This window comes from Microcoleus vaginatus FACHB-2002 (assembly GCF_040004035.1).
In the GTDB taxonomy this organism is placed as follows: domain Bacteria; phylum Cyanobacteriota; class Cyanobacteriia; order Cyanobacteriales; family Microcoleaceae; genus Microcoleus; species Microcoleus vaginatus_C.
On record NZ_JAMPLN010000035.1, the window covers coordinates 1 to 57,671 of the forward strand.

47 protein-coding genes and 1 pseudogene (1 of these 48 running past the window's edge) are annotated in these 57,671 nt (G+C 46.6%); 23 read left to right on the plus strand and 25 right to left on the minus strand.

Translation table 11 applies throughout. The features are described from left to right. Window positions 1–165: 165 nt before the first annotated feature. Window positions 166–411 (plus strand): hypothetical protein, encoded by a 246-nt coding sequence (locus tag NDI35_RS23480; RefSeq protein ID WP_445314822.1) that lies wholly within the window; start codon window positions 166–168, stop codon window positions 409–411. On the opposite strand, the gene NDI35_RS23485 is transcribed toward NDI35_RS23480, so the two are convergent. Further along, window positions 380–706, minus strand: a complete 327-nt coding sequence (locus NDI35_RS23485; protein WP_445314859.1) for a TniB family NTP-binding protein — start codon at window positions 704–706, stop codon at window positions 380–382. The genes NDI35_RS23480 and NDI35_RS23485 overlap by 32 nt on opposite strands. Before the next feature lie 69 nt (window positions 707–775). Then, window positions 776–1,126, minus strand: a complete 351-nt coding sequence (locus NDI35_RS23490; protein WP_445314823.1) for a hypothetical protein — start codon at window positions 1,124–1,126, stop codon at window positions 776–778. 236 nt (window positions 1,127–1,362) lie between these two features. Here NDI35_RS23490 and NDI35_RS23495 point away from each other — a divergent pair, with 236 nt between their 5' ends. Further along, complete coding sequence (locus NDI35_RS23495) at window positions 1,363–1,503, plus strand: hypothetical protein (RefSeq protein WP_445314824.1); 141 nt, start codon at window positions 1,363–1,365, stop codon at window positions 1,501–1,503. Between the two features lie 115 nt (window positions 1,504–1,618). On the opposite strand, the gene NDI35_RS23500 is transcribed toward NDI35_RS23495, so the two are convergent. The 3 genes from NDI35_RS23500 to NDI35_RS23510 all read right to left on the minus strand — a co-directional run bounded on the left by NDI35_RS23500 (window position 1,619) and on the right by NDI35_RS23510 (window position 8,113). Beyond that, the gene (locus NDI35_RS23500) at window positions 1,619–3,931 is read right to left on the minus strand and encodes a DNA phosphorothioation-associated putative methyltransferase (RefSeq protein ID WP_445314825.1); all 2,313 of its coding nucleotides are present in this window, start codon (window positions 3,929–3,931) and stop codon (window positions 1,619–1,621) included. A 210-nt stretch (window positions 3,932–4,141) separates the two neighbouring features. Further along, a complete protein-coding gene (locus tag NDI35_RS23505) occupies window positions 4,142–7,558 on the minus strand; it encodes a response regulator (RefSeq protein WP_445314826.1) in 3,417 nt (1,138 codons plus the stop codon). A gap of 123 nt (window positions 7,559–7,681) precedes the next feature. Further along, window positions 7,682–8,113 (minus strand): response regulator, encoded by a 432-nt coding sequence (locus NDI35_RS23510; protein ID WP_333076249.1) that lies wholly within the window; start codon window positions 8,111–8,113, stop codon window positions 7,682–7,684. Between the two features lie 258 nt (window positions 8,114–8,371). Here NDI35_RS23510 and purC point away from each other — a divergent pair, with 258 nt between their 5' ends. From purC to NDI35_RS23550, 8 genes are all read left to right on the plus strand, one after another. Then, window positions 8,372–9,100 carry a phosphoribosylaminoimidazolesuccinocarboxamide synthase gene (gene purC, locus NDI35_RS23515; RefSeq protein WP_445314827.1) on the plus strand — a complete coding sequence of 243 codons (729 nt, stop codon included), beginning with the start codon at window positions 8,372–8,374 and terminating at the stop codon, window positions 9,098–9,100. 182 nt (window positions 9,101–9,282) lie between these two features. Beyond that, entirely contained in the window at window positions 9,283–11,664 is a 2,382-nt protein-coding gene (locus NDI35_RS23520) for a BamA/TamA family outer membrane protein (RefSeq protein WP_445314828.1), read from the plus strand. Between the two features lie 264 nt (window positions 11,665–11,928). Next, window positions 11,929–12,783, plus strand: coding sequence for a UDP-3-O-acyl-N-acetylglucosamine deacetylase (lpxC, locus tag NDI35_RS23525; RefSeq protein WP_445314829.1), 855 nt, complete (start codon window positions 11,929–11,931; stop codon window positions 12,781–12,783). 68 nt (window positions 12,784–12,851) lie between these two features. Further along, window positions 12,852–13,373: a 3-hydroxyacyl-ACP dehydratase FabZ gene (fabZ, locus tag NDI35_RS23530; RefSeq protein WP_333096171.1), complete on the plus strand. Its 522-nt coding sequence runs from the start codon at window positions 12,852–12,854 to the stop codon at window positions 13,371–13,373. Between the two features lie 251 nt (window positions 13,374–13,624). After that, window positions 13,625–14,419, plus strand: coding sequence for an acyl-ACP--UDP-N-acetylglucosamine O-acyltransferase (gene lpxA / locus NDI35_RS23535; protein ID WP_445314830.1), 795 nt, complete (start codon window positions 13,625–13,627; stop codon window positions 14,417–14,419). A 41-nt stretch (window positions 14,420–14,460) separates the two neighbouring features. Continuing rightward, window positions 14,461–15,063, plus strand: a complete 603-nt coding sequence (locus NDI35_RS23540; protein WP_445314831.1) for a Uma2 family endonuclease — start codon at window positions 14,461–14,463, stop codon at window positions 15,061–15,063. Window positions 15,064–15,072: 9 nt separating this feature from the next. Beyond that, complete coding sequence (lpxB, locus tag NDI35_RS23545; protein ID WP_445314832.1) at window positions 15,073–16,245, plus strand: lipid-A-disaccharide synthase; 1,173 nt, start codon at window positions 15,073–15,075, stop codon at window positions 16,243–16,245. 136 nt (window positions 16,246–16,381) lie between these two features. Next, window positions 16,382–17,662, plus strand: a complete 1,281-nt coding sequence (locus NDI35_RS23550) for a DNA cytosine methyltransferase (RefSeq protein WP_445314833.1) — start codon at window positions 16,382–16,384, stop codon at window positions 17,660–17,662. Window positions 17,663–17,777: 115 nt separating this feature from the next. On the opposite strand, the gene NDI35_RS23555 is transcribed toward NDI35_RS23550, so the two are convergent. Beyond that, window positions 17,778–17,996, minus strand: a complete 219-nt coding sequence (locus NDI35_RS23555; protein ID WP_445314834.1) for a chemotaxis protein CheW — start codon at window positions 17,994–17,996, stop codon at window positions 17,778–17,780. Window positions 17,997–18,147: 151 nt separating this feature from the next. Between NDI35_RS23555 and NDI35_RS23560 the strand changes: the two genes are divergently transcribed. Together NDI35_RS23560 and NDI35_RS23565 are read left to right on the plus strand one after the other, a co-directional pair. Next, window positions 18,148–18,492 carry a BON domain-containing protein gene (locus NDI35_RS23560; protein ID WP_445314835.1) on the plus strand — a complete coding sequence of 115 codons (345 nt, stop codon included), beginning with the start codon at window positions 18,148–18,150 and terminating at the stop codon, window positions 18,490–18,492. Between the two features lie 242 nt (window positions 18,493–18,734). Then, window positions 18,735–19,100 carry a DUF4278 domain-containing protein gene (locus NDI35_RS23565; RefSeq protein WP_445314836.1) on the plus strand — a complete coding sequence of 122 codons (366 nt, stop codon included), beginning with the start codon at window positions 18,735–18,737 and terminating at the stop codon, window positions 19,098–19,100. A 118-nt stretch (window positions 19,101–19,218) separates the two neighbouring features. Here NDI35_RS23565 and NDI35_RS23570 read toward each other — a convergent pair whose 3' ends face one another. Then, the gene (locus tag NDI35_RS23570; RefSeq protein WP_445314837.1) at window positions 19,219–20,400 is read right to left on the minus strand and encodes an RtcB family protein; all 1,182 of its coding nucleotides are present in this window, start codon (window positions 20,398–20,400) and stop codon (window positions 19,219–19,221) included. Between the two features lie 121 nt (window positions 20,401–20,521). Here NDI35_RS23570 and NDI35_RS23575 point away from each other — a divergent pair, with 121 nt between their 5' ends. Then, entirely contained in the window at window positions 20,522–20,776 is a 255-nt protein-coding gene (locus tag NDI35_RS23575; RefSeq protein ID WP_445314838.1) for a hypothetical protein, read from the plus strand. Window positions 20,777–20,789: 13 nt separating this feature from the next. On the opposite strand, the gene NDI35_RS23580 is transcribed toward NDI35_RS23575, so the two are convergent. From NDI35_RS23580 to NDI35_RS23605, 6 genes are all read right to left on the minus strand, one after another. Next, window positions 20,790–21,920, minus strand: a complete 1,131-nt coding sequence (locus NDI35_RS23580) for a hypothetical protein (protein WP_445314839.1) — start codon at window positions 21,918–21,920, stop codon at window positions 20,790–20,792. Between the two features lie 354 nt (window positions 21,921–22,274). Continuing rightward, complete coding sequence (locus NDI35_RS23585) at window positions 22,275–25,499, minus strand: efflux RND transporter permease subunit (RefSeq protein WP_445314840.1); 3,225 nt, start codon at window positions 25,497–25,499, stop codon at window positions 22,275–22,277. A gap of 666 nt (window positions 25,500–26,165) precedes the next feature. Next, entirely contained in the window at window positions 26,166–27,110 is a 945-nt protein-coding gene (locus tag NDI35_RS23590; protein ID WP_445314841.1) for a GDP-L-fucose synthase family protein, read from the minus strand. 407 nt (window positions 27,111–27,517) lie between these two features. Further along, the gene (gmd, locus tag NDI35_RS23595) at window positions 27,518–28,549 is read right to left on the minus strand and encodes a GDP-mannose 4,6-dehydratase (RefSeq protein ID WP_445314842.1); all 1,032 of its coding nucleotides are present in this window, start codon (window positions 28,547–28,549) and stop codon (window positions 27,518–27,520) included. Between the two features lie 456 nt (window positions 28,550–29,005). Continuing rightward, window positions 29,006–29,737 carry an undecaprenyl-phosphate galactose phosphotransferase family protein gene (locus NDI35_RS23600; RefSeq protein ID WP_006631924.1) on the minus strand — a complete coding sequence of 244 codons (732 nt, stop codon included), beginning with the start codon at window positions 29,735–29,737 and terminating at the stop codon, window positions 29,006–29,008. A 243-nt stretch (window positions 29,738–29,980) separates the two neighbouring features. Continuing rightward, window positions 29,981–31,147 carry a glycosyltransferase gene (locus NDI35_RS23605; RefSeq protein WP_445314843.1) on the minus strand — a complete coding sequence of 389 codons (1,167 nt, stop codon included), beginning with the start codon at window positions 31,145–31,147 and terminating at the stop codon, window positions 29,981–29,983. Window positions 31,148–31,447: 300 nt separating this feature from the next. Between NDI35_RS23605 and NDI35_RS23610 the strand changes: the two genes are divergently transcribed. After that, window positions 31,448–33,520: an iron uptake porin gene (locus NDI35_RS23610; RefSeq protein ID WP_445314860.1), complete on the plus strand. Its 2,073-nt coding sequence runs from the start codon at window positions 31,448–31,450 to the stop codon at window positions 33,518–33,520. Window positions 33,521–33,963: 443 nt separating this feature from the next. Here the strand turns inward: NDI35_RS23610 and NDI35_RS23615 are convergent, their stop codons facing one another. Together NDI35_RS23615 and NDI35_RS23620 are read right to left on the minus strand one after the other, a co-directional pair. Next, window positions 33,964–35,754, minus strand: coding sequence for an Rqc2 family fibronectin-binding protein (locus NDI35_RS23615; RefSeq protein WP_445314844.1), 1,791 nt, complete (start codon window positions 35,752–35,754; stop codon window positions 33,964–33,966). A gap of 318 nt (window positions 35,755–36,072) precedes the next feature. Continuing rightward, window positions 36,073–37,644, minus strand: a complete 1,572-nt coding sequence (locus NDI35_RS23620; protein ID WP_445314861.1) for a phytoene desaturase family protein — start codon at window positions 37,642–37,644, stop codon at window positions 36,073–36,075. Between the two features lie 66 nt (window positions 37,645–37,710). On the opposite strand from NDI35_RS23620, the gene NDI35_RS23625 reads away from it, so the two are divergent. Further along, window positions 37,711–38,295 (plus strand): hypothetical protein, encoded by a 585-nt coding sequence (locus tag NDI35_RS23625; protein ID WP_445314845.1) that lies wholly within the window; start codon window positions 37,711–37,713, stop codon window positions 38,293–38,295. A 42-nt stretch (window positions 38,296–38,337) separates the two neighbouring features. Here NDI35_RS23625 and NDI35_RS23630 read toward each other — a convergent pair whose 3' ends face one another. From NDI35_RS23630 to NDI35_RS23645, 4 genes and pseudogenes are all read right to left on the minus strand, one after another. Beyond that, window positions 38,338–39,015, minus strand: a complete 678-nt coding sequence (locus tag NDI35_RS23630; RefSeq protein WP_445314846.1) for a tetratricopeptide repeat protein — start codon at window positions 39,013–39,015, stop codon at window positions 38,338–38,340. Between the two features lie 12 nt (window positions 39,016–39,027). After that, window positions 39,028–39,414: pseudogene (locus NDI35_RS23635) on the minus strand (type II toxin-antitoxin system VapC family toxin). Then, window positions 39,414–39,956 (minus strand): hypothetical protein, encoded by a 543-nt coding sequence (locus tag NDI35_RS23640; RefSeq protein ID WP_445314847.1) that lies wholly within the window; start codon window positions 39,954–39,956, stop codon window positions 39,414–39,416. The pseudogene NDI35_RS23635 and the gene NDI35_RS23640 overlap by 1 nt, the downstream one beginning before the upstream one ends. Window positions 39,957–40,116: 160 nt before the next feature. Beyond that, window positions 40,117–40,602 carry a hypothetical protein gene (locus NDI35_RS23645; protein WP_445314848.1) on the minus strand — a complete coding sequence of 162 codons (486 nt, stop codon included), beginning with the start codon at window positions 40,600–40,602 and terminating at the stop codon, window positions 40,117–40,119. A 210-nt stretch (window positions 40,603–40,812) separates the two neighbouring features. On the opposite strand from NDI35_RS23645, the gene NDI35_RS23650 reads away from it, so the two are divergent. Next, on the plus strand, window positions 40,813–40,998 hold the full coding sequence (locus tag NDI35_RS23650; RefSeq protein WP_006631933.1) for a ribbon-helix-helix domain-containing protein: 186 nt from the start codon (window positions 40,813–40,815) through the stop codon (window positions 40,996–40,998). A gap of 346 nt (window positions 40,999–41,344) precedes the next feature. Here NDI35_RS23650 and NDI35_RS23655 read toward each other — a convergent pair whose 3' ends face one another. The 4 genes from NDI35_RS23655 to metK all read right to left on the minus strand — a co-directional run bounded on the left by NDI35_RS23655 (window position 41,345) and on the right by metK (window position 49,071). Next, window positions 41,345–43,345: a sensor histidine kinase gene (locus NDI35_RS23655; protein ID WP_445314849.1), complete on the minus strand. Its 2,001-nt coding sequence runs from the start codon at window positions 43,343–43,345 to the stop codon at window positions 41,345–41,347. A gap of 542 nt (window positions 43,346–43,887) precedes the next feature. Continuing rightward, on the minus strand, window positions 43,888–45,804 hold the full coding sequence (locus NDI35_RS23660; protein WP_445314850.1) for a HEAT repeat domain-containing protein: 1,917 nt from the start codon (window positions 45,802–45,804) through the stop codon (window positions 43,888–43,890). 621 nt (window positions 45,805–46,425) lie between these two features. Further along, complete coding sequence (locus NDI35_RS23665; protein ID WP_445314851.1) at window positions 46,426–47,601, minus strand: glycoside hydrolase family 10-like protein; 1,176 nt, start codon at window positions 47,599–47,601, stop codon at window positions 46,426–46,428. 207 nt (window positions 47,602–47,808) lie between these two features. Continuing rightward, window positions 47,809–49,071 (minus strand): methionine adenosyltransferase, encoded by a 1,263-nt coding sequence (metK, locus tag NDI35_RS23670; RefSeq protein WP_190663141.1) that lies wholly within the window; start codon window positions 49,069–49,071, stop codon window positions 47,809–47,811. Between the two features lie 295 nt (window positions 49,072–49,366). On the opposite strand from metK, the gene NDI35_RS23675 reads away from it, so the two are divergent. Continuing rightward, the gene (locus NDI35_RS23675; RefSeq protein WP_445314852.1) at window positions 49,367–51,097 is read left to right on the plus strand and encodes an AAA-like domain-containing protein; all 1,731 of its coding nucleotides are present in this window, start codon (window positions 49,367–49,369) and stop codon (window positions 51,095–51,097) included. A 92-nt stretch (window positions 51,098–51,189) separates the two neighbouring features. On the opposite strand, the gene NDI35_RS23680 is transcribed toward NDI35_RS23675, so the two are convergent. Together NDI35_RS23680 and NDI35_RS23685 are read right to left on the minus strand one after the other, a co-directional pair. Further along, window positions 51,190–51,537 (minus strand): rhodanese-like domain-containing protein, encoded by a 348-nt coding sequence (locus tag NDI35_RS23680; RefSeq protein ID WP_445314853.1) that lies wholly within the window; start codon window positions 51,535–51,537, stop codon window positions 51,190–51,192. An 80-nt stretch (window positions 51,538–51,617) separates the two neighbouring features. Then, window positions 51,618–52,247 carry a hypothetical protein gene (locus NDI35_RS23685; RefSeq protein WP_445314854.1) on the minus strand — a complete coding sequence of 210 codons (630 nt, stop codon included), beginning with the start codon at window positions 52,245–52,247 and terminating at the stop codon, window positions 51,618–51,620. Window positions 52,248–52,443: 196 nt separating this feature from the next. On the opposite strand from NDI35_RS23685, the gene rpsD reads away from it, so the two are divergent. The 6 genes from rpsD to NDI35_RS23715 form a co-directional block, all read left to right on the plus strand. Further along, a complete protein-coding gene (gene rpsD / locus NDI35_RS23690) occupies window positions 52,444–53,052 on the plus strand; it encodes a 30S ribosomal protein S4 (RefSeq protein WP_172190738.1) in 609 nt (202 codons plus the stop codon). 478 nt (window positions 53,053–53,530) lie between these two features. After that, window positions 53,531–54,424: a hypothetical protein gene (locus NDI35_RS23695; RefSeq protein ID WP_445314855.1), complete on the plus strand. Its 894-nt coding sequence runs from the start codon at window positions 53,531–53,533 to the stop codon at window positions 54,422–54,424. Between the two features lie 108 nt (window positions 54,425–54,532). After that, on the plus strand, window positions 54,533–55,189 hold the full coding sequence (locus tag NDI35_RS23700; RefSeq protein ID WP_333324335.1) for a COP23 domain-containing protein: 657 nt from the start codon (window positions 54,533–54,535) through the stop codon (window positions 55,187–55,189). Between the two features lie 108 nt (window positions 55,190–55,297). Then, window positions 55,298–56,164, plus strand: a complete 867-nt coding sequence (locus NDI35_RS23705) for a S1 family peptidase (RefSeq protein WP_445314856.1) — start codon at window positions 55,298–55,300, stop codon at window positions 56,162–56,164. 86 nt (window positions 56,165–56,250) lie between these two features. Then, complete coding sequence (locus NDI35_RS23710) at window positions 56,251–57,186, plus strand: S1 family peptidase (RefSeq protein WP_445314857.1); 936 nt, start codon at window positions 56,251–56,253, stop codon at window positions 57,184–57,186. Between the two features lie 120 nt (window positions 57,187–57,306). After that, window positions 57,307–57,671 carry part of the coding region annotated (locus tag NDI35_RS23715; protein ID WP_445314858.1) for an MSCRAMM family protein on the plus strand (this coding region is incomplete at its 3' end). 1,282 nt of the annotated region lie beyond the right edge of the window, so 365 of the 1,647 annotated nt are shown.

Genomic DNA, 57,671 nt, shown 5'->3' on the forward strand with positions numbered 1-57,671 from the left:
AGTTGACAGGTATCCGTGACGTTAAAACCGCATAAGTTAAACGGAAAAACTTTTTGACTCCAACTTTTCAGAACGGATAAAAAAATTTTACACACATCTGCGGAATGTGGGATTCAAAATTTTAACGCTCACTTTGGGAATATTCAGTGGACAGAACAAGACCAAGTGCGGCGATTCTTATTTGAAGACTTACCCGAAGAAATTAGTAAAGACGAAGAGTATCAAAACGCCAAACAAAACTCAGGCCGTCAAAATGCGAAAATTACCTTTGATAAAAAGTTAGTCGATAAGTTTCAAGAATTCATCTTCGACCATAAAGATGTCTATCGCAAGTTTACCGAATATCCAGATTTCAAAGCATGGCTGAGTGACACACTATTTAACATGGACTATGACAAAAAGACCGCTTAGGGCGATCGCGAATTTCGGCGATCGTTCTCTTAACCACCTGATACTTCAAATTTTCAAGAATCACCCCAAACAATTCCTTCGCGCCACACTCTTGCGGAATTTGGATGTAAGCCACAGGAACCGTTGGCGGCTGTCCCGGCTGCTGCTTAGGTTTGTGCCGTAACCTGTAAGCATCACACCCCATAGTTTTACCCGTCCTCGACTCACCGACAACCCGCCCCGACTGCCTAGACTGGCGCTTTCCTTCCAGCCAACCCTCTACAAAAAAGCTGAAGTCACTTGACTCCAGCCTTATTTAACAGAAAATGCGGATTATGCACCCTGAATAATACACTGGTTTTAAAGCTACCTAACAGCTTAATTCTTAGTCCTCAACAACTAAAGCAGGATTCTCACAAAAGTCAAACTTCGCCGGTGGTGACATAGTCCCATCTACATATCCTATTTTTATCCACTGGCTGCAAGCTTCGTGATTAGTATGTTCACCCCAAACTATTTGTCCTTCAGTCTGGGGAGCAATATTACTTTCGAGAGAAAAGTAACCCCAAGTTTCGCCATCTTCAGATACCAATACCTGGCTAATTGCTACATCAGTCTTGTTCTCAACTGTAAATGTGAATTCCTCAGCTTTAGTCGGGTTAGCGAAAATAGAGACTAAGCTCAAAGCTGCACCTACGGTTGCAACTGCGACTTTTAACAATTTCGGAGTAATCATAGTATGTCTTGGCTATTGTTTTTGGATAATTTGTCCTACTTGTAGGATAACACAATAACTTTTTAATGGCAATATTTTAGTTGTTATATAAAAATTTAGTTAGTGATAGTATAATTAATAGAGGGAATAATTTTTATTTTTTAGAGGGTGGCAAGGAATTATTTAAATAAGTTAATTTTATTGATTATTTGTGATAAATATACGTGGCAGATTATCGATAATTACAAAGTTATTTTATGCCACTTTACTATATCTTTAAAGGACAAAAAACACCGATAACACCACCCATCCACAACGCCGGAATCTTAAACCTCGCCCCGCAGTTAGGACATTCTGACAGCAAGCGTAACTGGCGATCGCACCCCCTTGCCGTCTAAAACTGCCACTCAATCTTATGACAAGGCGACTGGGCATAACACGCCCCACACAACCGAATCGGCCGTTTTCAAACTACTGCCAAAGCCTCAATAGTAAACACCTCACCAACAAAATTCAACTGTATTCGCCACTAACCTTTCCATCCTCTGCGCCCTCTGCGCCCTCTGCGGTTTGTTCAATCCTTCCCCCATTAACCTCAATCTTTTTGTGCTGACGTTCCGACGCAGCTTTTTGCAGCATTTTCAACTTTTCTGGGTCAGCATTCGATCGCCAAAACAACTTATGATCCTTAATTTTAACGCAATTTTCCTGCAAACACTTCACCCATTCTCGATATTTCTTAACTGCGCCACGATCGAGAATTCCTAACTTTTCTTCTTGGCGGGTGAGTTTCGCAAACTTGTCGTAATGGGGATAACTAGCAGTAACAAAAGCTTCTTTTCTAACTAAAACTGGCGGGTTGTACACATCAGAATAGTCTTGATAGCTGACCGAAAGATCGCGCAAATCTATGTGCATAGAAGTGTGCAAAGCTGGATGCGGGTTAGTGTCAAAATCGGGATAAAATAAATAGGAAATCTGAGGTTTGCGAGCGTAAAATTTGATAATTGTCGCCCCGTCAAGCCTGCCAATTGTGCGGTTGGCGCACCCTTCGTAGAGCCGCAGCAAAGGGTCAAGTTCCTCTAATGCAGAGACGTGAACTGAAAGGGAACCGGGCTGTTTGTAGCCGAGCGCACTATCTTCGCAACAGTCAGCCACAATATCAGGTTTGCTCAGACTGTATAGCATTAAATCTGCCAACGTGCAAGCTTTTTGATAATTGTCAAACAAACCTTTGATGTCGTTGCGGATTTGAGCCGGGAGTCGGCGCATCGAAGGTCGATCGCCCAAACCGTTGAGAGCGAGATATACTAACAAATCTTGGCGGCGCTTGTCGGCGATTTTCTCCCAATCATCCGCATCCGTTGCTTGCAAAATGACTCTCCAAGCGCGATTAAAACTGTGAAATTCCTCCTTAATTGGCGATTCTTCCGCTAATTCGCCTTTAACTGGAAGCCGGCCCCGATCGCTCACAAAAGCCATCAAAGGAGCCAACATTTCCGCATAATCCTCAAACCGCTTAACTTGCGATCGCACCCTGGGAGTCGATAAGTGCGATCGAAACCGAGAAGCACGAAAACCTTCACCCTCCGCAGCATCCCGAAACACAAAATAAATCCCCAAAGCCACAGGAATCGCATCAACATTCAAAACTTGGTCAATATAAACCTTCAACTCTTCTTGTTCGTAATACTTCTGAAAAGTATTCCGAGAAGTAATCACCCCATCCCCGTAAGCAATTTGACCTCGATCGCTATCATCAATCAAAACCTGAGCCGCCACAACTAATAAACTCTTAGTTAATTCCCAAGCATTCAGCAAAGCTTCTCGGCGTTCCGCCAAAGATTCAATGACATTAATCACATAACCAATATTCACAATATCAGCACAAATTCGCGGAGTATCCGGCTGATAGTATGGGTCCCAACCAGAAATAGCATAACCCTCTTGTGCAATATATTTAACATCCCCGCCGTAACCGCAACCGTAATCAAAAAAAGTCGCCCCGTCCCTCGCTAAATCAGCTTCTAAAACCAGACGCAGAGGTTTAGAAAGCGAATTGCGTACCATTGCAGCTTTGTGCCGCTCGATCTTAGGAATTGATAGCTCACTATTCTCCTGTTTCAAACGCTCAACAACAGTATGATCTTGGATTTCTACACCGCAATATCCCAAATATTTGAGCCACCCCTCGCGAGTGCCGATAACGCTAGTATTGTCAAGCAGTCCCCACTTTTCCTCGCAGCGAGTCAGCCTCGAAAACTTTTCGTAATGGGGATAATCAGCAGCTACAAAAGTTTCCTTACGGTGCAAAACAGGGGGATTTTCGCTGTTGCTGTAATCAAAACATTTAACTTCCCCTGTTGCTAGATTAATCTGGATGCTGGTTTGCAAAGCAGGATGAGCATCTGTATCGAAATCAGGGTAAAAAAGATAAGATATTTTAGGTTGATGGAGTGAAACTTTAACTAAAGTTGCTTCATCAATATTTTCGAGAGTGCGTCTGGCACAATTTTCGTAGATTCCGATGACAGGGTTGAGTGTCGGCAAAGCCGAAACGTGAACGTAAAAAGCCGTCGGTAATTTTTTTCCAACCTTGCTTTCCCGACAGCAGCGAGCCACTTTTGCTAGGAGATTGTCAACACATAAATTATTAATTTCATCGGGCGCGTACGGCATAGCCTTTATAGAATCTTGCTCAGAGATAGCCTCGTTTTCATACAAGAAAACTTCCTGAGAAAAAGCCATCAAAGGTGTTAGCAGTTTTTCATCATTTTCTAATGAATCGCTATCTAAAATAGTGTTTGTACTGGTATCGTAATTCATAGCTAAATTAATTATTTTTTAAATTAACCGCAGAGAACGCAGAGGACACGGAGTGAAGAAACAAACAAACAAAATTTCCCTATAATTTCTATATGTAGGATGCACACTCCGTACCGTACCGCTTTATTTTTTAGTCTCCTAGAGAGGGACTTCGTTTTTGTAATGGCGATTTTAATCGCCGACTAATATCTACTACGAGCGAGTAAGATATTAACCAAACATTCGAGTTTCCACAAATTCTTGAACCCGGGCTAAATGACTGGACAAACTCAGTAATATGTTCTCAATCTTCTCAATATTTGACAATTCCACCCCTGTGGGTTCAGATTGAAAGCCTCGCGCTTGATGCTCCAATTGTGCGGCCAAATCCGACATCAGAACAACTCCCACATTAGCCGAAGTTCCCTTGAGACGGTGTGCTTGATATTCCACAGCTTGCCAATCTTTAGCTTCTACGGCTATTTTGGCAGCAGCTACATCAGCTTGCGCGTCTGCCACAAAAGCTTGCAAGAGTCGCTCTGGCAATTTAATATTAACTCGTCCGAGTTGCTCCAATCTGCTCTTGTCGAACAGTCCGTCGTAGTCTCTATGTTCCCAAGTTGGAAGTGCGATCGCCCTTGGTGTCGGCCCAGCCACAACCTGCGTTTTTTCTCCAACTTCTGTATAATTTGTTGCTAAGTGAGATTTATTTTCCGAGTTAATACTTTTTACTCCATACTTATTTTCACCCTGAACATTTCGGGCTTCATACTTTTTCAGGGCCGTCGCCAAAGCATCTAAATCTACAGGTTTGCTGAGATAATCGTCCATCCCCGCCGCCAGACACTTTTCTCGTTCCCCCGGCATAGCATGAGCAGTTAAAGCCATCACAAAAGTATGTCGCTCGCTTCCTTCGATTTCTCTCAACTTTTGCGCCGTTTTGTAACCATCAAGTACCGGCATTTGACAGTCCATCAGCACTAAATCATAGCTTTTTTTTGCCAGCAAATCCAGCGCTTGTTGACCGTTGACCACGCAGTCAGCCTGATAGCCTAAAACTGCCAACTGTTCGACAAGAACTTGTTGATTGATCGGGTGGTCTTCCGCCACCAAAATTCTCAGCGATGACGGCGAATTGGAAGTAACATATTGAGAATTAACTGGTGACAACTTGCAAGTATTAGCAGCCTCCACTCTCCCAAACTCTCCCGTTCCCTTCACCCGCGCAAGCATTGCCTCAAGCAGGTGGCTTGGCCGCACTGGCTCGATCAAATATCCGTTAAAACCCTGACGGCAAAGCGCTTCCGCCTTCGGCTGTCCCCGCAAAGCAGTCATGGCGATTAACGAGCCCACTATAGAGGTCGATCGCACTTTCCTAGCAAATTCCTCCGCATCCAACTCTGGCATTTGCAAGTCCACAAGCACCACATCCCAGCTTTTTCCCCCCTCCCCCGAATTCTGAGAAATCCCGCCCTGGGCATTGTTCAACCAACTCAAAGCCTCAACAACAGTTTCTGCCTCATCGCAGCGGGCCCCCCAACTTTGAGCGAGCGATCGCACCGCTGCCCTTCTCAAAGCGCTTCCAGAGACTACTAACAGTTTCTTGCCCGCAAGTTCGGGAGCGTGAGGCTCAACTTGCAACTGTTTTTCCAAAGGTACAGTAAACCAAAAAGTAGCACCGCTGCCTAGCAAACTGCGAACTCCAATGTCCCCTCCCATCATCTCCACTAACTGCTTACAAATAGCCAAACCCAAACCCGTCCCGCCGTAAGGCCTAGTAGGAGAATCGTCTACCTGAGAAAAAGATTGGAACAGCTTTGTTTGCCCTTCTGCCGAAATTCCAATGCCAGTATCCCGCACGGAAAACAGCAATCTTGCTTGTTGTCTACCGTCTGCCAGTCGGTTGCCCTGTTTGACAGTTACGTGAACTAGAACTTGACCGCGATCGGTAAATTTTATGGCATTCCCCGTCAAATTCAGCAAAACTTGCTTCAATCTGCCCGCGTCGCCCACCAACTTTCTCGGAACTGAGCTGTCAACTAAAATATTTAATTCAATACCTTTTTCTTCGGCCAAATGTGCTATAATTTCTATTACCGACTCAACGCAACTATCCAAATCAAAATTAGCCTTTTCCAGCCGCATTTCTCCAGCTTCAATCTTAGAGAAATCGAGGATATCATTAATAACATTCAGTAAATGTTCAGCACTGCGGTAAATAGTCTGAGCGCAGTCCCGCTGTTTCTGTTCCAGAGGAGCGCGCAGCAGCAATTGAGCCATTGCTAAAACCCCATTCATCGGAGTGCGAATTTCGTGACTCATGTTCGCCAAGAATTGCGACTTCACCCGGCTCGCTTCTAAGGCAGTTTCCCGCGCTTCCACCAACTCATTAATCTTGTCGGCAACCATCACAATTCCCCCGACTTTCTCGTCTGGATCGTACCAAGGGTGAGCAGCCCACCGCAGGTACAGAACAGAGCCGTCGGCTCGTTCCCAGGCATCTTCGCTCACAGAAACTACCTGACCTGTGAGCGCTTGTTGGTACATTACTTTCCAGCGATTCGGCGTATCTGGAAACAATTCGTAATGGCTGAGATTATTCAGGGACGGCAAGTCCAAATTAAATTGACTAACCCATTTTTTAGAGTTAGCCATATAGCGCATTTGTGTATCGAACATCGCCATTGCTACAGGCACGCAAGTAATAATTTGTCTCAGTTGCTGCCGTTCCCTTTCCAGAGCATCTTCCGCTTGTTTGCGCTCAGTAATATCACTAATCATACCGGCCATTCGCAGCGGTTTTCCTTGGGAATTGCGCTGAGCTTTTCCCTGAGAAGTGCAGTAGCGGTAAAGACCGTTCGAGTGTAGCAGCCGGAATTCTACATTATAGTCTATTTCTTGTTCCAAGTGAGCGGCGATCGCCGCGACGATTCCCTCCTTGTCATCGGGGTGCAGGCGGTTGTATAGAGCGTCCATCGTCCTGCCAAATTGCTTTCGCGACAAACCGATAATTTCCAAAAGGCGATCGTTCCAATAAACCTCATTTTTACTTAAATCCCAATCCCAAATTCCGTCGTTCACTCCCTCTAAAACTAACCTGTATCGTTCCTCACTTTCCTTGAGTTTTTGACTGGTATGAAACGCCTGAAATTCGGCGCGGTAAACGCGCATCGCATTGGACAAACTGCGAGACAAACTTTCGGGAGAAAGCTTATTTTTAGCGATATAATCAGAAGCTCCTGCTTTCATCAATTCCACAGCAATTTGTTCGTCGCCTTGACCTGTGAGCACTATTAAGGGAACTTTCAGCCCAGCTTCTCGTAGATTTTTTACCAAACTGAGTCCGTCTCCGTCGGGCAATCCGTAGTCGAGCAATACGCAGTCAAATTTACACTCAAATATTTGATTTAATAGCAGCCCATTTTCTATTTCCTCAACCTCGCTTAAAGGTTGAAAGTTATTTGGTTGGGAGGGTTTAGCGGTAGCCTGAGTATAATTTTTGCTCACCGAGAGCTTGGCCAGCGCATCCGCGCAGTCTTCTGCTTCAGTAACTTCTGCCGAAACACCAGCGGACTTGAGCGAGCGTTTGATCGCCATTCGATCGACTGCATCGTCATCAACTATCAGAATTGTGAGAATTTTGTCCATAACCAACGAATTGTGGATTACTCCGAAAAAGCTGCAGTCTGGAAAAAGGAATTAAAACAACTGCATTGCTGAAAAATCACCAAGCCACATTAAAATTTTATTTTTTATTCAATTTTTCCTATTTTAGGGAATTTCGCTTAGCATCCAGTATCTGTTTAGGGTAGCCATCACTTCCACAAAGTTAGAAAAAGTAACAGGTTTAAGAATATAGCCAGCTACATTCAAATTATAAGCTTTTACTTTATCTCTATCTTCATTAGAAGTTGTGAGGACTATTACCGGAATCGACCTCAAACATTCATCCAGTCGCAATTCTTGCAAAAACTCGATCCCGCTCATTCTCGGCATATTCAAGTCCAGCAAAATCAACCGGCGCGCTTGAGGCATGGGAGGATCAATTTTTCCTTCTCCACGCAATATAGCTAGAGCTTCTAATCCATTGGCAGCAATGTAGAGGGGGTTGACGATGTTATTTTTTTTGAATGCTCGCCGGACGTTCATCACATCAACCTCATCATCTTCTACCAAGAGAATATGAATTTTTTTGTCTTGCATAAATCAGCCATTTTATAGATGTTTTTTAAGCACCCCTCTGGTTTGCGAGGTTTAGTCAGCACGGAGCGCGAACCCAGCAGGTTTAATCTCTATTGTCGTTTGTCAAGAATCATTTATGCCGGGGCCGCTCGCGGGATCTACCTACAGGTGTACTCGCCCCCTCATGCTCTCAGGGGCGCAGCCGAAATCCAAAAACTCGCCAATAACGCCCGATCGAGCTACGGTAAAATCTAAAACTCATCTACATTATTAATCGCCATGTCAGCCGATCGCAAACTCTACGAAGGCAAAGCCAAAATCCTCTACTCCACCGAAGACAACGAAATTTTGCTGACCCACTTCAAAGACGACGCCACAGCCTTTAACGCCCAGAAACGCGGCAGCATCGTCGGCAAAGGCGAGATCAACTGCGCCGTATCCGCGCACCTGTTTCGGATGCTAGAAGCCAAAGGCATTCCCACCCACTTCATCGACACGCCGGCCCCCAACCAAATGCGAGTCTGTCGCGTCCAAATCTTGCCCTTGGAAGTCGTAGTCAGAAACATTGCCGCCGGCAGTCTTTGCAAGCAAACCGGACTCGCCCTCGGCACAATTATCAATCCGCCGCTGGTGGAGTTTTATTACAAAAACGACGATTTGGGAGACCCGCTGCTGACCCGCGACAGGCTGCTGCTAATGCAGCTAGCCACCCCCGAACAAGTAGACCAACTAGAAATCGCCGCCCGCGAAATTAACGAAATACTCAAAGAATTTTTCAGCCAGTGTGGCATCACCCTGGTAGACTTCAAACTAGAATTCGGTATCGACCAACATCAAAATCTGATCCTCGCCGACGAAATCAGTCCCGACACCTGCCGCCTCTGGGACAACGCAGAAGCCGACCCCGACGCCCGTGTTATGGACAAAGACCGATTCCGCCGCGACTTAGGATCGGTAGAAACCGCTTACCAGCAAGTTCTCCAACGCGTTCTCGCTCAGAAAGTCTAGAGGCCTTGGTAATGCGCTAGAATTGCACAGTTTGTTACCCTTCTGCTTTCGATGTCAGCAATCAGCGGTCAACAGTCATCAATTAGCGATCAGCGCGAAATTCAACCGACTTAATAACTAATGACTAATGACTAATGACTAATGACTAATGTGGTGTGTGGATTCCAAAAAAGTGAACAAAAATGCGTTTATCTGCTGTATTGGTGGCAGTTTTTACTGCCTCAGCAACATTCGGGTTATCAAATTCTGCTTCCGGCCAAACATCCTACTCTGAATCAGCAGAGGAAGCTTTGGCTGCCGCCCGGCCCGCCCCGTCGATCGAATTACCCGATCGCCCCATTCCAGAATTAACCCAAAACCCTCCTCAAAACCGCAAAGCCGCTAAAACCAGCAAAGGGGAAGCCCTAAAAATAGCTGATGCCCCTGCCAGAGGAGACCACGACCGCAAACCCCCAGACCGATTCACAGACACGCCCTCCCCGGTTTCGCCTTCCTTGCTTCAACTCAAACCCGAGCTAGCATCCAACCCCTCCCCCGCCTCTAGCAGCCAAAGCGCCCTGCCAGACGCGCAACAGGACAGCTCGCTCCCCCCATCGGAAGCGGCTGTAACGCCCGCCTGGATCGCAGCAGAGCTAGGGAAACCAGAGGAATCAGGGACGATCGCTCAAAACGCCCAAGTTCCGACAATACCGGCCCCGACGGGACCGCCGGCTAACACCGTTCCCCCATTGCCCCCTGGCCCAGCACCGCAGCCCAGACAAACCCCTGCACCCGCCGGGGCAGCCGAACCGCAAGTGCTAGTTGCAGAAGTTACAGTCACTGGGGCGACGGAAGACTTGGAAACCGAAATTTACCGAGTCATCAGCACCCAACCAGGACGCACGACCAACCGCAGCCAACTGCAACAAGACATCAACGCCATTTTTGCCACGGGCTTTTTCAGAAACGTGCGGGCAGTACCCGAAGACACCCCGTTGGGCGTCCGGGTGACTTTTATTGTCCAGCCAAATCCGGTGCTGCGGGGAGTGACAATCACCGGTCAGCAAGTGCTGCCCCAAAGCATAATTGACGAAAGCTTCCGCGATCAATACGGCAAAATTCTCAACCTCCGCCGCTTTGAAGAGGGAGTAAAAAAAATTAATGCGTGGTATCAAGAGAACGGCTATGTTTTGGGCCAAATCACTGATGCCCCGCAAGTAGCAGACGACGGCACTGTCACCCTGGTAGTGGCAGAAGGCCAGATCGAATCCGTTGATGTGCGCTTCCTGAACAAGGAGGGAGAGGCAACAGATGCCACGGGTCAGCCGATCGGAGGCAACACCCGTCAGTTTGTCATCACCCGCGAAGTAGAACTCAAGCCCGGAGACATCTTTAACCGCACCAAGGCGGAAAGGGATTTGAGACGGGTGTTTGGTTTGGGAATTTTTGAAGACGTGCGACTTGCCTTGGAACCGGGAACGACTGACCCCCGCAAGGCAAGAGTAATTGTCAACGTCATTGAGAAAAATACCGGTTCTCTGGCGGCTGGTGCGGGTTTGAGTTCCGCGACGGGTTTGTTCGGTACGCTGAGTTACCAGCAGCAAAACTTGAGAGGTAGGAACCAGAAATTGGGGGCTGAAATACAAATCGGGGAACGCCAAACCCTGTTTGACCTGAGTTTTACCGACCCCTGGATTGCGGGCGATCCTTACCGGACTTCTTATACGATTAATGCGTTTAGAAGACGATCGATCAGCGTGATTTTTGACGGTGGCGAACGGGAAGTCAGATTGCCCAACGACGATCGACCCCGCGTCGTCCGCACCGGTGCCGGCATCAATTTCACCCGTCCCCTGTCGCGCAATCCTTTTGCCGATCCTGAGTGGACTGCTTCAGTCGGCTTGCAGTACCAGCGAGTCTCAATTACCGATCGCAAAGGCCGTCGCGAGTCCGAAGACGAACTCGGCAACCTGTTGAGTTTTAGCGATTCGGGTTCGGATGACTTGACAACTTTGCAAGCAGGTGTTGTGCGCGATCGGCGCAACGACCCCCTCCGCCCCACTAGCGGTTCCCTGCTCAGGTTTGGGATGGAACAATCGATTCCTGTAGGTTCCGGCAGCATCCTGTTAAACCGCCTGCGGGCCAGCTACAGCTTTTACCTACCAGTCAGGTACACTAACTTTACCCCCGGCCCTCAAACCCTGGCATTCAGTTTTAGAGGCGGCACCGTATTCGGAGATTTGCCTCCCTACGAAGCCTTTGCCTTGGGGGGCGCCAACTCGGTGCGCGGATACGACGAAGGCGACATGGGAGCCGGTCGCAGTTTCCTAGAAGCCAGCGTTGAGTACCGTTTCCCGATTATTTCGTTTATCGGCGGAGCGCTATTTTTGGATGCTGGCACTGACTTTGGCACGGGCAAAGATGTCCCTGGCGACCCGGCAGGTATCCGCGAAAAGCCCGGTAGCGGTTATGGTTACGGCCTCGGCGTGCGGGTTCAATCTCCTTTAGGGCCGATCCGGATCGATTACGGTATCAACGACACTGGCGACAATCAAATTCACTTTGGGATTGGTGAGCGATTCTAATTGGCCAAACAGGGCATTGGCCAAACAGGGCATTGGCCAAACAGGGCATGGGAAATTGGGCATTGGACACTCGTACTGAGCGTAGTCGAAGTCTTGGGCATTGGACATTTAGAATTGGTAATTGGTAGTAATTAACTAATAACTAATAACTAATAACCAATAACCAATAACCAATTACCGATGCCCAATAACCAATTACAAATAACCAATTACCGAGACCCAATTACCCGTGCCCCATGCCCAATTCCCAATTCCCAATAACTCATGACTCAACGTACCTTAAAATCTGAATTTGAACTGTCGGGAATCGGTTTGCACAGCGGCACACAAACTCGCGTCCGAGTTTTGCCTGCGGAGGTTGGGGAAGGTCGCTATTTTGTCAGAATAGACTTGCCTGGTGCTCCGATAATTCCTGCAAAAATTGAGGCGGTTTGCCAGACAGCACTTTCAACTGAACTCGCAGGTATCGATGCTCAAATTCGCACTGTAGAGCATCTATTAGCCGCTTTGACGGGGATGGGAGCGGAGAATGCTCGAATTGAGGTTGATGGGCCGGAAGTGCCCCTGCTGGACGGTTCGGCTCTGGTTTGGGTAGAGGCGATCGCCCATACCGGCTTAGTTCCTCAAGAATCGAAGCAAGACCCCACTTCCTCCTTCGTCCTCGAACAGCCAATTTGGGTGCGCCACGGGGATGCTTTTGCAGTGGCTTTACCGTCAGCGGAAACTCGATTTAGTTACGGAATTGATTTTGAGGAACAGGCGATCGGCAATCAATGGTACAGTTGGTCGCCAGAGGCAGAAAGTTTTGCGACGGCGATCGCCCCAGCCCGCACTTTTGGACTTGCTCGCCAAGTTGACCAATTGCGACAAGCAGGTTTGATCAAAGGTGGTACCCTAGAGAACGCCCTAGTTTGCGATCGATCCGGCTGGCTCAACCCGCCCTTGAGATTTGCAAACGAACCAGTGCGCCATAAAATCCTAGACTTAGTAGGCGACCTCAGTCTGCTCGGAACTTGGCCAAAAGCTCACTACTTGGCTTACAAAGCCAGTCACAATCTGCACGTCCAACTCGCCCAAGCCCTGAAATCGGAAGCTCTAGCTACGCTAGATAAAAGTTAGGAAAAAACACGCGATCTGTTAAGATTGCATATTCCTTCTGCCATACCACACTCAAAAGTCTTCAAGCAATGTCCACGCTGACTGAAGTTAACACCCTCAATACTGCGAATTCTGAATCCGTCCCCACTGAAAAAGGTGAGGAGTCTCCAGCGGTTAAATCTACTTTTACTCTCGAAGAAATTCAGAAATTATTGCCTCATCGCTATCCTTTTGCACTGGTTGACAAGATTGTTGATTACGTGCCGTCCGAGAAGGCTATAGGAATTAAAAATGTGACTTTCAACGAACCACATTTTCAAGGGCATTTTCCCGGACGACCAATTATGCCTGGGGTATTAATTGTTGAAGCTATGGCTCAAGTTGGCGGTATTGTTCTCGCTCAGTTGCCCGACATCAAGCAAGGATTGTGGATGTTTACCGGAATCGATCAAGTCAAGTTCCGTCGTCAGGTTGTACCGGGCGATCAGTTGCTGATGACTGTAGAATTGCTGTGGGTAAAACGCCGCCGCTTCGCAAAAATGCAGGCTCTGGGTGAAGTAGACGGACAAAAAGTTTGTGAAGGAGAATTGACGTTTTCGATGGTAGATTAAATTTGGAATTGGTGAGGGCTTGCGGGTAGTTTTAAGTTATGAGTTTTGAATTTAAATTGAAACCGCCAAGCGTTCCTCGGAACGAAGCAATCTTAAAATTAAAAAAATTCCTTCTGCCCTCTTCCTGTTTCCTTCTTCCTTCTTCCCTCTTCCTTCTGCCTTCCTTCAACATCCATCCGTTTAATCGGTTTAATTCCTTACACTGCCCGTTGCCAAACTTCCTTCCTACTTACCAGCAAAACAACTGACAAATGCTTACTTTGATTCACCCAACTGCTGTGATTCATCCCGGTGCTGAACTTCACCCGACTGTAGAAGTGGGAGCTTATGCTGTAATTGGGGAAAGAGTGAAAATCGGGCCGGATACTAAGATTGGCGCCCATGCAATTATCGACGGGCTAACAGAAATAGGCGCTCGCAATCAAATTTTCCCCGGTGCAGCGATTGGTTTGGAACCTCAAGATTTGAAATACGAGGGTTCTCCGACTAGGGTGAAAATTGGCGACAGCAATCAAATTCGGGAATATGTGACAATTAACCGCGCTACTGGAGCCGGGGAAAGCACGACTATTGGCAATCATAATCTATTGATGGCTTATGTTCATGTGGGACACAATTGCGCGATCGCCGATCGAGTAATTATAGCCAATGCTGTAGCCTTAGCCGGACACGTTAAAATCGAGTCTCAAGCCCGCTTGAGCGGTGTTTTGGGCGTTCACCAGTTTGTCCACATCGGCCGCTTGTCTATGGTGGGCGGCTTGAGCAGGATCGATCGAGACGTACCTCCTTATATGCTAGTCGAGGGGAATCCTTCGAGAGTGCGAGCAATCAACAAAGTAGGTCTCGAACGCGCTGGTTTGACAGAAGAAGATTTGCTGGTTTTGAAGAAAACTTTTCGTATTTTATACCGTTCTGGCTACACTCTCGATCGAGCTTTGGAACAGTTGGATTTGTTGCCGGAAAACCCCCACTTGCAGCACCTGCAGAGATTTGTGCAGCAGTCTATAACCAAAGGGCGGCGCGGTTTGATTCCTGGCAAAAAGTGAATCAGGTAGAATAAACCTATGAACTAAGCGACTGTTGCCCTATGAATGTATATACTTCAGTCAAATCTACATCCCGTGAAACAGAACAAGATGGCAGCATTAGGTTCTCAGATGTTAGTTGGGAGCAATTTGAAGCGATAGAAGCAGCTTTTAAAGATGTCAGAGGTGTAAAAATTTTCTATCTCGATCCAATACTGCAAATTATAACTGTCTCGCCCGAACACGAAATAATCAAGAAAACTCTCTGTATGCTGCTAGAGGTATATATGAGAGCAAATGGAATTCGATTTTACGGCAAGGGCGGGCCGACTTTGGGTAACAGAGAATTAGGCGGTAGCAAAGAGCCGGATGATTCCTATGATATAGAAACGCAAAAAATAGTCCCAGATATTGCTATTGAAGTGGTAATTACCAGTGGCGGGATAAATACTCTAGAATTTTACAAAAGATTGGGCGTTCGGGAAGTCTGGTTTTGGCAAAATAGTCAGTTATCTCTATATTACTTAACAGGTGAAAATTATCAGGAGATGGCCAGGAGTACATTCCTTCCCGATCTGGACTTAGAATTACTGCTACGCTGTGCTAATATGCCCGATCAATATGATGCTGTTACCGAGTTATTAGCAAACATCTCACCTGTTTAATGTCAGAATATGAAAATTTTTATCAGCACTGGTGAGGTTTCTGGCGATTTGCAAGGAGCATTGTTAGTTGCAGCCTTAAAACGTCACGCTGTCGCCGCCGGTTTGGAGTTAGAAATAACAGGATTGGGCGGCCCTCGTATGGCGGAAGCGGGTGCTACTATTTTAGGCGATACTGTGGGCATTGGTTCTATGGGCCTGATCGAATCAGTGCCGTATATTTGGCCAACGATCAAAGTTCAGCAAAAAGCTAAACAATATCTCAAAAACTTCCGCCCCGATGCTGTTGTATTGATTGATTATTTGACTCCAAATCTCGGTATTGGCAGCTACATCCGCCGCTGTTTGCCGGATTTGCCGGTGGTTTGGTACATCGCACCTCAAGAATGGGTTTGGTCGATTTCTCCTCGCAATACCGATCTGATTGTCAATATTTGCGACCAACTTTTGGCAATTTTCCCCGAAGAAGCTTGTTATTATCAAAAAAAAGGAGCTCAAGTAAGTTGGGTTGGGCATCCTTTGGTGGATAGAATGCAATCTGCGCCCAGCCGGGAAGTTGCCCGCAAAACTTTGGGAATTGGGTCGGAACAGGTGTCGATCGCCCTAATTCCCGCTTCCAGACACCAAGAACTCAAGTACCTGATGCCGGTTATATTTGAGGCAGCTCAAATTATTCAAGCTAAATTGCCGGAAGTTCATTTTTGGATTCCGCTTGCTAATAAAGCTTTTCGCAGCAAAATCGAACAGGCGATCGAGAATTACGGTTTGCGGGCTACTTTGTTAGAAAATCAAACTCTGGAAATCTTGGCTGCTGCCGATCTGGCGATTACTAAATCTGGTACTGTTAATCTGGAGTTGGCTTTGCTGGATGTTCCGCAAGTTGTCCTCTACCGCGTCAGTCCGATTACGGCGATTATTGCTCGCCACGTGCTGAAATTTTCGATTCCTTTTATGTCTCCGCCCAATTTGGTGCAAATGAAGCCGATCGTCCCGGAGTTGCTGCAAGACGAGGCGACTGCGGAAAATATAGTGAACCACGCACTGGAATTGCTGCAAAATGCCGATCGACGCCAGCAAACTTTGGCAGGTTATCGGGAAATGCGCGAAAGTCTCGGAGATGTGGGTGTGTGCGATCGGGCCGCTGCGGAAATAATGAAAAATGTCAAATTAAATACAGCTTCTTAAAGCAATGTTGGTATTGAAAGGTTATGTATAAACCCGGTTTCTTTGTAGATGGCTCCTTGACAAACTCAAGATTTATTACCAAAAATTAGGTTAATTTTTTTAATTTCTATTAAAGCAACTTTGTTATTGAAATGTTATGCCAAGCAATCGGAAAAAGCGACCGATCGCTGTTGATTTATTTGCAGGCGCGGGCGGCATGACCCTGGGCTTTGAACAAGCAGGTTTTGATGTACTTGCCTCAGTCGAAATTGACCCTATTCACTGCGCCACACACGAGTTTAATTTCCCGCTGTGTTCTATTCTGTGCAAAGATGTCACACAGCTTACGGGCTCGGAAATTCGGAAAAAATCGGCGATCGGGCGGCGCGAGATAGACGTAGTAATCAGCGGTTCGCCCTGTCAAGGATTCTCCATGATGGGCAAGCGCGAGGTGGACGACCCACGCAATTCTCTAATTTTTCACTTTCAGCGCTTAGTTTTGGAGCTAAAACCGAAGTTTTTTGTAATGGAAAATGTGCCGGGTATTGCATCAGGAGAACACAAAGAACTCCTGAACATTTTAATTAGCTCTTTTCTGAAACGTGGCTATAAAGTAGAAGAAAATTATCAAGTTCTCAACGCTGTTCACTATGGAGTGCCACAAGCTCGCAAACGATTGTTTTTGATTGGTTGCAAAGAAGGTTACGAGCTACCAAAATACCCTCAGCAAACTACTATACTGCCGAAAATAAAAATTCCTAAACGCTATAAAAAAATTAATTTACCTGCTGTCCCGACAGTTTGGGATGCGATTGGAGATTTGCCGGAGGTGGAAAACTACAGCGAGTTGCTGCACCGAGATTGGGTAATGGCGGAGTACGGAAAGTGCAGCACTTATGCGAGTATAATGCGCGGAATTGATGGTTTGGATGATGATTATTCCTACGATCGCGAGTACGATCGACAAATCCTCTCTTGTAGTTTGCGAACTAAACATTCTCAGGAATGTATGGAAAGGTTTCAGGCGGCAAAACACGGCGAAAAAGAGCCGATCAGCCGTTTTTACAAGCTTCATCCTGACGGAGTTTGCAACACTCTCAGGGCGGGAACCGACAGGGCGAGGGGGGCTTATACTTCGCCGAGACCGATTCACCCGATCGCCCCTCGGTGCATTACAGTCAGAGAAGCTGCGCGGCTGCATTCCTATCCTGACTGGTTTAGATTTCACGTCACAAAATGGCACGGTTTTCGCCAAGTCGGAAATTCTGTACCGCCGCTACTGGCGAAAGCTGTCGCAGCGCAGATTATTAGGGCTTTGGGCGTGACAGCAATTAAGCCGAGTCTCAAGCTGACATGGGGAGATGATTCGTTGCTTAAACTGAATTGGTCGGAAGCAGAACAATATTATCTAATATCAAATCCGTTAGCATCGGAATAGTAAATTCGAGTTCACTGTTGACTGTTGACTGTTCACGGCGTCAACAGTCAACCGTCAACCGTCAACATCATGTATGAGTGCAACCGGAAATGATATAAAAAGTTAAGAATTAGATTTACAGCGTATATGGAGGGCTACCCCCAATTAAGCGCGGGTTTAGCGTCCCCTGTATCAGTGAACACAGTTCGATGACCAGCACGAGATGTCCTGGGTAGTTAAACAAACCGGGAATGTACTCCGGCGCGCTGTGTAGTTTTTTCAAGGTAAAAGTGGGAACTATTTCGACTACTGGTCTGCAATCCAAGGCGTAGCGTCCTATACATAAAATAGCCAAATAAACATCTGGATATCAGAGGAGATTTGAGATTGTGAAAGTCTGCCGGAAAACATTTTGATAAATTTCGCTGAGTTTTGCAACAATTACGAGTCTTTTGAAATTCTAGAGCTATTGTGTAAAAAGTGTATTTTCAGGAGACTCAACTACTATGGGTTGGTTTAAAAGACTGTTCGGACTCGAAAAGCCTGCACCCCAGGCTGAACCGATGGCACAAGTAGTACAGCAAGCTGCCCAAGCGCAATCCATCGCTCCTGCTAAAGTCGGCCCAGACGGAAATTTTGACGAAAGTGGCCTCGCGAAGCGGGTGGCTTTAGCTTTTGACGCCGATCCAGAAGTTGCTGATATCGAGACTGTTTATGTAGCTCAGCTCAGCAGCACGGTTGTTCTCAAAGGTCAAGTTCCCAGTCAGGAAATTCTCGACAAGTTGGTGGCGATCGCCTCTGCTGAAGAAGGTGCCACAAACGTGCAAACCGATCAGGTGACAGTTGGCTAGTTCTTCGGAACCGCAGCAGTTTCGCTCCGGGTGCTGCTCGAATTAGTCAAAAACTCGATTAAACCCGCTGCGGCGGGTTTTTTCTTGCCCTCTCCCCCTCAAAATATTAATTTTTGTAAATTTAACGGATTCATCTTAAAAAACAGTATAATTGAATACAGAAACTAAAAAAGTTTTAGCGAAAAAAACCCAAGCTGACCTGACTGCCCTTTTTATCTCCATAAATATAAGGATCAAAAAATATGAAACTCACTTATCGCGGCTCAAACTACGAGTACGACATTCCGACAGTTGATATGATCGAAGGCGAAGTCGCGGGTAAATACCGGGGCCAAAACTGGAACTATCGGTATCCGAGACACATTCCCAACCCCAAAAAATACGGGGGCCCAAACTATACCAAAAAGCGAGATGCTCAAGCTGGCGATGTCGCAGCAGCTCGCGCCTCAGCGGGGGTGGATTATTACCCAACAGTTGTGGAAGTGGCGCAAGTACACCAGGCGAATATTTGCAATATTCTCGATCGTAGAAAGGAAGCAGCCAAGGCCAAGGGCGATGAAACACTGCTGCGCTTGCTAGAAATTGAGTCTAGACAGATGGTCTGTTAGAGAAAAGCTTCAGAAAACAAAGCCTTTGTCAAGAGGGGGAAATCGAAAGCGGCTTGATTTCCCCCTCTTCCCATAAAGCACTTTCCAGGTAAGTGAAGTACAAATAAACCAGTTTCTGTCAACCCTTGACACAAACCACCTGCTTCAAAGTCGCCACCACTTCCACCAAATCCGACTGCTGACTCATCACCTCATCAATCGGCTTATAAGCCCCCGGAATTTCATCTAAAAATTCCTTATCTTTGCGGCACTCAACCCCTTCAGTCTGGCGCACAAAATCATCGAGAGTAAATACATTCTTCGCTTGATTTCGAGACATCAACCGCCCCGCACCGTGACTGCAACTACAGTAGCTTTCAGCATTTCCCTTCCCTTTAACAATAAAAGATTTCGCCCCCATCGAACCCGGAATAATCCCGTAATCCTCAACATCCGCGCGCACAGCACCCTTGCGAGTCACATACACATCTTCGCCAAAATGCACCTCTTTTTCCGCGTAATTGTGGTGGCAATTCACCTCTAATAACGGCTTAACAGATTTGCCTCCCGCGACGTGCTTTTCCACAATTCGCTTAAACCGATTCATCATTACATCGCGATTAAAACGAGCATAATCTTGCGCCCACTGCAAATCGTGCCAGTAAGCCGCAAACTCCCGCGTACCCGCTACAAAATAAGCCAAATCTTTGTCAGCCAGATTAATCTCTGCCAGTTTAGCTAAATCTTTAGCAGTCTCGATATGCTGCTGTGCGAGCAAATTTCCAATGCCGCGAGAACCGGAGTGCAGCATCAGCCAAACAAAGTTTTCAGTATCAACGCACACCTCAATAAAATGATTGCCGCCGCCGAGGGAACCCATTTGTTTTAAGGCTTTATTGTCTTGGTGCTGTACAGCTTGATGAAGTTCCTTAAACTCCCCCCATCCTTGCCAGTTTGTGACAGTTTTTTCTACTTCTTTATTTTCGGAAAATCCTACAGGGATTGCGGCTTCGATATCGAGGCGAATTTGTTTGAGTTTGCCTTCTAATTTATGAGCCTTAAATGGCATTTTAATGGCAGCCATCCCACAACCAATATCAACCCCCACAGCAGCCGGAATAATCGCTTCTTTTGTGGCAATTACTGAACCGACTAAAGCACCTTTTCCTAAATGTACGTCGGGCATCAGTGCGACGTGTTTGAATACAAAGGGCAAAGATGCTACGTTTGCGGTCATCTTGGTTTCTTTTTCGCCCAGGGCGTGATTTGCCCAAGATAGCACGGGTTTTGGAGTTGATATGTCTAATTTTTCGTAGGGCATTTTTGTTTAAGTTTGTTTTGCTAATTTACGTGTAGTACATATTGTAACATACAAAATTTATGATGTCAAATACACCTGACAGACTAATTCTCGTAGGGTGCGTCATATCAATTCCGGTTTCATGAGCGAGATGATAGGCAACGGAGGACACGGCAATGCCGTTTCCCTACTCCAAAATAATCATCCGCACTCCATCAGAGATTTAACTATCGCCCGATTAATTGTAGGGAAACGGCACTGCCGTGTCCTGATTGTGGGTAATGTTAATTCTGATGCCACCGGATTTGATATCAGTCGCGTTAGGGGCGGGCCGGATGCCCACCCCACAATAAAACTGATTCTTTCTTTGTGGAACAGGCATCTTGCCTGTTGTTAAAAATTGAAAATCCTTAAGAAATGCCTAAAGATTGAATGAATAATTTACTGTAGGGTGCGGATTCTTGTACCTTCGCCAGCGAACCAAACAACTCTTTTCCCCCGAAGATAACTAATGTCTTCTGTTTAGAGTCAGGTTCTTGAGTCAGGATTTGTGAATGAACGGACAGAATGCTATCTGAATCCCAACGATAGAAATAGTGCAAGTCGCCGCAAAGCTGTTCTTTAAGATCCTTGAGAGTAGGGTAAAGTTCTTTACACGAACGTGGCTCATGACCGATTAAAATCAGTTCATCTGATATCTCCATTTTGTCAAGATCGATTAGGTACATTCTTCCTTCATCAGTGTTGACTAGAAGGCGATCGTCTGATAGGTAGCACATATAGTAGCCAAAACCGTCATCAGAATCAGGCCAAGGCCATTCGCATATTCCAAGTAGATTACACTCAGGAAAACTGAATCGGCTGATTTGTCGCTCACAATCATTTACAACCACAAATTCGCCACCAGCAGGATGAAATTCTGGAAGCCCTATGTCATAGAGACAGGGAACCTCCACGGCATGAATTCTCGTACCATCATCATAAAGCCAGTAGACTTGTTGTCCGTGCTGTCCGGAACAAGCCCAAAGAGCTAAAATTTGATTTTCTGGATGTGGGTGAAACGAGAATGTACTGCCTCCAATAGGGTCTTTGAGCAAAAACTTTCGCTGGATTTGCCATGAATTGGTATCGCGAATTTGAATCTCGACTTGATCTGGTTCAATTAATTTCATGCACCAAAAACGCACGCCGTCTCCATCAAACCAGAAGTCCTGAAATCCATTATCGTTATACAAATATGAAACTTTAACAGGAGGATTAGGTAGCTGTTCTTCAAAAACTAGCTGGTTTTCTGCTGTCACAATTGCTAAGTGATTGCCATTTGCCATTATTGCTGCCAGCAAATCGCCTTTAGGACTAATGGCTAAACAGCTAATTGCGTCGGGAAGCTGGTATTCGTATTTGGGCGACAAGTTACGATCGACTAAAGTAACTTTTTTGCGATCGCCACTGACGATCGTCGCCCACTCGGAATTAATGGGTTGATTTATATATGAGAACGACCAGTCAATTTGTCTTTCATATTTTGGTAAAATTAGCATAAAAATATTTCAGCGTAAATAAGCTCTATTTTAACTGAAATCTTGCAGCATTTATAGTAGGGTGCGTCAGGGAATTTCTTTAAGGAGTCAGAGAATGTTTACTGACGTACCTTACCCACTAATTCTTGTCGCGTCAACTTAATATCGAATGCAGTACCGGTATTGTTTGTGAGTCCGACAGTCCGACAGGGAATGAATTCCCTGTCTCATAGCGAAAGTCCTCTAAAAGAGGACTGAAATAGATCGTATGTTCCCTCAAAATCTACAGTCGGTTTTTAACCGACTTTCGCTATGAGGCAGGGGTTTAAACCCCTGCCGGATTGCGGGAAAGTGCGTATTTGCTGACCCTACATTTTACAAATTCGCATTCTTTCTCCCCGCCTTCTGGACGGGAATAGCAACCGCCTGCGGTTTTTTATTCCCTGCAAACATCCCGAAGAAATCGTGCAGCAAAATGTAAAAACACGGAATAATAAACAGCGTCAGCAGCGTCGCCAGCGACAAACCGGAAAACACCACCACACCCAGCGGTTGCAAGAATTCCGAACCGTCTCCAATGCCCAAAGCTAGGGGAAATAAACCCAAAACCGTAGTAATAGTTGTCATCAAAATCGGGCGCAAGCGCTGAGGTGCCGCCCTGAGAATTGCTGTTGTGCGATCGACCTTTTCATCTTCCAGAATTTGGTTCGCCAACTCCACCATAATAATCGCATTATTTACCACAATTCCCACCAGCAAAATCGCCCCCACAATCACCGTTGCGCCGATCGCAGTTTTAGTCGCATACAACCCGAAAATCCCCCCAGCCAAAGCCAGCGGCACCGTTAACATAATCACCAGCGGATCGACAAGCGAATTGTACTGCACCGCCATCACCACAAATACCAAAAACGCCGCCAAAGATCCCAAAACAATCAGCGAACTTTGCAATTCCCGGTTAGTTTCCGCCGCAGAACTCGGTATAACTCGCACTCCTGGTGGCAATTTGATTTCCGACAAAACTGCATCCACTTGTTTCAAAGCATCGCCCAAACTCGCGCCCTTATTAACATTCCCAGCAATCATGAAAACTTGGCGCTGGTTAAGCCTTTGAATTTCCCCAGGCGCTTTTCCCAGTTCAATATTCGCCACATCGCTCAAGCGGATAATGCTATTATCCCTAGCAGTTAAAGGGATAAATTTTAGTGCGGAAATCGATTGAACAGCAGCGCGATCGAATTGTACCCGCACATCAACCAAACGGTTTCCCCGCTGCAATTGCGTGGGAACAGAACCTTGAATTGCTGTCTGAATCGCCTCTCCAATTTGCCTCGCATTCAACCCGTAGATTTCTGCTTGTTCCCAGTTGGGGCGAATCTGCACTTCCGTTTGCTGCGGGTCTCCATCCGGGCGAAAAGTAGCTAACTTTACCTTCTCATCCAAAGTTGCCAATATCTCGCGGCCGGCTTGCTGCAATATTTGTTCGTTTTCGCCCTGAAGCAGGACATCAACTTCAGCGCCGCGCACTGGCGAATTAGTTAAAACCAAACCCCGCACATTTTCTGGATTCAGACGCAAACGAGTATTTTTAGGCAAATCAATTTTTTTATTCAATTCTTGCGTAACTCGCTGCACAAAATCCAATGTATTGGTGCCAGGTTTTAGCGTAATGTTGCAGCCGCCCCGCAGCACATTCTCAACCGTATTGTTGCCGAATAACAGCCCGCCCACCGTCGTCAAAGTGTATAGAGTTTCTGGTTGGCTGAGGATAATTTTATCAGCTTCTGCCATGATTCTTTGGTTGGTTGCCAAATTTGTGCCGGCCGGAAACAAAGCAAACAATCTCGCTTGACCGGTATTAATTCTGGGCAATATTTCCTGGGGGATTTGACCAGTCATCAGCCAACTGCCGCCGCCCAATCCAATAATCGCTACTGCAAGGATAATCAACCGCCAGCGCACTACTCCCGATAAAAATTTCCCGTAGCCGGCGGTAGCATTGGTAAAAGCTCGATCGAATGCGCGCAGCGGCCAAAAGTTGCTCAAACCGCTGGATACCCGCAGCGCTAGCAGTCGAGAAGCCATCATCGGTACCACTGTCAATCCGACAATCAGAGAGGCGGCGACGGAAAAGCTGATGGTGAGGATTAATTCGTTGAAAAGTAAGGAAACTAAGCCACCTATTAGCAAAAATGGCAGTACGGCAACTAAGTTAGTAAGCGTGGAAGCAAATAAAGCTGATTCTAATTCTTGGCTGCTTTTTTCGGCTTGCTGGATCAACTGCTTGTTACTGAAGCGCTGACCGTTGGCATTTTTTTTATTGCTGGTTCCTTCGACAATATTCTCCAGCATCACGATCGAGTTATCGACCACAATTCCCACCCCCAGCGCCAAACCCCCCAAACTGAAAACGTTCAGAGATAGGCCAAAAACTCCCATCAGAATAATTGCCATTAAAGTTGCGAGGGGAATTGCCAGGACAATAATCAAAGTTTGGCGCAGGGAAGCCAGGAACAGCAAAACTGCTGCCCCCGCTAAAACAGCCCCGGTTAAACCAGAAAATAGGACGTTGCTAATAGAATCGCGGATGAACTTAGACTCGTCGAAGGTATTGACGATAGTCGTACCTTCAGGAATTGCCCCGGATGCTTTTAATTCTTCTAGCCGCTTTTTGATGCCGTCTACAACTGAGATTGTATTGGCGTCTGGCTGCTTTTGAATGCTAATTTTTACGGCTGCTTTCTGATTGAGAAATACTTTAACTCGCTCTTCTTCTGTACCGTCAATTACCTGAGCAAAATCTCGCAAAAACACTCGTTTTGGCGGATTGGAACCCGATGCTTGAAAAGAAATTGCCTGAATTTCTTTGGCGTTTTTAAATCGCCCGACGGTACGGGTTAAAGGTTCCGCTGCTTCTTGCCGCAGTCGCCCGCCGGAAGTGTCGAGGTTGCGGGATTCGAGGGCTGATAAAACGTCGGAAATACTGACGCCTAAAGATTGCAAGCGATTTAAGTCAATATTTACTTGAATTTCTTCTTGCACGCCGCCGGCAACGTCAATTGCTGCTATTCCAGGAATTACGTTTAGTTCTCTGGATAATTCTTCGTCGGCAAATACGCGCAAATCAACTCCTTGCAAGGAGTTGGAAGTGAGGGCAAATTCGTAAATCGGCTGCTGGGAAGGGTCAACTTTGAAGAGAGTGGGCGACTCAACTGTATCGGGAAGTCGGTTGCGGATGCGGTTGACAGCGGCGGTGGCGTCGTTGAGGGCCTGGTCGATGTTGCCCCCGGGTTTGAAGAATAAATCGACGCTGACTTGTCCTTCGCGAGTCCGCGAGAAAACTTGCATGACGCCTTCAGTGGCGGAAAGTCCTTGTTCGAGGGGGCGGGTAACTTCGTCTATTGCTACTTCAGGGGAGACTCCGGGGGCATTTAAGCGCACGCCGATGCGGGGATAGGTGATGGATGGTAGCAAGTCAACGGGCAGTTGGGTGATGTAGAAAAAGCCCACGATTATAATAGCAAGTGTCAGCATGAGGGTGCCGATGTGGCGACGAATCGCGGTCGCGCTAATGCTGAATCCGGTTTTGTCGGGGGTCATTTGATTTTAGATTTTAAATTGAAAAGTTTACACCGTCAGTCAGCCTGCAAAGGAACGAATCGCGGGGCTGGCGACCAAATTGTTTTCGGTCAGGCTTTATTTTGTATAGGGAGTGAGAGAATATTTACGCTCCGCACCTGACAAGTAGTATAATAAATTTTAATAAATTGTCAAAAATGTTTTTTATAATATTCCTTTAGAGGTAGCCGATCGCCCACAATGCAGATTGACAGAAATTGCGATCGGCTTTTTTATCGATCTAAAGCAATTGCGATTTACCGCTATCATGGGGGTAGGTTGACTATATTGTTGGTCTTACCCACAGATTGGTTGTAAAACCCGCCCCTCCATTCTTATTCGGCGTAGCTGATTTACGGTATGAAAGGCTAAATATGCCGGGTCTTCCCTACTTAGTGTGCTAATTTATCTAAAATTAATGACCTAAATTTTTACACAGCAAGGGTTTCCAGTCTTACTTTAGTTAATGGGGAGCCATTTTTTCCTTCGATTCATACATAGCTTGAGTTTTAACTACTTCAACTAATGGTTTGGCAGACTCAGTAAGGAAGAGCCAGCTTTACTAACAAGTTCTTTCTGCTGATTTACTGCCATTCACCATCTTTCCTAAAAAAACCCGGTTTCTTCATGAAACCGGGTTTTTCACACTTAAACTGCGTGTTGTCGATACCAATCAATCGTATTTTTCAATCCTTCCTTAAACTTCACCTCCGCCACAAAACCAAACTTTTCCTTAGCCCTTTGGGTATCCAAACAGCGGCGCGGCTGACCGTTCGGTTTGTCGGTTTCCCAGACAATTTCTCCCTCAAATCCCATCAATTCGCAAATCGTTTCCACTAAATCGCGAATTTTAACTTCACTATTCGTTCCCAAATTAACCGGGTCAGATTCACTGTAATCTTGCGTTGCCATCACAATTCCCCGCGCGGCATCTGTGGAATACAAAAACTCACGGCTAGGGCTGCCGTCGCCCCAAACTGGCAGTGTTTTGTCTCCCCTTTCTTGGGCTTCGTAGACTTTGCGAATTAATGCGGGGATGACGTGGGAACTTTTCGGATCAAAGTTATCTTCCGGGCCGTACAGATTTACTGGTAGCAAGTAGATACCGTTGAATCCGTACTGCTGGCGGTAGGATTGCAGTTGCACTAATAAGGCTTTTTTGGCAATTCCGTAAGGTGCGTTAGTTACCTCTGGATAGCCGTTCCAGAGGTCGTCTTCTTTGAAAGGAACTGGGGTCAAGTTGGGATAAGCGCAAATCGTGCCGACGCAGACAAATTTTTCGACTCCTGCTTCGTAGGCGGCGTGGATTAGTTGCGCGCCCATCATCAAATTGTCGTAAAATAATTCAGCAGGTTTGACTAGGTTTAAACCGATGCCACCGACGTGGGCGGCGAGGTGAATGATTATATCTTGTTTGTCGGCGGCGCGCTTGCAGTTTTCCATAACGCGGAGGTCGCACTCGCGCGATCGAGTCACCGAAATTTTATCAGCATCGGCCCCTGCTTTCACTAGCTGGTCGATTACCTGACGGCCCAAGAAACCGGCGCCGCCCGTGACTAGAATGCTTTTGCTGCTTAAATCCAAGCTGGTCATAATTTTAGCCTCGGGATTTTGAATAAAGGTCGATCGACAATTTCAATTCTAAAATTGTTGCTTTAGCAAAAAAAGCTTTCAGCTACAGGATGAGGTTGCCCACAAATTTGTTTTAGCTGCAGCAGAGAGGGACAATTTGCGCCGCGCACACCCGAAAGTTAAATATAGGGGTCGCGACTCCCCAACTATCATTTTAATGTTTTTTTTAGCCCGCACAGCCGAAAATTTTGCGAGCAATTAAGCTGGTTCTTTGAATGCCGATCGCGCTAGGCTAATACCGTAACAACCCTCTCATCATTTGTGAAGTGTGTGCAGGGGCAATCCTTTGGTGCACGCCTTTCGCCAAAGGGGTAGACACGGGGCCCTACCCCTACAAATTGTTCGCACTGACCGCTTGGTTTAGTGACTTAATCAAATCCGTTGCCCGAACCTCGACTTTGCTGGTCTAAAGCTTTCATGTCCGCATCTACCATTAAATGTACTAACTCCTGAAAAGTTACAGAAGGTTCCCAATTTAATTGCTGGCGCGCCTTAGTCGAATCGCCTATCAACAGTTCGACTTCTGCCGGCCGCAAGTAGCGTTCGTCAAACTCCACATATTTTTGCCAATCTAAATTGACGTAAGTAAAAGCCAAATCGAGAAATTCCTTAATAGAATGGGTTTCGTTAGTAGCAATGACATAATCGTCAGGCTTGTCTTGTTGCAGCATCAGCCACATCGCCTGCACGTAGTCTTTAGCATAGCCCCAGTCCCGCTTAGAATCGAGATTGCCCAAGTAAATCTTTTTCTGCTTGCCGGCGACTATTCTGGCAACGGCGCGAGTAATTTTGCGAGTTACAAAAGTTTCGCCACGGCGGGGAGATTCGTGATTGAACAAGATGCCGTTGCAGGCAAAAAGTCCGTAAGACTCGCGATAATTTACTGTTTGCCAGTGCCCGTAAACTTTAGCGCAGGCGTAAGGACTTCTGGGATAAAAAGGAGTTGTTTCCTTTTGCGGAACTTCCTGTACCAAACCAAACATTTCCGAAGAACCTGCTTGATAGAACCGCACTTCTATGCCCGTGCGGTGCTGATAGTCCCGAATTGCTTCTAGCAGCCGCAATACTCCCATGCCTACTGTGTCAACCGTATATTCCGGGGAGTCAAAACTGACTCGAACGTGAGATTGAGCGCCTAAGTTATAAATTTCTACCGGCTGAACTTCTTCCAATATCCGGCGGAGAGTGGTGCCGTCCGTCAAGTCGCCGTAGTGTAGAAACAGGCGCGCACCCTCGCTGTGAGGATCGACATAGATGTGGTCAATTCGATCGGTATTGAAACTAGAACTGCGCCGGATAATGCCGTGAACTTCATATCCTTTCTCTAACAGTAATTCGCTCAAGTAGGAGCCGTCTTGACCTGTAATACCTGTTATTAGCGCTCGCTTACGTTGCGTCATCTGATTTTCCTTTGACAGGCTGTGTTAATTCACAATAAACTTTTTGGCAGAGGCTGTTGCTCCCTGCCGGCCGTATTCTCAAACTCTACGTTAACTGCTTTATAAAACTTACTCAAACTTACCTTTAGTTACCTAAAGCCAGTTGAAGTTTACTTCCTACGCTGTTGGGTAGTGGGCTATCCCAAGATAAGTAGGCTATCCCCCTTAAGCCAAAGGTTATAGAGTTAAGTTTAACACCTAAACCTAAAGTAGTCTATCTAGAAGAACGGATCTTTCTAGATGAATAAGAGGTAGGTTTATTTAAGTATTTGCCCCTTTAGTTAAGCTCACAATTCTGCGATCGGCATCCAGGAACTGTTTAGTTTTGACAAAGAGTTTGTCGCGGATTGTCAGTAGTCAGCATCAGTGGTCAGTAACAAATAAAACTAACTACCGATGGCTGACTGCGGACAAAAATTAATATGCGCCGTTATTTTTGGGAAAAATCACAACTCCTATTGTTTTGAAAACAATCCACATATCCATCCAAAGGTTTTTGTCATTTGCGTAATAGAGGTCGATTTGGACTCGGCGGGGATAGGGAATGTCGTTGCGACCCGACACTTGCCACAAGCCTGTAATTCCAGGTCTTATGGTGAGAATTTTGTTGATGTGACGGCCGTATCTCGGCAGTTCTTCTTCAACTAAAGGTCTCGGTCCGACGACACTCATATCTCCTTTTAAAACATTCCAAAACTGGGGAAACTCGTCTAAACTGGTCATTCGTAAAAATCTTCCAATCCAGGTAATTCGAGGGTCTTGTTTCAGCTTGAAATTGTCCTCAAACTCTTGACGCAAATGCGGAGAATTTTCCATGATTTCTAGCAATATATCGTCCGCATTTTCCACCATCGTTCTGAATTTAAGGCAATAAAACCTTTTACGGTTTTTGCCTACTCGTTCCTGTACGTAAAAAATAGGACCGGGCGAGCTTAAGGCGATTAAGAAAGCCAAAAGCAGGTAAACCGGAGCAAACAGGATCAGAACCGATAAGGAAAACAGGATGTCAAATAACCGCTTGAAAAGTTCTCCGTCGAGGTTCTGTAGAGAACGACTTATGCGTCTATCTCCTTGCAGGACAGACCCAAAACCGCGTCTTGCGATCGCTCGAATTACCTTGCCGGAGATTAGTTGGCTGTCGGCAGTCATCTTACTCCTTCACTTCACACCACACACAGTCCTGATCATAAAGCCTCAAGACGCTTTGTTCTCTGAATTATGTTTCCAATACTCAATTTTTTGCCCTCAGAAGGCTTCAAAAGGCAGAAGGAAGAAGGAAGAGGGCTTCTGGCGGCAGAAGGAAAAAGGCACAAGGCACTTATGCAGAGGTCTTCTGAAGGCACTTATACAAAGGCAGAAGGAAGATTGTCCCGCTATCGGGTTCAGGCACTCTCAAGCCCCAGACTCAGTAAAATCACGGGAGTGAAATTCCTGATAGCAGCGTTCCACAAAAGCTAGATAGCGCTGCCCAAAAACTTCTGGGGCAAACTGTTGAGCGCGCAACCTGCAGATTTCTGGCCGAAATTTGCCTTGCAACTGCTCAAATTCCTCGACAGCTTCGACTAATGCTGCTGCGGTTTGGGAGGAAAAAAATAAACCAGTCCCTGTCTCTGGGTTTTGGCGAATGTCGAGCACTGTCTCCAAAGCGCCCCCTGCTGCATAGGAAATTACTGGTGTTCCGCAAGCTTGAGCCTCTACCAAAGCTATGCCAAAATCTTCGCAAGCTGCATATACAAAGGCTTTCGCCTCGGCCATGTACTTTTCCACTATTGAGGCGGGCTGCCAGCCGAGCACTTGCACGTTGGGTTTGGCGATTTGCCGAATCATTTCTAATTCTGGCCCGGTGCCGATGACAATTAGAGTATGCCCGAGTTGATTGAATGCTTGGACGATCGCACTTACGTTTTTGTAACTTACCAACCGACAAACGGTGACGTAAAAGTCTTGTTTTTGCCGCATCAAGGAAAATCGCTCGATGTTTACCGGCGGATAAATCACCTGGGCCCGCCGCCGATAGCACCGCCAAATTCGGCGCGCAGTGTGTTGAGAGTTGGCGATGAAATAATCAACGCGGTTGGCGGAAATTACGTCCCACTGCCGCAGTCGATGCAACAAATATCGCGTCAGCAGCCCCGGGATGCCCCGTCCGGCTTTGCTGCTACGCAAATAGTCAAAAGTTAAGTCCCAAGCGTAGCGCATAGGAGTGTGGCAGTAGCAGACGTGCAGTTGCTGGGGGCTGGTGAGGATGCCTTTGGCGACGGCATGGGATGATGAGAGGATGATGTCGTATTCTCGCAGATCTAGTTGTTCGATCGCGATCGGCAGAAATGGCAGATATTTTTGGACACCGCTGCGGGCCTTGGGAAAGTGCTGTAAAAATGTTGTGCCAATCTGTCGGCCGAAAAGATAGCTTTCGGGATTGGCCGATTCAAAGTCGATGAGGGCATAGATATCTGCCTCGTCTACGTGTTTGAGGATTTCCTGTACTACGAGTTCTGAACCGCCAGTAGCTAAGGGCGTCAACCATTCGTGAACTAGGGCGTATTTGAGTTTTTTCACTTGTATTTGTAGCCGATCAAACGATTTGTTAGCGCCAGTGCTGTCAATATTAGTCTTACTGAGGGATAACTTACGCAATATCCCGCCATCAACCAGGTTTCTAGGTAGGTATTTAGCTCAAACCAAGGATTTTGGGAATAAACGGAGTTTTTGTCCAATCAGCCACAGCCAAACTGTACTCTCCGGCAGTGATTTCCCCGATTGTTGACAAGAAATACTATTAGGCGGAATACTGAAGGTGATTTGCGATCACCTAAATCTGCGGAATCGGCGATCGGCTTAATGTGGTGTGAGGAAAAAATGTCCAAATTTTTGTGGAAGGGACTTTTAGTTAGTCCCGCTGTATTGGCAGCAAGTTTAGTCGTATCTGCGACGGCGCTAGCAGCAGAGCAACCTGTAGAAATTGCCACGGCAGCTCAAGCTGATAAATTGCAATTAGCAGGTGCTGCAACCGAGGCAGCCAAGTCTGAGACAGCAAAGCCTGAGACAGCCGAACCAGCTTCACTAGCTAGCAAATCAACTGTTGAAACTATTGATAAAGAAAGTGCAAACCTCTACGAGGGCTTCACTAACGATTTGATCGCCCCAGTTGCCGAACAAGCAAAAGCACCGGAAGTTGCAGCAGCAGATTTAGGCGAAACCAAACCCGCAGTAGCGCCCGCAAATTTAAGTCCCGAACAACCTGTCGCAGAGCAAATTCCCGCAGTCGCGCCCGCAAACTTAAGCCAAACGCAACCCGCCGTTGCACCGGCTAATTTAAGCGCGCAAGAGCCGATTTCCCAATCAACTGAGCCAAGTGCCCAACCTCAAGCACAGTCAAATGTTTTAGAACAAATCAACCAATACAGCGCCGAAGACAGTAGCAGCGAAGATACTGCCGGCCAAGTAACCTCTGTTTCGCAACTTTCCGACGTTCGACCAACCGATTGGGCTTTCCAAGCTTTGCAGTCTCTAGTAGAGCGCTACGGGTGCATAGCTGGCTATCCTGACGGCACTTTTCGCGGCAACCGGGCGATGACTCGCTACGAGTTTGCAGCGGGTTTAAATGCGTGTTTGGATAAAGTTAGTGAGCTGATTCAAGGCGGTTCCAGAAATCTGGCGACGCGAGAAGATTTGGCTTCTGTCCAAAGGTTGCAAGAAGAATTTGCGGCGGAATTGGCAACTTTGCGCGGCCGCGTCGATGCTTTGGAAGCGCGCGCCTCTGAATTAGAAGCAAATCAGTTTTCGACTACGACTAAACTCAACGGCGAAGTGATATTTGGTTTGGCTGGTATCGCCAGGGGAGAGGATGCTGAAGGTAACGATGCCGATAAAGCGACGGCTTTTGGCAGCAGGGTTCGTATCAATTTCGACACGAGTTTCTCTGGAGAAGATTTGCTGAGAACTCGACTGCAAGTTTTGAATCTGGGTTCGTTTTCTACTAATAATACGAAAACCGCTGAAGGGGAATTGCGGTTTAATGCCGGGCCTTTTGGCGAGGCTAGCAATACTGTAGGTTTAGATGCGCTGCTTTACCAATTCCCTCTCGGCAAAAGCACTACTGTAATTCTAGAAGCCAACGCCGGCGCTGCTGATGATTTTACCAACACTGTCAACCCTTACTTTGACGGAGACGGCAGCTACGGCGCTCTTTCTAACTTCGGTACTCGCAACCCGATTTACTATTTGACTGGTGGTTCTGGCATCGCTCTGCGGCATCAATTTGGCGACAAACTCGAACTGAGTTTGGGATATTTGGCCGGCAATGCTGCGGACCCGACGCGGGGAAATGGTTTGTTCAACGGTTCTTACGGCGGTTTGGCTCAGTTGACTTTCAAACCGAGCGAGAGCATGGCTTTAGGTTTAACTTACGTTAACTCCTACAACTTCGTCACCGGTACCGGCAGCAATGCTTCTAATTTCCCGGCGCGTCTAGGTTCCTTTGGGTTCGACAGCGATAGCACTCTGCCAGTTTCTAGCAATTCCTACGGCGCGCAAGCTTCGTGGCAGTTGAACCGGAGATTTGCAATTGGCGGTTGGGCGGGTTACACCAACCAGCGCATTTTATCCAACTTGGCTACTCCTACGGGTTCTGTGCAGCGGGGCGATCAAAAAATCTGGAACTGGGCCGTTACTTTGGCTTTTCCCGATTTGTTGAAAGAAGGAAATGTGGCGGGGATTGTGGTAGGTATGGAGCCGCGGGTGACGAGTTCTACTAATCGGACTTTGCCGGAAGATAAGGATACTTCGCTGCACGTTGAAGGTTTTTATCAGTTTAAGTTGAGCGATAATATTTCTATCACTCCTGGTCTGATTTGGCTGACTGCTCCTGACCACAATAAGAATAATTCTGATTTGGTGATTGGGGTTGTCAGAACGACGTTTACTTTCTAGGAGAAGCCCTTGGGGATTTTAGATTTTAGATTTTAGGTTGGCAGTTTTAATCTAAAATCTAAAATCGCCCATCTAAAATTGTCCGAGCTTGGGTTTAAGGTTTCAACAAAAACGACCAGCTTTAGCTAAAGCTGGTCTGCACAAATAGTTAAATCCGTTGTGTTGTGTTCTCACAGTGTTTTTCTCACAGTGAGGAAACCCAAGTTGCACATTTCTTTGCAAAGGGTTCTAAAAGAAATATCATCTCTCTTAAGCGGTATTATAACAACAAAATTTAATTTTCTGTAATAAAACTTTACATTACAGACGCCTTTTAATTTTTGGGACGATCGCACTCTCGGTCACTTTGTATAATCAAGCCGGGGTTCAAAAACCCGGTTCCTACGTAGGTTTATCGGTTGCAAACCGATGATTTTGGGTAAAAACGAGGTTTCGATTGGCGATCAACCTTTCTGCTCACTTTGTATAAATAAAGCCGGAGCTTGCTGCGGTCTACCCCAGACAATCCGCTCCTGCTTGTATACAACCATACCCGGTTTAGCACCTTTCGGCTTGTATACATATTTCGGTTCTGTATAAACCACCGGGACTTGTTCGCTGTGGCGGGCGCGACTGTAGTAAGCAGTCATGTCGGCCGCAAATTGCAAATCAGTTTCTTCAGCCACCGTACCGGGTTTGAGACGCAGCAAAGCGTGGCTTCCGGGAATTTCTAGGGTGTGGAACCACAAGTCGTAGTCATTGGCGGTGCGAAAAGTGAGTTGGTCGTTTTGGCGATTGTTGCGCCCGATTAATAATTCAAAGCCGCTGGGGGTTTGGTAGCGGTGAAATTCGATCGCAGCATTTTTGTCGGTACTGCGGTAATCGGGTACGTCTAGATATTTTTGCTGGATCAGTTCTTCGCGGATTTCGGCGAGGGTTTGCAAATCTTGGGTGTTGCGGTAGGTTTCCAATACCGAAAGTGCGACTTCAACTTGTTCTAAATAGTCGATTTCTTCTTGTACGGCGGCTAACAAAGGTTCTACTGCAATGCGAGCTCTTTTAAGTTTTTGGTGTTTTTTGTAGAGGGCTTGAGCGTTTTGAACGGCGTTTTTTTCCGGGTTTAGGGCAATGATAACTGGTTTCTCGGTTTCAAAGTCAGGGAGAGAAATTGATTTCATTCCCGGTTCCCAATGCTGCAAGTTTGCCATCAGCAAGTCGGCTTGGGATTTGTGGGTGTCTGCGTCGGCAGATTGCTGTAAACGTTCTTTAAATGTGTTGGCTTTGAGGCGCAGTTTTGCGAGGACGTTGTTGAGTTTTTGGGTAAGCTGATGCCGCAGTTGGGCGAATACTTCTTGATTGATTTCGCCTGTGTAGTAGCTGTTAAGTATTTCTTGAACGGAAGAGATGGAAGAATCAGAGGGCGGGCACGGGGGCACCGCCCCTACATTGTGATTTTCTGGTGCGGGCCAATCGATGACGGTGTAGCCTTCGGGAGTAAAACTCGGATGAAATTTGGAGTTTTCTAGGCATTGCAGCCAGTATAGCCAGCGCTGGAATAGTTGCTGCCATTCGTCGGGATTGAGGCTGTCGGTGGATTGTTCGGGGTCTAAAGAAGCCGATCGAATCATTGACAAAACTAAGGCTTTACTCATTCCTCGGTAATTCTTCAGCAGATTGCCCTTTAATTGCCCAGGAACCAGGCTAATTCGTGATTGCCAGCGGTTTTGAGATTCGCTCAGACTCGGCACTGCATCGGTCAAAGACGGGGGCATTTCGTAGGGTTGCCCGGTTTGGATGGGACGGACGGTGGACTGTTTGGCGCTGACTTGGTGGGCGCAGGTGACAACGAGGTTGTCTTGGGCGGTGAGGATGACGTTGCTGTATTTGCCCATGATTTCGGCGTAGAGATGCCAGAGGGCGGGTTCTCCGGGGCGTTTGGCGAATTGCAAGTCGATGACTCTTTCCCAGGATGAAACAGGGGCGATGGAAACTAAGGCTAAACCGCTGAGTTGATGCCGCAGTTGTTCGCTGAAGGTGAAGGTGTCGGGAATGCGGGGCGGGGGGTCGCCGACGCAGATGCGGGCGGCCACAGGATGCCAGGAAAGGTCAATCCAGCCGCGCCCTTTCATGGTGCGGAGGGCTAGGGACACGGTAAATCGATCGCGCTGGTAGACTTGTTCTAAGCGCGCTGGCAGCCATTGGGCTCGCAGTTCGCTGCAAGCTGCGGTTAAAGTTGTAAAGTCTACGGGTTGCACGGTGGCCTCTTTGCGATCGAACTATCTATTTCTATGCTGACAGATATCGGTCACATTTTACTAACGATATAAAATTATTGTTAACTCTTGGCTCCGCCTCCTTCGCTAGGAAAGCGCTGCCATAATTCCGTTAAGAAATAACAAATAACTAATAGACATCTGCTAAAAAACAGGTTTTGAACAGGCAGGGTGCCTGTTCGACAAGAATTATGGGAGATGTCTAATAACAACTAACTAATAATATCAAATCCCTTAGCCTCGGAATAGTAAATTCGAGTTCACTGTTCACAGTCAACAGTCAACAGTCAACAGTCAACATCATTCCGGTGCAACCGGAATCGATATAACTTCCCGAATCAATTGCAAATGTTTGTACAAAGGTGCGATCGTATTGGCGGCGATCGCGCCGCTAGCAGCCACAGCGGGCAAACCAATTCCCGGAAACGTCGAATCTCCGCAGCAAAACAGCCCCGCTAAAGGCGTTGTCGGCCCGGGAAACAAGCCGCTACCCGCCCGAATTCCGGGCCCGTAGGAACCGCGATGGCGGCGCAAAAACCGTTCGTGGGTGAGGGGTGTCCCAACTAAGGTGAGTTCGCAGCGCGATCGAATATTGGGGATAATTCTCTCTAAGGCTTCCCACATTACCTCGGCGCGCGCTTGTTTTTGCAGCTTGTACTCTTCGCTGGTGCGATCGAGCTTTTGCCACAAATCGTAAGGCTCGTTTCCGGGGGTATATGCGTGAATGACGTGCTTTCCCGGAGGCGCGAGGTCGGGGTCGAGGAGGGAGGGAATCGAGACGAGAACGACGTTCTGAGGGGCCGAAACGCCCATTTCCCAGTCTTTGACGAAGATGTAGTGACAAGCCAAGTCCGATCGCACTCCGGCTGCATCAATTCCCAGATGCAGGTGCATGAAGCTGTCGCACTCGGGCGTCGCCTGCCGTTCTTGCCGAAACCTTTGCGGGACAGAGGTTTCAGGCAACAGTTTCATGGTATCCCAAACGGATGCGTTGGAGACGACGGCTTTGTGCGATCGAATAATTTTGCCCGATCGCAGCCGCACGCCGGCAGCCCGGTTGTTTTCCACCAAAACTTCTGCAACGTGGGAATTTAGCAGCAACTGCCCTCCGTGGCGCTCTAAACCGCGTACCAGGGCATTTACCAAAGCTGCACTACCGCCGATCGGATAGTCCAAAACTGCATTGGGGCGATACCAGTCGGCGAACATGAAAGCGACTTCGGCTGCGATCGTTCCGTCGGCGGGAAGGCCAGACAGCAGGAAACACAACAAATTCAGCCAATTTCGGACAAACGGATCTTTAACATTTTTGTCCATAATTTTGCTGAAAGGGCCGGAAAGTGCGATCGCGTCGCCAGCACTTTGCAGGAAAGCCGGCGCAAATTGGCCGAGGGTAAAAACAGCGCCCAAATCGAAGCGCAAAGCCAGGGAGGGCAAGGCTGTGGCAGCTTTGGCGTAGGGCTCCATGATGCGCTGGAGTTGCTGCCATTCGGCGACTGCTTCCGCGCCGCGCAGTTGTGCGAGCACTTCGCCAAATTGACTCGCACCGACGGATGTGTCGAAATCGCCTTCTGGCAAACAGCAACCCCAGGTATCGTAGGTGATGCAGGGGAGTTTTTCGCCGATCGCATCCAAAACTTGCCGCAGGGGATTCGCAGACGGGCTGTAGGATAATCCTGAGTACAGGGAGGGCCCGGAGTCGAAGCTAAATCCGTTGCGTTCAAAACCGTGTGCGGCCCCGCCCGCGACGGAATAGCTTTCGCAAACCACAACGTCAAAGCCATAGCGGGCAAGCATTGCAGCGCAAGTCAAGCCGCCTATTCCGCTGCCGATGATGATGATTTCTGTGTCTGTGGGGGCGATCGCAACCATGTTTTTCTCCGCTACATCAGCTAATATTATCTCTGTTACCAACAATCAAACTGGTTTGTATATTAAATGGAAAATATATCTATTCTAGAACAAGCCGCTAAATCTAATTCTAAACCATCTTCCAACGCCGTAGTTGCCGCCCTCCTAGAAGCTGAGAAATGCGCGAAAAAAACCAAAATTCGCTATTCTTTCGAGCAATTAATCGGCCAATGGCAACTCTGCTTTATCACCGGCACGAAAAAGACTCGACAAAAAGCGGGAATTGTCTTGGGTGCGGGACGTTACATCCCTGAGTGGATTGCGAAAATTCAAATTGCTTATTCGGCGGAACCTGTTGCTGAAGGGGAAGAGAATCGCGAAACCGGCAGGGTGGAGAATTCGGTGCAAGTTGGGGCGATCGTACTAACTCTTTCCGGGCCGACTAAGTTTTTGCCTAATAATATTTTAGCTTTTGATTTTACCAGAATTACTGTGAAACTGTTGGGTAAAACGGTGTATCAAGGATTTATTCGCGGTGGAGAAGCGCGGGAGTCGGAATTTTTTAGTTTGAGTGTGGGAAAGCAGGCATTTTTTGCATATTTTCTGGTAGAAGATGGGATAATTGCGGCTAGGGGAAGGGGTGGTGGATTGGCTTTGTGGGGGAGAGTTTAGCGGTTCTTAATTGCCGGGAATACAGCAGGGAAATAACCTGGTTTATTGGGGAATTGGCGGGATATTTGTTCTGCTTGGCGGTTGACTTCTGTTGTTTACTTCATCAATATAACGCAAAGTAGCAGCTTCCCGGGCGCGATCGCCCAATTCCCGCCAGATTGGTAAAGCTTGGTTATAGTATTTCAATGCTTCTTGCGGTTGGGAAATGCTGTCGTACACTAAACCAATAATATTCAAAGTAGCAGCTTCCCGGGCGTTATCGCCCAATTCCCGCCAGATTGGTAAAGCTTGGTTATAGTATTTCAATGCTTCTTGTGGTTGGGAGATGCCAAGGTAGGTTAAACCAATACTACCCAAAGTAGTAGCTTCCCACCCGCGAGCACCCACTTCCCGAAAAATTGGTAAAGCTTGCTTCAAGTATTTCAATGCTTCTTGCAGTTGGGAGAGACCACTGTAGTTCAAAGCAATATAATTGAGTGCTATAGCTTCAATTTCTTTTTCTTTAAATTGTCGCACAATAGCTATAACCTGCTGCCATGTTTCTATCGCTTGTCGGGCTTGTCTTTGTTGTGTCTGTTGCTTTGCTTGTTCTATGAGTTGCTTTAATTTTTCAACCTCTGCATTTTGACTTTGCGCCCAACTCGGTTGCACCATCAGTGGCACAGTCAGAGGAGTCAGACATACACCCAAAACCAAAACACTGCTAATAATTCGTTTCATCTTTTTCATGATTTACCACAGTCGATTAATAGAATAGGCATCAAACGCAGAATCTTTACTTAATATGGGTATCCCTTCCATTCTTGCTTGTGCGATGAGCAACCTATCGAACGGATATTTATGATGGGGGGGCAGGGTCACGATCGGACTTAGATGATCTAAATTGATATTCAGGAGATTAAAGTCTTCCAAACTGAGTTTTTGCGCGATCTACTCATGAAGAGGCAAGCTCAAATTTAAATGCCCTTTACTTTGCTTAATTGCCATTTCCCAGATACTTGCTATACTGACCAGTTTATTATTATCTTCATCCTCAATTAGAATTCGTGCAGTAGCACTGAGTTGAGAATTGCCCGCAAAAAACCAAATTAAGGTATGAGTATCTAACAGAAGTCTCATTACATATAATCCTTGAAATATTCTAATGGCTCGTCAAAACCGTCAGATATTGAAATTAAATCGCGATCGCTGCCAAACAGTGGTGCACGGCGCTTTTTAGGAGGCATCACCGATGATTTTCTATTGGTTGTGCGATCGCTTTCTAATAATTCTCCAATTTTGTGCCATTCCTCTCTGTCTTCATCGGACAAAGCAGCCACAAACTCTTTCATTCTTTTCAGTTTCTCCTCATGGTTGATAGGCGAAACTTCCCGCACTTCAATCCGAACTTCGCAGCCATCAGGAATATTAAATTTTGCTGACCGTGAAATGTTTTTACCTTGTTTTATGCCTTTAACTTGGATAGGTTCGGATTTCAACACTTGCCACAGAAAATCTGACATTTGGATGTTTTTACCTTGTTTTATGCCTGTAACTTGGATAGGTTCGGATTTCATCGCTTGCCTGAGATAAATTGCAGATATCAGGTCAGACCAGGTAAAGTTTTCAGGCAGTTGATCGATTAAGCTGCGGACTTCTTCTTTAAGATTGATGGTGTCCATCGGTTTTAGTAAAGAGAGTATAGATTTTAATTGTAGTACAAGCGGTATTGAAGCGATCAAGCTTTTAGCAAAAGTTCATTCCAACTGATATTTTACATTTGTTGCAACAGTCCGGCGGGGGTTAAAACCCCCGACGGACTACGGGATTTGTGTTTTTTAATTAAACCCGATCGCACATCACAACTTCAAACACACCCCCCGGAATAAACCGACACAAAGCCCTCCGCCGATCGTCCGCATCTTGGCGGTTGACAAAACGCGCAATTGTATAGTGCTCAGCATTCGGTAAAATTCGGACGATCGCCCAAGAATTGCGATCGCCCCCCTTTGACTTTTCAGGTGTTTTCGAGATCGAATTTGAGTTGAGTTCGATCGCGGGGCGATCGGCGATCGTCGGAGAATTTGCTTTTCTGAGAGTGTTGAGGTAGCGGGCGATCGTACTTCCTTTGAGATTCGCCCCGACGCGCAGAATCAGAAACACCGCAAAGCTTTCGATCTCTGGCCCAGTCATGCGCGCGCGATCGGCATCAAAATCCTCATCAGAGTAGCTGCGGATACCCGACAGCAGTTGCGTGATGCCAAAATCATTCAAAGCTTGTTGATAGCCGCGGTTATATTCGCTGCCGTCGCTCACAGGCTTTACCATAGTAATAGTCTCCTTTTATGTGGATTGTCTCCTTGTATTTGGGGAACCATCAGCCAGCGCGGGCCCTGCAAAAGTTCAGCGCTGGCTTTTGACTCTCTAACAGTATAGCGCACAATGCAGCATAATGCAACATAATGCTGCATTATCGACAAGATTGTCTAAAATACTGGACAATGACGATCGGCTTAAATAAGAAACAATTAACCTCTAATGTCTAAACGCATATCAACCTCGATAGGAGAAGGAATCTATGACCTACTTCAAGAGTGGGCAAATGAGGAACGCCGTTCAATCAGTGGCTTGTCAGCATTCATTTTGGAACAAGCGGTGAGAGAACGCCAAAAACAAATGCAAAAACAGTCCCCACCATCCGATGAGAAACAAGATAAAACTTGAGGGCAGTTTGTGCCATCGATCTTTTACTCCGTTCCCGGTAGAAGATTATCTACTTCTTCCTTCTTCTTCCCTCTTCTTCCTTCGTGTCCTACCCTACGGGAACGGCTTCGCCGAACGCGTCTTCGCGGTTCAATAATACTAAATGAAATTTATCGGAATAGACTTAGGTTGGAGTTCAGGAGCCAGCGGTTTGTGCTGTTTGAAGTGGCAAAATAACCAATTAGAATTAATAGACTGCGATCGCCCCCACTAGCCAAACTAAAGCATTTGGACATAAAGCCAGAGGTTTGAAGCATACATTTTCGCCCCTCTGCCTACCCCCTACATCTCTCGCCCAAACATCACATCACCCATTTCCTGCGGGTATCCGCACAGTGAAAATAGACCCTTTCCCCTCTTGGCTTTCTACCAAAATTTCCCCGCCCATCATCTGACAGTAGTAGCGGCTAAGTGTCAGCCCCAATCCGGCGCCGTCGTAAGGTCGCGTTGATGAACAGTCAGCTTGCACAAAAGCTTCAAACAATTTGTGCTGTTGTTCTTCCGACATTCCAATTCCGGTATCCTTCACCGAGAAGCAAATCCAATCCGACTCTTCAACATTCAGCAGCGGACAAGCGATCGCCGCAGAATGAGTTTCATCCGCAGGCATTGAATCGTCAATCGCAGATCGTCGATCTGCTGTATTCAATTTGCCACTGCCTTCAATCCGCCTGACACTCAGTCTCACTCTGCCGTTTTTGGTGAACTTAGCAGCATTACTCAGCAGGTGCATCAAAACCTGCCGCACTTTTTTGAAATCTGCGTGCATTATGCCCACAGTTCGATCGCACTCAATCTCCAAAACATTGCCATTTTTCTCTAGCAACGGTTTCGCGGCACTCGCCACATTATCAACCAGGGATTCGATGTCAAACTCCTGGATTTCGAGTTTCATACCCCCCGCTTCAATTTTTGACAAATCGAGGATATCGTTAATCAAAGATAGCAGGTGCGTACCCGCCTTCTGAATCTTGTGCAAGTCGGGTACAAACTCATCAAATCCCGCATCCTGGGCATCTTCTGAAAGTAGTTGACTGTAGCCGATAATCGCATTTAAAGGCGTCCGCAATTCGTGGCTCATATTTGCTAAAAACTGGCTTTTAGCAGTGTTAGCGGTGACTGCCGCTTCCTTAGCTTGTTTTAATTCTTTAGTATGTTGGGAAACTCGCTCGATTAAGTGATTGAGAGAGACAGCCAGAGAGCCTATTTCGCCTTGTGCCGTGACGGGAGCTCGCAAGTCAAAATTAGACTCAGCGGCTACTTGTTGTGCCACCTGAGTGACGCTGATCACAGGCTTGGCGATCGCCCGACTCGTCCGATAAGCCACCATTCCAGCCACCACTACCGACAGCAGCATACTAATAATAATTATGGCTTTTTCCATTCCTTGGGCGTCTTCCATCGCTTCACCGCCTTGGCCCTCTTGGTGCTGGGCAATATCGAGGATTTTGCTCAATTCCTCAAGGCTGCTGTTGAGCTGTTTTACACCTTCTCCGCTTTCGATGGCGAGCAATTTTCTAGCCGACTCTATCTCCCCAGGCGATAGTTGCGATTGCTGGATATTCTGCAAAGTTGACTGGAGAGTATCGGCGTATGCTTCTAATTTTTTTGTGCAATCTTGCAGTAAAAACTTAAGAACTTCCGGTTTTGCTGCCAGCCAAGCAGGTTTGCTGTCGGCAAACTTTTCTATACGCAACCGCAGATTTTTTGCCTTAACAATACTCTGAAACAACTGCTCTTCTTGCTGTTTTAGCTTGACCGAATTATCTACAAAAGAATCGAGCTGTGAACCCTGCAATTGGGCCGCCAGCGCTGCATCTTTAAAATTGCCCAGCAATTGCGCTTGTAGGTGAGCATCATTGAGTTGCTTTAATCCTTGTCCTTGGTAGTAATCGGCAATCACCAGTCCGCTCAGCGAGCCAAAAAAGCCGATTCCTATGGCCAGCAAATATCCGTAGCCAATTTTTTGATGGATAGGCAAACCGCCAATTTTGGATGGCAAACTTTGGCTGACTTTTAAGAATATTTTTTCTACAAAATCATGATGGGATTTTTTTTTGTTCACGGTGTCTACAGAAGCCACTTCTCCGGAAATAAAAACTGGTATCTGTTCACCTAAATTGGTAGTTTTTGAGTTAACCTTTCGCGTTTTCACGTCTTGTTTCGGCGGGTTAAATGGTTCTAAGTCTGGATTGAAATCCCCCTGGTCTTCCCAAACGGCAACCGACAAACTTGCTTCGTGTCCTGTTTTTTTTAGCAAGTTAATTTTTGACATATGCAACCGCTGTCTTCTGTTAAAATCTACCACGCTCTTAATTTCTCCAAACGGAAAAGCTTGTCTATTTGACCGTAAACATCTGCGAAAAAGCATCTGAAACTCTTGTCGAGTCAGAGGAGAAACTTAAATTCGGTTGATGTCTAAGAGATAATTAGGCTGTCGATCACTGTTGCCAAATTACTTTTTCGACTCGTAAAAGTCTGCAGCAGGCAAAAAAAATAAAAATTTATCCCCGCAGTGAATTATCCCTGCGTGGAATGTTACAGGCAGAAAATTCTCTCTGACCTGTTTTGCCTGTGAGTAGCCCAAAGCTGATATTGTCTGTTGACAATGCACCCGATTCCTTCGCTTTGGGCTTTGGCTGCCAGCAATGCGACGATTGCTTGACGGTTTTTGTTGAGCATCCGACAACTTCTTAGCACAGAATGTCACAAATGCAGCAGCCGATCGAACTTTTTGCACCCTGGCGATCGACTTTTGGCATCGTTGCCCCGCAAAGACAAGTCTGAGGTGAAGTGTCGTTAGTTGAGTATAACTGTAGGGCTTGCGAAAAGAAACCCGGTTTCTGCAGGTCAACTGTTGGCGATTGCGAGTTCTGGAGTTGCGGTGGTCAATTCGATCGCCATTGCTAGCTTACCGTCTCTACCCAAAGCTTCATCGGCCAAGTGTACCATCCAGCGATTCGGCTTGGCTTGGGGTCTGGCGGCAAGCACAACCGCCCAAGCTTCCCGTTCTTTGCCACGACCCAACAGCGCAGCACAAACAATCAAAGCTGTGGCCGTTGAACGGCTGATCCCACTTTGGCAGCAGATCAGCAAACTGCCTCCCTGCGACGACATTTTGAGGGCGAAGTCAATAATTTTCAGTACATCCTCAAGGCTAGGCAAGATTTGATCGGGGTCGTCAACGGGAGTGTCGAGGTCGTTAAACTCCAGGCACATTCGGTTTGGGATTTGATCAAAAGTTTTGGGTTCGGGCACACCCGGACTGCCGATCGAGATCAGGTATTTAATCTCGCGTCGGGCAGGGCGTTCAACAATGTATTGGCTGGCTTCTACTTGCGAAGCAATCAAAATTTCCGGCAGTTTTTCATCCGAGAAATCTGCAGAGACTGAGGACTCAAAATCAACTGTTTCTGCCTCATTCCTGACATCCGCCAAGTATTGGGCTGCCAGGGCACGAACGTCAGCAAATTCGCGATTTAAAGCTGTTTCCAGAGCCAATATAGCAGCCGTTGAGCCAATTTGACCGAGGGATTTAACAGCCTTTTGGCGCACTCCAGAATTTTCGTCCTCTAGCAGCCGCACCAAACCTGCAACAGCTTCCTCTGTCCCAATTGCCCCCAAAGCAGCAGCAACTCTCCACCGCACATAAGATTCGCTGTCGCCAATTGCGCTCGCCAGTCCCGCGACCACCATTTTTTGCAATTTCGCATCTCCCTCTGTATTGATGTTCCCAAGGGCAACCGCCGCCCTGCCGCGCACGAAAATATCTCGATCCGAGAGCGATCGCATTACGGCCACCATAGCCACCTCGCTGCTGATTTCCCCCAAGGCAGAAACGGCACTGCCGCGCACGTCTGAGTCGTCATGGTTGAGGGCTTCCACCAGCCCCGCCACAGCCGTTTCCGTGCCAATTTGTCCCAATGCCTCGGCGGCCCTCAAAGAAACTGCATAGGAGTCTGGATCGTCGTGAAGCAATTCTACTAAGCCGGGTACTGCCTCACAATCGCCGATTTTCCCCAAAGCCGCCGCAGCCCTAGCGCGGACGATGTGATTTTCGTCTCTGAGGGCATTCAGCAGGCCGGAAACTACCTCAGAGACGCCGATTTTTCCACAGTTGACGGCCGCCCGCCAGCGCACCTCGGAGTCTTGGTGTTTGAGGGCTTTCAGCAGCGCGGGGACGGCTGTTTTCCGGTTAATTTTGCCCAAGGCCCAAACAGCCCAGGCGCGCACCCTAGACTCTGGGTGTTTGATGGCTTTGAGCAGTGCTACGGCGGCTGGTTTCGAGTCAATTTCTCCTAAAGCCCAAGCAGCCCAAGCTTGGATTTGGGAATCTTTGGATTCGAGCGATCGGGCTAATTCAATTACTGCTGCTTCGGAGCCGATTTTGCCGATCGCTCGAATCCCCTCCAGGCGCACTGCACTTTCTTTGTGGTTCAATGCGGCCACCAGCATGGGAATTGCCATATCCGAACTTGTTAGGGCCAGCAGTCGAATTTTGAGCAGCGGTGAAGTGGGGATTTTGTCGATTAATTTTATTGTGGCTATTTGAAATTCTGGCTTTACCGTTCCTGCTAGCTTGGAGCCGAGTTTTAAATTTACTTTTAGAGCTAATTTTACTGCCCGCAAAGCCAGACTTTGCTGTTCTACTTGCGGCAATATAGTCGCCAAGGTGTGCATCCCTTGTTTTTGTTTCAAATATTTTTGATGGAATTGAGCATCGCTGAGCTCGGGTAGCTGTTGGATGAGGCTTGCTGCTGAGGTCACTGATTTATCCTAATATTTTGGCGAGCGGTTGAGATTGCTCTTTTAAACTGTCTTTAAAAAATATGGCGTCTACAAAACGCTACTTCTAAAAAAAAGCTTGCACCCACTTCTAAAATATGTCTTCTTCCACTATTTTTGCAACTCCCCAATTATTAATTATCGGGTTTGTTTGGGCGATCACCTTGACAATTGGACAATTGGTTGCGCTTGCTGCTTGGCCTTGCTGGGTTTTGAGATAGCCTAGCTCTGCTATATCATTTTATACTCACATCTTGCACCATTGTCAGGAACAGGCAAGATGCCTGTTCCACAAGAAATTTCACCCTTTGTGGAACAGGCATCTTGCCTGTTAATCACAGCTTATTGAGAATGGTGCAACATCTTATTTTATACCAACTGGGTTTGAAATAGCGATCGACGCGGTTGACCGAAAGCATCCAGGATACATGCCCCCGGATTCATTCCAACGCGCAGACTCAGGACCGAGAAATAAAAAACCTGTATCCGATGAAACTTGCCCCCCGAATTTATCCGTGGGGTCAATACTTCAATTCTTTAATCTAAAATCTAAAATCGATTGACCGCAGCCAACTGGAAACAGCTTGATTGCGGGACAATCTCTCAACGAGCATAGGGTCCTTTTTTCAAAACCTTAGCCAAAGCGTTATCGTTATCTCGCAAACCTTCGTAAAAAAACATCACTTCTCCTTGAATGCCGCAAGAGCGGTTGTAAGCAATTACTTGCAACAAAAGTTCGGGAGTTATGCTATATTTGCTGCCTCTATTCGTCAACAAAATACCGGGCGACACGCACTTTACTTGCTGCCCGCTAAGCTGTCCCGACATCATTTTATCGACCAATTGTTTGTAAGCATTAAAATCGCGACGATAAAACTGCGGGTGAAGCAGATCCACTAAATTTTTGTCAACCCAAGCTTTAGAATCTTGCAAATATTCCACCAGCCCCCAGTCATAAGGACTTGGCGACATTGATAGCAACAAATCAGGATTAATAGCTTTCACTTCTCGGTATAAACGAGCTACAAACTCAGTAATAATATTAGCACGCCACTGTAGCCAATGTTGTTCTTTACAATCCGACGGCGCTGCTTTACCGCACTCTTCTAGATAGCGTTTAACCGTTTTTTCATCGTAACCGCCTTCTACCGGAAACGCAATGCGATCGTCTCCTTGAACGCCGTCTACCGGATAATTCTTAGCAACTTCCAGCATCAAACCCAGCACAAAGTCTTGCACTTCCGGGTCAAGAGAATTCATCCAGTCAAAGTTATTTTTCTTAAGTAAATTGCCGCTGACATCACGGGCGGTCCACTCAGGTTTTTTCGCCAGCAAATGACCGCCCTTGCGATTGTAAGAACTCACAAATCCGTATTCAAAACAAGGAATCACTTTTAAACCCGCTCTCTTGGCCTCAACACATATTTCTGCTAAGGGGTCGCGACCTTGATAGCGCGAGTCAATTTCCACCCCAAATTTTTCTCGCATAATTTGAGAAGGATAAGCCGTATAACCCTGGCTCCAAATTATAGGAAAAACGGTATTAAATCCCGTATCGGCGAGAAAGTCCATTGCCTCAGCAATTCGCTCTTTTGATGTGAGAACTTTGGAGTCTGTGCTGGTTATCCAAACGCCGCGAATTCCACCAGGATTGTTAGTCGCAAACGAACTTGGCAGCGTTGCTGGATTTGGTGCAGAAAATCCAGTCGTCGCCAACCGCTGTTGGAGGGAAGAGGCAAAATTACGAATTGCTGATTGGAAAGGTGTGAAAAATCCCATTTATTTATTTAATCTTTTTTTGTGTAAGATGGGCACTGCACCCGCTACGTTATTGATTGGTAGCACCCGGTATTATTTATGGATAAGATGCGCCGAAGAAGCGCCTATATTATTTATTGATAAGGTGCGGATTACGCACCCTACATTCATTGGAAGCACCCGATATTATTTATGGATAAGGTGCGCGGCGCGCACCCCAAAATCGTACTATCCAGCTACTCCTGACAACTTCTGGCTCAAAGCTTCTTTCAAAAGTTCCGCCTTATCAGTTTCCTCCCAAGGCAAATCTAAATCAGTGCGTCCGAAGTGACCGTAAGCCGCCACATCTTGATAGAAACGGCCGCCTCTTTCAGCAGGCAAATTCTGCAAGTTAAATGCCTGAATGATTCCCGCAGGACGCAGTTCAAAATGCTGCTTCACAACTTCCAAAAGGCGATCGTCATCAACTTTCCCAGTGCCAAAAGTTTCGATCATCATGCTAACAGGCCGCGCAACGCCGATCGCATAACTCAACTGCACTTCGCACTTTTCGGCCAAACCAGCCGCCACGATATTTTTAGCAACGTAGCGACAAGCATAAGCCGCGCTGCGGTCTACCTTGGTGGGGTCTTTCCCAGAAAAAGCACCGCCGCCGTGGCGGGAATAGCCGCCATAAGTATCCACAATAATTTTGCGGCCCGTCAAACCCGAATCTCCTTGAGGCCCGCCGACCACAAATTTGCCGGTGGGGTTGACAAGGAAGCGAGTTTCTGCATCCGGCTTCACGCTAATATCGGCAAACACGGGTTGGACGATAGCAGTCCAAAGGTCTTCTTTGATTTTGGCTTGAACTGCGGCTGTGTCTGTGATGTCGCCGATCGTTTCGGTGTGCTGCGTAGAAATTAAAATTGTATCTATGCCAACAGGTTTGCCGTCCTCATAGATGACTGTAACTTGGCTTTTGCCGTCGGGACGCAGGTAAGATAACTGACCGGTTTTGCGGACTGCTGCCAGTTGACGGCAAATCCGGTGCGCTAAACTGATCGGCAGAGGCATCATTTCCGGCGTTTCGTTGCAAGCAAAACCGAACATCAAACCTTGGTCGCCAGCGCCGATGGCGTCCAATTCCTCTTCACTCGATTGTTCCCGGCTTTCGTGGGCTGTGTTCACCCCTTGAGCAATATCGGGAGACTGAGAATCAAGAGCCACCAACACTGAGCAACTATTGGCAGAAAAGCCGTTGTCAGCGTGGATGTAGCCAATATCGGCTATTTTTTTCCGGGCTAATTCTATGTAATTTACCTGAGCTTTAGTGGTAATTTCGCCAGTCAGCAGCATTAAGCCGGTGTTGACGACAACTTCGGCTGCGACGCGGCTTTTGGGGTCTTCAGTCAGTAAGGCATCTAAAATCGTATCTGAAATTTGATCGCAGATTTTATCGGGATGGCCTTCAGTGACCGATTCAGAGGTAAACAGGTAGCGGCGTGACAATGATTATTTCTCCTTTGATGGGGACTCTTCCTGCACGACATCTACGGCCGACGAGTTATTTTTCCGGTAAAGAGCCAAGAATGATCGCGTCTGGGCTACCGTCGAATTTTTGTCGGTCGGGAGAAGTGTTGAAGCAGGGTTTGAGATTGGGTAAAGTGACACTACTATAGCAAAGTCAGTTCCGGGAAGTCCCTAAAAACTTAGATTTTTTAGGATTGTCGATCGATCTTGGACACCGCTCGTCTAGCTCATAACCTGACAAAGGTAAGATACAGTCAGGGTATCGCCTTGTGCAATGACTATGGCAGGACGCCAAAAATCACCAAACTTGATCCAAACAGTTGCCGACCTAGATTTTCCCGGCGGCCCCATACCGCTTGACTCTCCATTTTATATTGAGCGCTCAGGGGCCGAAGCCTTGGTCTGTGCAGAAATTAGCAAACCCGGAGGCCTTGTTCGCATTAAAGCTCCCAGAAAGATGGGCAAAAGTTCGCTGATGCTGCGGATAATTGACGCGGCAGTCGATCGTGGATACCGCACAGTAACTTTAGACTTTCAGCAAGCCGACACAGCGGTTTTTGCTAGTTTACATAATTTTTTGCGCTGGCTTTGTGTCAATGTCGCTCGGCAACTCAAACTCGAACCAAATATTGATGAATTTTGGGATGAAGATATGGGCAGCAAGGTAAGCTGCACTATTTACTTTGAAAACTATTTACTCGAACAAATTGACAGTCCTATTGTATTGGTGATCAACGAAATAAATAGAGTATTTGAACGCACCAATATTGCTCAAGATTTTCTGTCGGTGATCCGTTTTTGGTACGAACAATCTCGCGCTAGCAAAACTTGGGAAAAACTCCGCATCGTTGTCATTCATTCGACAGAAAATTATATTGCTTTGAATGTTAATCAATCTCCATTTAATGTAGGAATGCCGATTAAACTCTCAGAATTTACTGTTGAACAAGTCCAAGATTTGGCGTGCAGATACGGACTAAACTGGAGCGATCGCGATCCGATAGAGCAATTAATGAACATGGTAGGCGGGCATCCTTATTTAGTGCATTTAGCGCTGTATCACCTGGCAATTTTGCAACAAAACCGCCTGTCCGTCGATCGGGATGAGCCTGGGGAGGAACTGGGGCGAGCCGAGTTGGCAGAACTGTTAACAGCAGCTCCTACTCACAGCGGAATTTATAGCGACTACTTGCAAAATCAGTCGATCGCCATTCAACAGCACCCAGAACTCGCCTCCGCATTCCAACAAGTTGTCGATGCTAAAAAGAGCATTCATCTCGAACCTTTGATGGCTTATCAGTTAGAGAGCATGGGACTGGTCAAATTAGAGGGAAATAACTGTAGTTTGTCTTGCGAATTATATCGCCTGTATTTTCAAGGGCAAAATTTGTGCCAGGACAAGTTGTCCGTGGTTCGTTTTGAGGAGTTGCAGCAAGAAAATCAAAGGCTGCAAGCTTTGGTGAATGTGGACGAACTTACTCAAATTGGTAACAGAAGGCATTTTGATAGTTGCTTGCGAACCGAATGGGAACACATGGCTCGCGAGGGGTCTCCGATATCTTTAATTCTGTGCGACCTCGATTATTTCAAAATATATAATGATACCTACGGACATCAAGCTGGAGATGATTGTTTGCGATCGGTAGCTCAGACAATTCGCCGATCGCTCCAGCGTCCTGCTGATGTAGCTGCTCGCTATGGTGGCGAGGAATTTGCTGTGATTTTACCTGAAACTGATGCGTCGGCGGCTGTGGTTGTTGCCGAAGAAATTAGAGCGAAAGTGAAAGCTTTGAATATTGTTTTCAACCCCCAGAGTCTTGACGGCCTGCCTAATTCTGTGGTAACGATTAGTTTGGGAATTGCCAGCGTTGTTCCGAGCGAGGAAAATGATGCGGTAACGCTCCTACTGGCGGCTGATGAGGCTCTTTATGACTCGAAAAGGCAGGGGCGCGATCGCCTCACTATGAGTACGCTTTTAAATTTTCGATTGGCTGCTGTTAATTAGGTAATTTGGGGAAAATATAATTCGTTTTTACACATACAAAGTCCGCCCGCGCGGACTCTGAAAAAAACGATACTTAAGAACTGGATTTGATGTTAATAGCGGGGGACGCTGCGATCGACAACCATTGAGTAAGCATCAATGCCGCCAACGACATTTTTAACGTTGGTAAATCCTCGCTCGGTTAACCAATGGCACATTTGAGCCGATCGCACTCCGTGATGGCACAGAACTAAGGTTTCTTTGTCCCGATCGAGTCTAGCGTCAATTTCACCAGACCATTCGGCAAACTCGCTCAGCGGAAAAGCTACAAATCCCGGCAGCGCCGCGAGTTCAATTTCGTAAGGTTCCCGCACGTCTACAAGCTGCAATTTCTCAGCATTGGTTTCTGCTAATTGGCGAGCTAATTCTTCGACTGTAATTTGAGCAAAAATTTCTGACATTTGATTAGGAAAAAGTAGTCATAGTCATGAATCAGTCAACCGTCAACAGTCAACTGTTAACAGTCAACTGTTAACAGTGATTAATTGAGGGGCGCAGGCGGTGGAATTAGCTCCACAGGAGGGGTAGGTGCAGGGCGCCCGTCCAACTGGCTCAGGCTGTCCGTGGGGTCAAGACAAGTGGCGATTAAGCGGTCAGTGGGAAAGTCGAGCCTGCCGCTCAAACCGACTACGCATTCAGCAAACTGTTGTGGCAATAAGCTGCGGCGGCATCCATCGAGCACTAACAGGGGAGCAGCAGGTTGAGTTCGACTTTTGCCGTTAATATTCACTACGCAAGTAGCCAATTCGTTGGGACGCCTCACCCGCCGACAGCTAGAGAGTGCTTCGACACCAGAAATATTGGTTTTGCGGTTGATTTGGAGGGCGCATCTAGATATGTCGCGGGGGCGGAGGGCGTCAGCACAAGCGGCGGCGGCGGCCTCTGCTCCCACTCCGGCTTCGATTAGTTCCAGGGCGCAGACGCGATAGGGATTCCTAGAGCGAGGGATTCTAATAGTGATGGCTGAGGCTGGTGAGATTGGCAGTGCTGTGGCTAACAAACCCAGTGCTGCTAGCTGCGTGCCGAGAGCCAAAATCCAGCGCGCCGTAGGGCTTGAGCCTGTCGATGCTGGTTTTGGGGAAGAAGTGCGGGAAAAATTGCGGTTGTGCATGGCAGATCGAGTAGTGAGTTTTTTTGGCTGATTGGGGCGATCGAGCGATCGGCTTTTCCTTCAGAATTTACCGCACATTATGGATCGCCCTCCGGTCGATCGTTTTTTTATCGATCTTTGTTGGAATTTTGGCCGTTACCAACATATAATATAGAGTCTGCATAAAATTGCATACAGATATTAGAGAGGAAAATAAATGTCTCGATATCGAGGCCCCCGATTGAGAATCGTCCGTCGCCTGAAAGAGTTGCCGGGTCTAACCCGCAAAACCCCCAGACGAGATTATCCGCCTGGACAGCACGGTCAAAACCGCAAAAAGCTCTCTGAGTACGCGGTTCGTTTGCAAGAAAAGCAAAAACTCCGTTTCAATTACGGTGTGACGGAACGCCAACTGCTCCGTTACGTCCGCAAAGCCCGCCGTGTCACGGGCTCCACAGGTCAAGTGTTACTGCAATTTTTGGAAATGCGCTTGGACAATACTGTGTTTCGGATGGGAATGGCTCCAACCATTCCGTCCGCTAGACAATTGGTAAATCACGGTCACATAACTGTCAATGACCGTGAAGTCAATATCGCCAGCTATCAGTGCAAGCCTGGTGATGTGGTTGCGGTGAAAAATAGAGAGCGCTCGCGCACAATGGTAGAAGCTAATCTCAAAGACCCAGGCTTGGCTCACTTGCCAAATCACTTGGAATTTGATAAGCAAAAACTGGTTGGCAAAGTTAATGGCGTTATCGAACGCGAGTGGATTGCTCTACAGATTAACGAACTGCTAGTGGTGGAATACTACTCACGGCAAGCTTAATTTATTAGTCATCAGTCGTTGGTCATTAGTCATCAGTTGGTTGCTAGCAGAATAATTAATAATTGGGTACGAACCCAGTTATTGATTAATTGCTACTGAATAATGAGGACTAAGGACTGAGGACTAAGAATTCATAATTTTCAACACTCCCACCCCCTAAAAAGGGATGGGATTTTTTGAAGGTTTCGCTTCAAATACCCCTAAGCTTTTCTGCTATTTTCTTGAATTTTTTAACGGTACTTAAACAATAAACCTCTTGCAAAAGTTTGGACGCGATAATTTTTAGGAAAATGCCAACTGTACCGTTCAGGGGGCAACAAGCGCCTCCAAAGCAAAAGCATTACAATACAGTGAAGTTAAGCTTCGGAGTTTGACTCTGAATAGGTTAATTTTTTTAAACTTTTGTAACAATTGCCAATATAGTCCTACAGCAGTTGGGTATCTAATCTATAGTCGGGATGTGGAGGTTATAAGGACTATGAAATACATTAAGTTTCAAAGAATTGCTCTAACCGCGGCTCTGATCGGTGCGACCACAGCCGGTTTTAACAGCACAGTTATGGCACAGCAGGCGTTAGAGTCCACAAAGACTCTTACTGGGAGAATTGATGATTCATCACCTCTTTTTCTTATTTCTGGTAAATCTCATCCTGGAATAGAGCACACCTTTCAAGCTGTAGCAGGTGATAATATTCAAATCACAGCTGTGAGCGAGCAAGGCTCTGCAATTGATATTGTTTTAATGGTGTATCCGCCCAATCAGACACCTATAGGTCCTCTTAATCTAGACTTAAATGGAGGTACAAAGGAAGTTTTTTCGGAAAACTCTATTGATACTGGAGGGAAGTGGAAAGTTCGTGTAGTTTCTAATAACGATCTACCTGGAAACTACAGCATCACGCTTCTTGTTAAACGCAATGGTGGTGTGGTTGAACCCCAAGACAAGTTGTCTGATGCGGATCAGCTGATGAAAAAACTCGGCTTAACCTCAACAGCTTGCAGTTCTCCTGCTGTCGTCGCAGTCATTGACATTGGAGGTGAAAAAAGATGTACAAGGGGTTGGGATGCGGGAGAGTGGGTTTACAATGCAGAGAAAAATGAGCTAATCCCTAAAAATCCTGCCGATCCCTATATTGCAACGATCAATAGTTGGGGAGCAACTCGTGTCGATTGTAATGCAGGGACTGCTGTGGTTAGGATTGCTTTTGAAACGGACAAAGTTTACTGTATTGTACCGAGATCAGGAGTACCGGCTGGGAACTACACCTACGATCGCACAACGGGAGAGATTTTCCCCCTGAATGCTGATCCCACAACCCGTACCACTCCTGGGTCAGTCAATACACCGCCTGACGACGGACCACTATACTGAGTGGTTGTTACAAGCCGTAACAAGTTGCGGATTAATTGATAGTAACAACTCGATGACCTGGGTGCTTTTATTCTATGCTTTCGCTTATTTTATTAGGAAAAAAACATCATGAAATCTCAATCGCTCGCTTCCCTTTCATGTTTAGCAATGGCTGTCGCAGGTATGGTGACGTTAACCAGTGAAGCCCAAGCTCAACGAATTAGTCCTACTCCTGGTGGCGGCGGCAGCATCCCAGTAGGGCCTACTCGTCCAATCTCACCTCCAGTTCGACCCCCAGCAATGACAACTGTTCGTTGTGCAGGTAGAGTAACAGTCGCTGAAAAGAATGGCAGACAATCACCCGTTATTACATGGACTACAAATTACTTTGGAGATACATATTCTCCTGAAACCCGCTGCCAAATGGTTTCCCCTAAATTGCACAATGCAGTCATGGCGAATGGAGGAAGTTTTGCAGGAGTACGTTTTCATACTGGAGTTGTCAACGAGGAGCTGGTGGTTTGTGTTCTAGGGAGCGGTCAATCTGGGTGCAACTCCGGCAATGTGTTGTTTACCCTCAAGCCAGAAAATCGACCTCGCGTTGGACAAATTCTGCAAGAGTTAACGAATTTTTCACTATCAGGATCGAGTAATATTACGGAAAAGAGTGGTGAGGGAATACAAGTGGATATGAGTGATTTAGAGCAGGAATTAGGAACTTCCGACCCGTCCTCTGCACCTGATGAGTCTCCATCTCAACCTGCTCCCAACGAGCCGGTCTTCTAATCTCTTATCGTAATCAATCCCCAAAAATTAACCAGAAAGAATCTTTTGTAGGGGCTGTCCTGTAGAGGCATCCCCTACTCTTTTAAACTTGATATTGATTGCCTCACAATGGAGCTATTATCTACCTTAATTGGGTTACACTTATTCGCTATTAGTCCTGTATTACGGGAATTGTCAAGGGGTTGGGGGATTCCATTTCCAACTCATCCCCAGAGTTCAATCCTTAATACCGCAACCGTTCTACCCTCCCAAACACTAACTTCCCGTTTACCCGCAGTCGGGGTAGCAGTTCCTGAAATTGCTAGACAAGCTACCGTTAGAATCCTAACAGAACCCGGTTTAGGATCGGGTGTAATTATCGATCGCCAAGGACAAACCTATACAGTATTGACTTGCTATCATGTTGTGGAGAATAGCTATTACAACCAATACACGGTTCTTACCTCAGACGGTCAATCCTATCACGCTGAATGGCGGCGGTCTGTTCAGTTCGCAAACTTAGATTTAGCCTTAGTTCAGTTTACCAGTAACCAATCTTATCGAGTCGCTACCATAGATTTACAACCCCTTGCACTCGGAGAATTAGTTTATGCCTCTGGATTCCCGAATTGGTATTGGCCTAACCAAAATTCACCTTTAAGTACAAAGGATTGGGGAAATAAAGCTTACCGTTTAACGGTGGGAAAGGTGGGAATGTTATTGAAGCGAACGCTTCCCCAAGGATACCAACTCGGTTACACCAATGAAGTTGAAAACGGCATGAGTGGAGGGCCAGTTTTCAATCAATATGGTCGATTAATTGGCATTAATGGCCGCCTTAAGTATCCGTTTCAAGGAATTGATGCGTTTAAATTTGAGGATGGAACAGTTCCTTCAGAAGAGTTATTTCAACAAATGGAAGCCTTAAGTTGGGCGATTCCCATTTCGCGGTTTCAGAAACCTAAAACTCCTCCGGCTTCAGAAACATTATTTTAGAAATCTGAGTAAGAGTTTTTATACAATTAGAATTGATGATATTAACAATTATGATTCTATCCCGTCGAGGGTCTAGCATTTTATCGATGTTTTTAGCGTTAATTACAGCGCTAGGCTTAATTCTATTAAGTTCACCTTCTCAAGCAATTATGCCCGATGATATCGATGCGATGTCTTCCCAAACCACAGTTTTAATTGGGAGATCTCTGAAAATCGGTGATGGAAAGCGAGAAACATTTGATCCCGGTTCTGGTGTGATTGTTGCCCGCAGTGGTAATATTTATTATGCAGTCACCAATACCCACGTTGTTCAACAACCTAACAGTGAAGGTACTTGGGGAGTTGTGACCTGGGATGAAGAATTACATCTAGTTCGCGATGTTGGGGATAATATCATTCGATTTGGGAACTATCAGTCTGACGATTTACCCATCGGAGGATTTGACCTCGCCTTAGTCAAATTCACCAGTAATAAGGATTATCCAATTGCTGTTATGAGTAATAATTCTGAACAGATTCAAGTTAATGAGCCAGTTTATCTATCCGGTTGGCCTAGATCAGAAGATGGGAACCCTCGTATTGTGCGTGTTTTTAGTCCAGGTAAGTTAGTTAAAGTTGATGACACTCCCTTTTCAAATGGGGGGTATAACATTATGTATGATAACTGGACTAAAGGGGGGATGAGTGGCAGTTCAGTTTTTAATCAAAAGGGAGAAGTAATCGGGATTCATGCTGCTGGCAGAAAAAACGGCAATATTTACTGCATCGATCCGGAGTTAAATCTTAATAGTAGTTGTGGAATTCAAGCGGTTTATTTGATTAGTCAAATTGAATCTAAGCAGATTAGACTAACTTTTAATCCGCCACCGGTCAATCCTTCGGTAATTTCTAAAGGACGGGCCAATAAAGCTGAGGCAGATGTCATTGAGGATGTGTATAAAATATTTAATCGTGTAGAATCACAACTCAGAGATTGTCCAACCGGAGTCCTTATTGATGAATCTGGATGTGAAAGTTGGTAGTGGTAAAAAAGTAGCGATTTTGCCTTCTCGATTATTTTCTCTAAATCATTGAATCTTACTCAAAAAAAGATTCAATGACAAGCCCTTGAATTCTAACAACTCTCTACCAATCTCAAAAAAATGGACAACTTAACCTTACTTCCCAGCAATAACCTCATTTCAGCTTTAGATAGTAATAACAACAGCAGACTTGAGACAGGGGGATTAGCAACTTTAACGAATAACCTGAAGTTTGCTCAACAAATTAATAGTCCGGGTCCCGAACCTTTACCTACTTTTACTGGCCGTATTCAAGGAACAAAATTCACCAACGATCTCAATCGTAACGGAATTTTTGAGGCGGCAGAGGATCAACCTCAGCCGGGTGTTACCATATTTTTAGATCTGAATAACAATGGTCAACTCGATAGCGGAGAATTACAAACTCAAACAGATAGTTTAGGTGGTTATTCCTTCTCAAATTTACCCCCCGGCACCTATACTGT

Coding starts and splice junctions, on each gene's coding strand:
- NDI35_RS23490 (WP_445314823.1), bottom strand. CDS start 1,126: ATGATTACTCCGAAATTGTTAAAAGTCGCAGTTGCAACCGTAGGTGCA.
- NDI35_RS23495 (WP_445314824.1), top strand. CDS start 1,363: ATGCCACTTTACTATATCTTTAAAGGACAAAAAACACCGATAACACCA.
- NDI35_RS23500 (WP_445314825.1), bottom strand. CDS start 3,931: ATGAATTACGATACCAGTACAAACACTATTTTAGATAGCGATTCATTA.
- NDI35_RS23505 (WP_445314826.1), bottom strand. CDS start 7,558: ATGGACAAAATTCTCACAATTCTGATAGTTGATGACGATGCAGTCGAT.
- NDI35_RS23510 (WP_333076249.1), bottom strand. CDS start 8,113: ATGCAAGACAAAAAAATTCATATTCTCTTGGTAGAAGATGATGAGGTT.
- purC (WP_445314827.1), top strand. CDS start 8,372: ATGTCAGCCGATCGCAAACTCTACGAAGGCAAAGCCAAAATCCTCTAC.
- NDI35_RS23520 (WP_445314828.1), top strand. CDS start 9,283: ATGCGTTTATCTGCTGTATTGGTGGCAGTTTTTACTGCCTCAGCAACA.
- lpxC (WP_445314829.1), top strand. CDS start 11,929: ATGACTCAACGTACCTTAAAATCTGAATTTGAACTGTCGGGAATCGGT.
- fabZ (WP_333096171.1), top strand. CDS start 12,852: ATGTCCACGCTGACTGAAGTTAACACCCTCAATACTGCGAATTCTGAA.
- lpxA (WP_445314830.1), top strand. CDS start 13,625: ATGCTTACTTTGATTCACCCAACTGCTGTGATTCATCCCGGTGCTGAA.
- NDI35_RS23540 (WP_445314831.1), top strand. CDS start 14,461: ATGAATGTATATACTTCAGTCAAATCTACATCCCGTGAAACAGAACAA.
- lpxB (WP_445314832.1), top strand. CDS start 15,073: ATGAAAATTTTTATCAGCACTGGTGAGGTTTCTGGCGATTTGCAAGGA.
- NDI35_RS23550 (WP_445314833.1), top strand. CDS start 16,382: ATGCCAAGCAATCGGAAAAAGCGACCGATCGCTGTTGATTTATTTGCA.
- NDI35_RS23560 (WP_445314835.1), top strand. CDS start 18,148: ATGGGTTGGTTTAAAAGACTGTTCGGACTCGAAAAGCCTGCACCCCAG.
- NDI35_RS23565 (WP_445314836.1), top strand. CDS start 18,735: ATGAAACTCACTTATCGCGGCTCAAACTACGAGTACGACATTCCGACA.
- NDI35_RS23570 (WP_445314837.1), bottom strand. CDS start 20,400: ATGCCCTACGAAAAATTAGACATATCAACTCCAAAACCCGTGCTATCT.
- NDI35_RS23575 (WP_445314838.1), top strand. CDS start 20,522: ATGAGCGAGATGATAGGCAACGGAGGACACGGCAATGCCGTTTCCCTA.
- NDI35_RS23580 (WP_445314839.1), bottom strand. CDS start 21,920: ATGCTAATTTTACCAAAATATGAAAGACAAATTGACTGGTCGTTCTCA.
- NDI35_RS23585 (WP_445314840.1), bottom strand. CDS start 25,499: ATGACCCCCGACAAAACCGGATTCAGCATTAGCGCGACCGCGATTCGT.
- NDI35_RS23590 (WP_445314841.1), bottom strand. CDS start 27,110: ATGACCAGCTTGGATTTAAGCAGCAAAAGCATTCTAGTCACGGGCGGC.
- gmd (WP_445314842.1), bottom strand. CDS start 28,549: ATGACGCAACGTAAGCGAGCGCTAATAACAGGTATTACAGGTCAAGAC.
- NDI35_RS23600 (WP_006631924.1), bottom strand. CDS start 29,737: ATGACTGCCGACAGCCAACTAATCTCCGGCAAGGTAATTCGAGCGATC.
- NDI35_RS23610 (WP_445314860.1), top strand. CDS start 31,448: ATGTCCAAATTTTTGTGGAAGGGACTTTTAGTTAGTCCCGCTGTATTG.
- NDI35_RS23620 (WP_445314861.1), bottom strand. CDS start 37,644: ATGGTTGCGATCGCCCCCACAGACACAGAAATCATCATCATCGGCAGC.
- NDI35_RS23625 (WP_445314845.1), top strand. CDS start 37,711: ATGGAAAATATATCTATTCTAGAACAAGCCGCTAAATCTAATTCTAAA.
- NDI35_RS23630 (WP_445314846.1), bottom strand. CDS start 39,015: ATGAAACGAATTATTAGCAGTGTTTTGGTTTTGGGTGTATGTCTGACT.
- NDI35_RS23640 (WP_445314847.1), bottom strand. CDS start 39,956: ATGGACACCATCAATCTTAAAGAAGAAGTCCGCAGCTTAATCGATCAA.
- NDI35_RS23645 (WP_445314848.1), bottom strand. CDS start 40,602: ATGGTAAAGCCTGTGAGCGACGGCAGCGAATATAACCGCGGCTATCAA.
- NDI35_RS23650 (WP_006631933.1), top strand. CDS start 40,813: ATGTCTAAACGCATATCAACCTCGATAGGAGAAGGAATCTATGACCTA.
- NDI35_RS23665 (WP_445314851.1), bottom strand. CDS start 47,601: ATGGGATTTTTCACACCTTTCCAATCAGCAATTCGTAATTTTGCCTCT.
- NDI35_RS23675 (WP_445314852.1), top strand. CDS start 49,367: ATGACTATGGCAGGACGCCAAAAATCACCAAACTTGATCCAAACAGTT.
- NDI35_RS23680 (WP_445314853.1), bottom strand. CDS start 51,537: ATGTCAGAAATTTTTGCTCAAATTACAGTCGAAGAATTAGCTCGCCAA.
- NDI35_RS23685 (WP_445314854.1), bottom strand. CDS start 52,247: ATGCACAACCGCAATTTTTCCCGCACTTCTTCCCCAAAACCAGCATCG.
- rpsD (WP_172190738.1), top strand. CDS start 52,444: ATGTCTCGATATCGAGGCCCCCGATTGAGAATCGTCCGTCGCCTGAAA.
- NDI35_RS23695 (WP_445314855.1), top strand. CDS start 53,531: ATGAAATACATTAAGTTTCAAAGAATTGCTCTAACCGCGGCTCTGATC.
- NDI35_RS23700 (WP_333324335.1), top strand. CDS start 54,533: ATGAAATCTCAATCGCTCGCTTCCCTTTCATGTTTAGCAATGGCTGTC.
- NDI35_RS23705 (WP_445314856.1), top strand. CDS start 55,298: ATGGAGCTATTATCTACCTTAATTGGGTTACACTTATTCGCTATTAGT.
- NDI35_RS23710 (WP_445314857.1), top strand. CDS start 56,251: ATGTTTTTAGCGTTAATTACAGCGCTAGGCTTAATTCTATTAAGTTCA.